55 protein-coding genes and 2 pseudogenes (2 of these 57 cut by a window edge) are annotated in these 56,475 nt (G+C 57.0%); 37 read left to right on the forward strand and 20 right to left on the reverse strand.

Translation table 11 applies throughout. From position 1 onward, the window contains the following. The 3 genes in view from ulaD to DG357_RS02230 are tightly spaced (at most 9 nt apart) and all read left to right on the forward strand, a layout consistent with a single transcriptional unit that may run on beyond the window. Positions 1–163 carry the 3' end of a 3-keto-L-gulonate-6-phosphate decarboxylase UlaD gene (gene ulaD, locus DG357_RS02220; RefSeq protein ID WP_023334265.1) on the forward strand. Its footprint begins 488 nt before the window's first position, so only the last 163 of its 651 coding nucleotides appear in the window; its start codon lies off the left edge, out of view; it ends in the stop codon at positions 161–163. Positions 164–172: 9 nt separating this feature from the next. Further along, on the forward strand, positions 173–1,033 hold the full coding sequence (locus DG357_RS02225) for an L-ribulose-5-phosphate 3-epimerase (protein ID WP_063154916.1): 861 nt from the start codon (positions 173–175) through the stop codon (positions 1,031–1,033). Then, entirely contained in the window at positions 1,026–1,712 is a 687-nt protein-coding gene (locus tag DG357_RS02230; RefSeq protein ID WP_088204690.1) for an L-ribulose-5-phosphate 4-epimerase, read from the forward strand. Before DG357_RS02225 ends, DG357_RS02230 begins: the two co-directional genes overlap by 8 nt. Positions 1,713–1,860: 148 nt before the next feature. Here the strand turns inward: DG357_RS02230 and yjfY are convergent, their stop codons facing one another. Then, complete coding sequence (gene yjfY / locus DG357_RS02235; RefSeq protein WP_041911476.1) at positions 1,861–2,136, reverse strand: DUF1471 family protein YjfY; 276 nt, start codon at positions 2,134–2,136, stop codon at positions 1,861–1,863. Between the two features lie 340 nt (positions 2,137–2,476). On the opposite strand from yjfY, the gene rpsF reads away from it, so the two are divergent. From rpsF to DG357_RS02260, 5 genes are all read left to right on the forward strand, one after another. Continuing rightward, positions 2,477–2,872: a 30S ribosomal protein S6 gene (gene rpsF, locus DG357_RS02240; protein ID WP_014068637.1), complete on the forward strand. Its 396-nt coding sequence runs from the start codon at positions 2,477–2,479 to the stop codon at positions 2,870–2,872. A gap of 6 nt (positions 2,873–2,878) precedes the next feature. Beyond that, positions 2,879–3,193 (forward strand): primosomal replication protein N, encoded by a 315-nt coding sequence (gene priB, locus DG357_RS02245; protein ID WP_028015270.1) that lies wholly within the window; start codon positions 2,879–2,881, stop codon positions 3,191–3,193. A 4-nt stretch (positions 3,194–3,197) separates the two neighbouring features. Next, positions 3,198–3,425, forward strand: coding sequence for a 30S ribosomal protein S18 (rpsR, locus tag DG357_RS02250; RefSeq protein WP_000135199.1), 228 nt, complete (start codon positions 3,198–3,200; stop codon positions 3,423–3,425). Positions 3,426–3,466: 41 nt separating this feature from the next. Beyond that, complete coding sequence (gene rplI / locus DG357_RS02255; protein ID WP_006810372.1) at positions 3,467–3,916, forward strand: 50S ribosomal protein L9; 450 nt, start codon at positions 3,467–3,469, stop codon at positions 3,914–3,916. A gap of 153 nt (positions 3,917–4,069) precedes the next feature. Continuing rightward, a complete protein-coding gene (locus DG357_RS02260) occupies positions 4,070–4,999 on the forward strand; it encodes a DMT family transporter (protein ID WP_063437233.1) in 930 nt (309 codons plus the stop codon). Between the two features lie 46 nt (positions 5,000–5,045). Here the strand turns inward: DG357_RS02260 and DG357_RS02265 are convergent, their stop codons facing one another. After that, positions 5,046–5,684: an OapA family protein gene (locus DG357_RS02265; protein WP_088204689.1), complete on the reverse strand. Its 639-nt coding sequence runs from the start codon at positions 5,682–5,684 to the stop codon at positions 5,046–5,048. 233 nt (positions 5,685–5,917) lie between these two features. Here DG357_RS02265 and fklB point away from each other — a divergent pair, with 233 nt between their 5' ends. Beyond that, positions 5,918–6,538, forward strand: a complete 621-nt coding sequence (gene fklB, locus DG357_RS02270) for an FKBP-type peptidyl-prolyl cis-trans isomerase (RefSeq protein ID WP_008502892.1) — start codon at positions 5,918–5,920, stop codon at positions 6,536–6,538. A gap of 312 nt (positions 6,539–6,850) precedes the next feature. Beyond that, entirely contained in the window at positions 6,851–8,260 is a 1,410-nt protein-coding gene (cycA, locus tag DG357_RS02275) for a D-serine/D-alanine/glycine transporter (RefSeq protein ID WP_041911474.1), read from the forward strand. 86 nt (positions 8,261–8,346) lie between these two features. Here the strand turns inward: cycA and ytfE are convergent, their stop codons facing one another. Then, on the reverse strand, positions 8,347–9,009 hold the full coding sequence (gene ytfE, locus DG357_RS02280) for an iron-sulfur cluster repair protein YtfE (protein ID WP_047366985.1): 663 nt from the start codon (positions 9,007–9,009) through the stop codon (positions 8,347–8,349). 244 nt (positions 9,010–9,253) lie between these two features. On the opposite strand from ytfE, the gene DG357_RS02285 reads away from it, so the two are divergent. After that, positions 9,254–10,903, forward strand: coding sequence for a methyl-accepting chemotaxis protein (locus DG357_RS02285; protein ID WP_045259627.1), 1,650 nt, complete (start codon positions 9,254–9,256; stop codon positions 10,901–10,903). Between the two features lie 38 nt (positions 10,904–10,941). Here the strand turns inward: DG357_RS02285 and DG357_RS02290 are convergent. The 3 genes and pseudogenes from DG357_RS02290 to DG357_RS02300 all read right to left on the reverse strand — a co-directional run bounded on the left by DG357_RS02290 (position 10,942) and on the right by DG357_RS02300 (position 13,737). Continuing rightward, positions 10,942–11,908, reverse strand: a pseudogene (locus DG357_RS02290) (DMT family transporter). 75 nt (positions 11,909–11,983) lie between these two features. After that, the gene (locus tag DG357_RS02295) at positions 11,984–12,808 is read right to left on the reverse strand and encodes an AraC family transcriptional regulator (protein WP_047366988.1); all 825 of its coding nucleotides are present in this window, start codon (positions 12,806–12,808) and stop codon (positions 11,984–11,986) included. Positions 12,809–12,888: 80 nt separating this feature from the next. Then, on the reverse strand, positions 12,889–13,737 hold the full coding sequence (locus tag DG357_RS02300; protein WP_028015278.1) for an SDR family oxidoreductase: 849 nt from the start codon (positions 13,735–13,737) through the stop codon (positions 12,889–12,891). 84 nt (positions 13,738–13,821) lie between these two features. Here DG357_RS02300 and DG357_RS02305 point away from each other — a divergent pair, with 84 nt between their 5' ends. Next, positions 13,822–14,208, forward strand: coding sequence for a winged helix-turn-helix transcriptional regulator (locus DG357_RS02305; RefSeq protein ID WP_028015279.1), 387 nt, complete (start codon positions 13,822–13,824; stop codon positions 14,206–14,208). 40 nt (positions 14,209–14,248) lie between these two features. Here the strand turns inward: DG357_RS02305 and DG357_RS02310 are convergent, their stop codons facing one another. Beyond that, entirely contained in the window at positions 14,249–16,192 is a 1,944-nt protein-coding gene (locus DG357_RS02310; protein WP_047366991.1) for a bifunctional 2',3'-cyclic-nucleotide 2'-phosphodiesterase/3'-nucleotidase, read from the reverse strand. Between the two features lie 190 nt (positions 16,193–16,382). Here DG357_RS02310 and cysQ point away from each other — a divergent pair, with 190 nt between their 5' ends. Next, positions 16,383–17,123: a 3'(2'),5'-bisphosphate nucleotidase CysQ gene (gene cysQ, locus DG357_RS02315; protein ID WP_028015281.1), complete on the forward strand. Its 741-nt coding sequence runs from the start codon at positions 16,383–16,385 to the stop codon at positions 17,121–17,123. Here cysQ and DG357_RS02320 read toward each other — a convergent pair. Continuing rightward, positions 17,117–17,674, reverse strand: a complete 558-nt coding sequence (locus DG357_RS02320; RefSeq protein ID WP_028015282.1) for a YtfJ family protein — start codon at positions 17,672–17,674, stop codon at positions 17,117–17,119. The genes cysQ and DG357_RS02320 overlap by 7 nt on opposite strands. 324 nt (positions 17,675–17,998) lie before the next feature. Between DG357_RS02320 and DG357_RS02325 the strand changes: the two genes are divergently transcribed. Next, positions 17,999–18,205 carry a DUF1107 domain-containing protein gene (locus tag DG357_RS02325; RefSeq protein WP_008501430.1) on the forward strand — a complete coding sequence of 69 codons (207 nt, stop codon included), beginning with the start codon at positions 17,999–18,001 and terminating at the stop codon, positions 18,203–18,205. Positions 18,206–18,280: 75 nt separating this feature from the next. On the opposite strand, the gene DG357_RS02330 is transcribed toward DG357_RS02325, so the two are convergent. Together DG357_RS02330 and msrA are read right to left on the reverse strand one after the other, a co-directional pair. After that, positions 18,281–19,618, reverse strand: coding sequence for a hemolysin family protein (locus DG357_RS02330; protein ID WP_028015283.1), 1,338 nt, complete (start codon positions 19,616–19,618; stop codon positions 18,281–18,283). Positions 19,619–19,829: 211 nt separating this feature from the next. Continuing rightward, the gene (gene msrA / locus DG357_RS02335; protein WP_088204688.1) at positions 19,830–20,471 is read right to left on the reverse strand and encodes a peptide-methionine (S)-S-oxide reductase MsrA; all 642 of its coding nucleotides are present in this window, start codon (positions 20,469–20,471) and stop codon (positions 19,830–19,832) included. A 223-nt stretch (positions 20,472–20,694) separates the two neighbouring features. Here msrA and tamA point away from each other — a divergent pair, with 223 nt between their 5' ends. From tamA to DG357_RS02350, 3 genes are read left to right on the forward strand one after another with little or no spacing between them, the layout of a single operon-like run. Beyond that, positions 20,695–22,428 (forward strand): autotransporter assembly complex protein TamA, encoded by a 1,734-nt coding sequence (gene tamA, locus DG357_RS02340; protein ID WP_045259622.1) that lies wholly within the window; start codon positions 20,695–20,697, stop codon positions 22,426–22,428. Further along, positions 22,425–26,201, forward strand: a complete 3,777-nt coding sequence (tamB, locus tag DG357_RS02345) for an autotransporter assembly complex protein TamB (protein WP_088204687.1) — start codon at positions 22,425–22,427, stop codon at positions 26,199–26,201. The genes tamA and tamB overlap by 4 nt, the downstream gene beginning before the upstream one ends. A gap of 2 nt (positions 26,202–26,203) precedes the next feature. Continuing rightward, positions 26,204–26,548: a gamma-glutamylcyclotransferase family protein gene (locus tag DG357_RS02350; protein ID WP_008501424.1), complete on the forward strand. Its 345-nt coding sequence runs from the start codon at positions 26,204–26,206 to the stop codon at positions 26,546–26,548. Between the two features lie 54 nt (positions 26,549–26,602). On the opposite strand, the gene ppa is transcribed toward DG357_RS02350, so the two are convergent. Beyond that, positions 26,603–27,133: an inorganic diphosphatase gene (ppa, locus tag DG357_RS02355; RefSeq protein ID WP_041911466.1), complete on the reverse strand. Its 531-nt coding sequence runs from the start codon at positions 27,131–27,133 to the stop codon at positions 26,603–26,605. Positions 27,134–27,442: 309 nt separating this feature from the next. On the opposite strand from ppa, the gene ytfQ reads away from it, so the two are divergent. The 5 genes and pseudogenes from ytfQ to DG357_RS02380 all read left to right on the forward strand — a co-directional run bounded on the left by ytfQ (position 27,443) and on the right by DG357_RS02380 (position 33,655). Then, positions 27,443–28,399, forward strand: coding sequence for a galactofuranose ABC transporter substrate-binding protein YtfQ (ytfQ, locus tag DG357_RS02360; protein WP_021240696.1), 957 nt, complete (start codon positions 27,443–27,445; stop codon positions 28,397–28,399). A gap of 65 nt (positions 28,400–28,464) precedes the next feature. Next, a complete protein-coding gene (ytfR, locus tag DG357_RS02365) occupies positions 28,465–29,967 on the forward strand; it encodes a galactofuranose ABC transporter, ATP-binding protein YtfR (RefSeq protein WP_041911465.1) in 1,503 nt (500 codons plus the stop codon). Positions 29,968–29,977: 10 nt separating this feature from the next. Then, positions 29,978–31,003: a galactofuranose ABC transporter, ATP-binding protein YtfT gene (ytfT, locus tag DG357_RS02370; RefSeq protein WP_162268710.1), complete on the forward strand. Its 1,026-nt coding sequence runs from the start codon at positions 29,978–29,980 to the stop codon at positions 31,001–31,003. After that, entirely contained in the window at positions 30,990–31,991 is a 1,002-nt protein-coding gene (gene yjfF / locus DG357_RS02375) for a galactofuranose ABC transporter, permease protein YjfF (RefSeq protein WP_021240694.1), read from the forward strand. The genes ytfT and yjfF overlap by 14 nt, the downstream gene beginning before the upstream one ends. A 93-nt stretch (positions 31,992–32,084) precedes the next feature. Then, a pseudogene (locus DG357_RS02380) lies at positions 32,085–33,655 on the forward strand (methyl-accepting chemotaxis protein). Here DG357_RS02380 and DG357_RS02385 read toward each other — a convergent pair. Together DG357_RS02385 and fbp are read right to left on the reverse strand one after the other, a co-directional pair. After that, on the reverse strand, positions 33,627–33,983 hold the full coding sequence (locus DG357_RS02385) for a helix-turn-helix domain-containing protein (protein WP_028015292.1): 357 nt from the start codon (positions 33,981–33,983) through the stop codon (positions 33,627–33,629). The pseudogene DG357_RS02380 and the gene DG357_RS02385 overlap by 29 nt on opposite strands. 148 nt (positions 33,984–34,131) lie before the next feature. Continuing rightward, positions 34,132–35,130, reverse strand: coding sequence for a class 1 fructose-bisphosphatase (gene fbp, locus DG357_RS02390; RefSeq protein ID WP_028015293.1), 999 nt, complete (start codon positions 35,128–35,130; stop codon positions 34,132–34,134). Positions 35,131–35,327: 197 nt separating this feature from the next. On the opposite strand from fbp, the gene mpl reads away from it, so the two are divergent. Further along, on the forward strand, positions 35,328–36,701 hold the full coding sequence (mpl, locus tag DG357_RS02395) for a UDP-N-acetylmuramate:L-alanyl-gamma-D-glutamyl-meso-diaminopimelate ligase (protein ID WP_028015294.1): 1,374 nt from the start codon (positions 35,328–35,330) through the stop codon (positions 36,699–36,701). Positions 36,702–36,775: 74 nt separating this feature from the next. Here the strand turns inward: mpl and yjgA are convergent, their stop codons facing one another. Next, a complete protein-coding gene (yjgA, locus tag DG357_RS02400; protein WP_028015295.1) occupies positions 36,776–37,327 on the reverse strand; it encodes a ribosome biogenesis factor YjgA in 552 nt (183 codons plus the stop codon). A 95-nt stretch (positions 37,328–37,422) separates the two neighbouring features. Here yjgA and pmbA point away from each other — a divergent pair, with 95 nt between their 5' ends. Both pmbA and cybC read left to right on the forward strand, forming a co-directional pair. Continuing rightward, positions 37,423–38,775, forward strand: coding sequence for a metalloprotease PmbA (gene pmbA / locus DG357_RS02405; protein WP_032644960.1), 1,353 nt, complete (start codon positions 37,423–37,425; stop codon positions 38,773–38,775). Positions 38,776–38,815: 40 nt separating this feature from the next. Next, positions 38,816–39,202: a cytochrome b562 gene (cybC, locus tag DG357_RS02410; protein ID WP_028015297.1), complete on the forward strand. Its 387-nt coding sequence runs from the start codon at positions 38,816–38,818 to the stop codon at positions 39,200–39,202. 70 nt (positions 39,203–39,272) lie between these two features. Here cybC and DG357_RS02415 read toward each other — a convergent pair whose 3' ends face one another. Beyond that, the gene (locus tag DG357_RS02415) at positions 39,273–39,428 is read right to left on the reverse strand and encodes a Hok/Gef family protein (RefSeq protein ID WP_041911460.1); all 156 of its coding nucleotides are present in this window, start codon (positions 39,426–39,428) and stop codon (positions 39,273–39,275) included. Between the two features lie 416 nt (positions 39,429–39,844). Between DG357_RS02415 and DG357_RS02420 the strand changes: the two genes are divergently transcribed. From DG357_RS02420 to DG357_RS02475, 12 genes are all read left to right on the forward strand, one after another. After that, a complete protein-coding gene (locus DG357_RS02420; protein ID WP_026080657.1) occupies positions 39,845–40,183 on the forward strand; it encodes a PRD domain-containing protein in 339 nt (112 codons plus the stop codon). A gap of 10 nt (positions 40,184–40,193) precedes the next feature. Next, positions 40,194–40,556 carry an SFCGS family glycine-rich protein gene (locus tag DG357_RS02425; protein WP_023293430.1) on the forward strand — a complete coding sequence of 121 codons (363 nt, stop codon included), beginning with the start codon at positions 40,194–40,196 and terminating at the stop codon, positions 40,554–40,556. Positions 40,557–40,558: 2 nt separating this feature from the next. Continuing rightward, positions 40,559–40,858, forward strand: coding sequence for a DUF4312 family protein (locus DG357_RS02430; RefSeq protein WP_006810338.1), 300 nt, complete (start codon positions 40,559–40,561; stop codon positions 40,856–40,858). 22 nt (positions 40,859–40,880) lie between these two features. Next, on the forward strand, positions 40,881–41,657 hold the full coding sequence (locus tag DG357_RS02435) for a DUF4311 domain-containing protein (protein ID WP_023310182.1): 777 nt from the start codon (positions 40,881–40,883) through the stop codon (positions 41,655–41,657). A 13-nt stretch (positions 41,658–41,670) separates the two neighbouring features. After that, entirely contained in the window at positions 41,671–42,312 is a 642-nt protein-coding gene (locus DG357_RS02440) for a DUF4310 family protein (protein ID WP_003856081.1), read from the forward strand. A gap of 42 nt (positions 42,313–42,354) precedes the next feature. Next, positions 42,355–43,488 carry an amidohydrolase/deacetylase family metallohydrolase gene (locus DG357_RS02445; RefSeq protein WP_088204686.1) on the forward strand — a complete coding sequence of 378 codons (1,134 nt, stop codon included), beginning with the start codon at positions 42,355–42,357 and terminating at the stop codon, positions 43,486–43,488. Continuing rightward, entirely contained in the window at positions 43,472–44,590 is a 1,119-nt protein-coding gene (locus DG357_RS02450) for a DgaE family pyridoxal phosphate-dependent ammonia lyase (RefSeq protein WP_028015299.1), read from the forward strand. Before DG357_RS02445 ends, DG357_RS02450 begins: the two co-directional genes overlap by 17 nt. Next, entirely contained in the window at positions 44,587–45,327 is a 741-nt protein-coding gene (dagF, locus tag DG357_RS02455) for a 2-dehydro-3-deoxy-phosphogluconate aldolase (protein WP_041911457.1), read from the forward strand. Before DG357_RS02450 ends, dagF begins: the two co-directional genes overlap by 4 nt. A 25-nt stretch (positions 45,328–45,352) precedes the next feature. Beyond that, positions 45,353–46,489, forward strand: coding sequence for a lactonase family protein (locus DG357_RS02460; protein WP_088204685.1), 1,137 nt, complete (start codon positions 45,353–45,355; stop codon positions 46,487–46,489). Between the two features lie 19 nt (positions 46,490–46,508). Then, complete coding sequence (locus tag DG357_RS02465; protein WP_048999489.1) at positions 46,509–48,419, forward strand: BglG family transcription antiterminator; 1,911 nt, start codon at positions 46,509–46,511, stop codon at positions 48,417–48,419. A gap of 77 nt (positions 48,420–48,496) precedes the next feature. Then, a complete protein-coding gene (locus DG357_RS02470) occupies positions 48,497–48,739 on the forward strand; it encodes a type II toxin-antitoxin system RelB/DinJ family antitoxin (protein WP_023331889.1) in 243 nt (80 codons plus the stop codon). Continuing rightward, on the forward strand, positions 48,729–49,013 hold the full coding sequence (locus tag DG357_RS02475; protein WP_088204684.1) for a type II toxin-antitoxin system RelE family toxin: 285 nt from the start codon (positions 48,729–48,731) through the stop codon (positions 49,011–49,013). Before DG357_RS02470 ends, DG357_RS02475 begins: the two co-directional genes overlap by 11 nt. A gap of 3 nt (positions 49,014–49,016) precedes the next feature. Here the strand turns inward: DG357_RS02475 and nrdG are convergent, their stop codons facing one another. The 5 genes from nrdG to DG357_RS02500 all read right to left on the reverse strand — a co-directional run. Beyond that, positions 49,017–49,481: an anaerobic ribonucleoside-triphosphate reductase-activating protein gene (gene nrdG / locus DG357_RS02480; protein ID WP_088204683.1), complete on the reverse strand. Its 465-nt coding sequence runs from the start codon at positions 49,479–49,481 to the stop codon at positions 49,017–49,019. A gap of 85 nt (positions 49,482–49,566) precedes the next feature. Further along, a complete protein-coding gene (gene nrdD, locus DG357_RS02485; protein WP_048960133.1) occupies positions 49,567–51,705 on the reverse strand; it encodes an anaerobic ribonucleoside-triphosphate reductase in 2,139 nt (712 codons plus the stop codon). A gap of 369 nt (positions 51,706–52,074) precedes the next feature. Further along, positions 52,075–52,647: a fructose PTS transporter subunit IIA gene (locus tag DG357_RS02490; protein WP_088204682.1), complete on the reverse strand. Its 573-nt coding sequence runs from the start codon at positions 52,645–52,647 to the stop codon at positions 52,075–52,077. A 1-nt stretch (position 52,648) separates the two neighbouring features. Further along, positions 52,649–55,246 carry a glycoside hydrolase family 38 N-terminal domain-containing protein gene (locus DG357_RS02495; RefSeq protein ID WP_088204681.1) on the reverse strand — a complete coding sequence of 866 codons (2,598 nt, stop codon included), beginning with the start codon at positions 55,244–55,246 and terminating at the stop codon, positions 52,649–52,651. A gap of 10 nt (positions 55,247–55,256) precedes the next feature. Beyond that, on the reverse strand, positions 55,257–56,475 hold the 3' portion of the coding sequence (locus DG357_RS02500; protein WP_088204680.1) for a PTS fructose transporter subunit IIC. Its footprint extends 179 nt past the window's final position; 1,219 of the gene's 1,398 nt are visible here — the last part of the coding sequence; the start codon falls outside the window, past its right edge; the stop codon is at positions 55,257–55,259.

Consider the following 56,475-nt stretch of genomic DNA (forward strand, 5'->3'; position numbering starts at 1 on the left):
CTTCAAAGTCACCGTCACCGGTGGCCTGGCGCTGGAAGATCTGCCGCTGTTCCAGGGCATCCCTATTCACGTCTTTATCGCTGGCCGCAGCATTCGCGACGCGGCATCTCCGGTGGAAGCGGCGCGTCAGTTCAAACGCTCAATCGCTCAGCTTTGGGGTTAAGGAGCGGGTATGTTGTCAAAACAGGTCCCGCTTGGCATCTATGAAAAGGCACTCCCTGCAGGGGAGTGCTGGCTGGAGCGGTTACGGCTGGCAAAACAGCTGGGTTTCGATTTTGTCGAAATGTCCGTGGATGAGACGGATGTGCGCCTTTCTCGCCTCGACTGGAGTCGCGAGCAGCGCCTGGCGCTGGTGGGCGCCATTGCCGAAACCGGCGTGCGCGTGCCGTCCATGTGTCTGAGCGCCCACCGCCGTTTCCCGCTCGGCAGTGAAGACGATGCCGTACGCGCTGAAGGGCTGGAGATCATGCGCAAAGCCATTCGTTTTGCGCAGGATGTCGGCATCCGCGTGATCCAGCTGGCGGGTTACGACGTTTACTATCAGGAAGCCAACGACGAAACGCGCCGTCGTTTCCGTGACGGCCTGAAAGAGAGCGTTGAGATGGCAAGCCGCGCGCAGGTCACGCTGGCGATGGAGATCATGGACTACCCGTTGATGAACTCCATCAGCAAGGCGCTGGGCTATGCGCACTATCTGAATAACCCCTGGTTCCAGCTTTATCCGGATATCGGCAATCTGTCGGCCTGGGATAACGACGTGCAGATGGAGCTGCAGGCGGGCATCGGGCATATCGTGGCGGTGCACGTCAAAGATACCCGCCCTGGCGTGTTTAAAAACGTACCGTTCGGCACCGGGGTGGTGGATTTCGAACGGTGCTTCGAGACGCTCAAACAGACAGGGTATTGCGGGCCTTATCTGATTGAGATGTGGAGCGAAACGTCAGACGATCCGGCTGCGGAAGTGGCAAAAGCGCGGGACTGGGTGCGCGAGCGTATGGCGCGCGCGGGGTTACTGGAGGCTGAACATGCTTAAGCTGAAACAGCAGGTCTTTGAGGCCAATATGGATCTGCCGCGCTATGGCCTGGTAACGTTCACCTGGGGCAACGTGAGCGCCATCGACCGTGAACAAGGTCTGGTGGTGATCAAGCCGAGCGGCGTGGCGTATGAAACCATGAAAGCGGACGATATGGTGGTGGTCGACCTCGAAGGAAACGTCGTTGAGGGCAAATGGCGTCCTTCTTCTGATACGGCGACCCATCTGGCGCTGTACCAGCGTTATCCATCGCTGGGTGGCGTTGTGCATACCCACTCCACGCACGCCACCGCCTGGGCACAGGCGGGGTTGCCCATCCCGGCGCTGGGCACGACGCATGCAGACTACTTCTTCGGCGACATCCCCTGCACGCGGGCATTATCGCAGGCTGAAGTGGAAGGCGAATACGAGCTCAACACCGGAAAGGTCATCATCGAAACGTTGGGTGAAAGCGAACCGCTGCATACGCCGGGTATTGTGGTCTATCAGCACGGCCCGTTCGTCTGGGGAAAAGATGTCCACGACGCCGTTCATAATGCGGTTGTCATGGAGGAAGTGGCGCGCATGGCGTGGATTGCACGCGACATTAATCCACAGCTTCAGGGCATTGACGATTACCTGATGAACAAGCATTTCATGCGCAAGCACGGCCCGAATGCCTACTACGGGCAGAAGTGAAAGAAGTGAATAAGTGCTCTGGAATACCGAAAAACAGTTGTAACCGGTGGTATTCCGGAGCCATTCACAAAAAAAGCCCCCGGACAGGGGGCAACGTCAATTATGGCTATGTTCTCGTTGTTGGCTTTCCTGGTGCTAGCGTTAAAGGTTACCGGTAGATATCTGCACTGGCGTGCATATTGCCGTTGCTGCCGGGCTCACGGGTTAACATCACGTGGTAATAGGTTGCGCCCTGGGCATCGGTCTCTTCATTTAGTGCCCGATCTGCTTCGCTTTCAGTGGCGAAATTATGATTGATATAGATTACGCCTAAGCTATGCACATCATCCATGTTTCTGGCCTGCCGGCCGTCTATTTTGATGGCTGCCATCGCGTTTGCACTGAGCAAAAGCGCCGCCATTATGGCTACTGCGATTTTTTTCATGATATGCGCTCCACGACTGCGTGCTGTGTGAGGGGAATACTCCTTCTTTAATTCAGCTGATCTCTGATTAAAGTGTAATCATTCCTCCGGCGGGGATGCGTGACCATTTCTGATGCAGTTGTTCAAAAAAACAACGCTTCCTGATGCGATTAATTTTAAATCACCCACTTAGACCAGCTTTACGCTTTGTGCGAATTATTTGTGCAATCAGCTTGAGTTTCCTGGGGGGGGCAAGTATTATGACGCGTCAATTTTTCAGCCGACCTTTAACACGTTCCTTGCCTCCCCGGGCCTCGGCTGACCCAGACAGGAGGCTGAATAATCCGTAAGGAGCAATTCGATGCGTCATTACGAAATCGTTTTTATGGTCCATCCTGACCAGAGCGAACAGGTTCCGGGTATGATCGAGCGTTACTCTGCTGCCATCACTGGTGCAGAAGGTACGATCCACCGTCTGGAAGACTGGGGCCGCCGTCAGCTGGCTTACCCGATCAACAAACTGCACAAAGCACACTACGTTCTGATGAACGTTGAAGCGCCGCAGGAAGTTATCGATGAGCTGGAAACTACCTTCCGCTTCAACGATGCCGTTATCCGCAGCATGGTTATGCGTACCAAAAACGCAGTTACCGAAGCATCTCCGATGGTTAAAGCGAAAGACGAGCGCCGTGAGCGTCGCGATGATTTCGCAAACGAAACCGCAGATGATTCTGATGCTGGGGATTCTGAAGAGTAATTTCTGATGACCAACCGTCTGGCGTTGTCCGGCATCGTATGCAGGGCTCCCCTTCGAAAGGTCAGTCCATCAGGAATTCCGCATTGCCAGTTCGTGCTTGAGCATCGTTCTGTGCAAGAGGAAGCCGGGTTTCACCGGCAGGCGTGGTGCCAAATGCCCGTTATTATTAGCGGACACGAAAACCAGGCCATTACTCACAGTTTAACGGTCGGTAGCGCAGTAATCGTTCAGGGGTTCATCTCTTGCCACAAGGCAAAGAACGGCCTGAGCAAAATGGTTCTGCATGCCGAGCAGATTGATTTGATAGATACTGGAGACTAGCCATATGGCACGTTATTTCCGTCGTCGCAAGTTCTGCCGTTTCACCGCGGAAGGCGTTCAAGAGATCGACTATAAAGATATCGCAACGCTGAAAAACTACATCACCGAAAGCGGTAAGATTGTCCCAAGCCGTATCACCGGTACTCGTGCAAAATATCAGCGTCAGCTGGCTCGCGCTATCAAACGCGCTCGCTACCTGTCCCTGCTGCCGTACACTGATCGTCATCAGTAATCGGGCACGGTCCATTAATACGACTTTAAGAGGATAAGGTAATGCAAGTTATTCTGCTTGATAAAGTAGCAAACCTGGGCAGCCTGGGTGATCAGGTTAACGTTAAAGCGGGCTACGCTCGTAACTTCCTGGTTCCACAGGGTAAAGCTGTTCCAGCTACTAAGAAAAACGTAGAGTTTTTCGAAGCACGTCGCGCTGAACTGGAAGCCAAACTGGCTGACGTTCTGGCGGCTGCTAACGCTCGCGCTGAAGCAATCAACGCACTGGGCACTGTTACCATCGCTTCCAAAGCTGGCGACGAAGGTAAACTGTTCGGTTCCATCGGTACCCGCGATATCGCTGATGCAGTTACTGCAGCAGGCGTTAAAGTGGCTAAGAGCGAAGTTCGCATGCCGAACGGCGTTCTGCGTACCACTGGTGAGCACGAAGTTGACTTCCAGGTTCACAGCGAAGTGTTCGCTAAACTGGTTGTTAACGTTGTAGCTGAGTAATTTTTTACTCTGCTCGCGTCGAAGCGCCGGCCTTGTGCCGGCGTTTTGCTTTTTTAAGGCTACCGGAAATTCTCTTTTTATCTCGTATGGTAGCTATTCCTGACGCATTCTCTGATAATAAATTGAAACGCAATTTTATTTATGAGATTTGTCATGGATACCGCTCTGCCCACGCCCGTCTTTGCCCGTCGACATGTGGCCTACGCCTGCGCCACGCTCTGCTGCCTGCTTTGGGGGAGCTCGTACCCGGCCATTAAAAATGGCTACGAACTCTTTCAGATCGCGACCGATGATATTCCGTCCAAAGTCGTTTTTGCCGGATACCGTTTTCTGTTTGCCGGTGCCTTGCTGCTGCTCTTTGCGCTGGCCCAGCGCAAACCGATTGGCAGGCTCACGCCCGCGCAGTTTGGCCAGCTCACGATCCTCGGGCTGACCCAGACCACCATTCAGTACACTTTCTTCTATATAGGACTGGCCTACACGACGGGGGTAAACGGCTCAATCATGAACGCCACCGGGACTTTCTTCAGCGTACTGTTGGCGCACTTTATCTACCACAATGACAAACTCAGCTATAACAAAACGCTGGGCTGTATTCTTGGGTTTGCCGGGGTGATGCTGGTGAACTTTCACAGTGGGTTAAGCGATTTCCAGTTTATCTGGAAAGGCGACGGTTTTGTGGTGCTGGCGGCTTTTATTCTCTCTGCCGCCACGCTTTACGGGAAACGTATTTCCCAGACCGTCGACCCAACGGTGATGACCGGCTGGCAGCTGGCGATAGGCGGGGCTGCGCTGGTTGCGGGAGGTTATGCCACGGGCGGAACGCTGGAAGTGCACAGCATGAAGGCCGTTGCGGTGCTGGGGTATCTGACGCTGCTCTCATCGGTGGCGTTCGCCCTGTGGAGCGCGCTGCTGAAAGTGAACCGGGTAAGCATGATTGCTCCGTTCAACTTTGTCATTCCTGTTGCAGGGACGGTGCTTTCCGCCATTTTCCTCGGCGAAAATATTCTGGATATCAAATATGCGATTGCGCTGGTGCTGGTCTGCTCGGGGATCTGGTGGGTGAATAAACGGAGTGCCTGAGAACAAAAGTGCCGGGTGGCGGCTTCGCCTTACCCGGCATACGCCATTAACGTGCTCTGATGAAACTGCCGTCCGGCTGGCGGGTAAATAGCACCTGCTGCCCATTTCCGGTATCAATGGTCAGCCCGGTGACCACCCCGCTGGCGTTCTGGCGAATCTGCACCATCTGGCCGTTCTGTAAGTTGCTCAGCGGTTTACCTGCGCCTTCCACTTTTGCCATGGCATACACGTCGGTCGGCGGCAGGTTGTGGTCGCGGAAAAGCTGTGCCAGGGTTTTGCCCGGCTCCACGCGATAGGAACGCCACTGTTGCTCGATGCCGGTCGGCTGCTGGGTTTGCGGCTCAGACGGCGCTGCGGTCTGCTCCTGTTCATCCTGAACGGGTTCGGGTTCAACAGGCGCGACCTGACCCGGATCGTTAGACGGGGTTACCAGCTGCGTCTGCATCGGCTGCGCGTCAGGCTGCGGCCGCGTTTGCGACTGAAGATCCAGCTGCGCATTGCGGGTGACCGGCGCGGTATCAACATCATCACCGCCGGAAGGAAGCAGGAAGCCCACGATCACCATCAGCGCACCAATGATAATCCCCCTGCGGTGCAGAGGAGGCAGCGGGTCCATAATGCGAAAATTGTCCGGCGCCTGCCAGATTTTCGCCAGGGTAGGTTTCAGTTCAAATCGCCCGGGCATGGCTCTCCTCCTGCTCCGCGTCTTTTATATCCTGTGCTTCGAAGTATAGTTCGCTAACTGCCTGAACGACGTAGCAAACCGGACATCCGTGACATCAGTTCTGGATTAATCCTGGTTGTCTCTATTGTTTCTGTTTCGTCGCGGTTTGTCACCTTAACTTCAGACAAAGTTTTACCCATAAGGGCATGGCTGATATGCTGCCCGCTACTTTAAATGTGATGGAAGGAAAACCCATGACCACCCCGACTTTTGACACTATCGAAGCGCAAGCAAGTTACGGTATCGGCTTGCAGGTAGGACAGCAGCTGAGCGAATCCGGCCTGGAAGGTCTGTTACCTGAAGCGCTGGTGGCGGGTATCGCTGATGCGCTGGAAGGCAAACAGCCTGCCGTTCCGGTTGACGTTGTGCATCGTGCGCTGCGTGAAATCCACGAACGTGCTGACGCTGTGCGTCGCGCGCGCTTCGAAGAGATGGCAGCCGAAGGCGTGAAATATCTGGAAGAGAACCGCGAGCGCGAAGGCGTGAACAGCACCGAATCCGGCCTGCAGTTCCGCGTGATCAACCAGGGCGACGGCGCTATCCCGGCGCGTACCGACCACGTTCGCGTGCACTATACCGGTAAGCTGATCGACGGTACCGTATTCGACAGCTCCGTGGCGCGCGGCGAACCGGCTGAGTTCCCGGTCAACGGCGTAATTGCGGGCTGGATCGAAGCCCTGACCCTGATGCCAGTGGGTTCCAAATGGGAACTGACCATCCCGCACAACCTGGCTTACGGCGAGCGTGGCGCTGGCGCGTCCATCCCGCCATTCAGCACCCTGGTATTTGAAGTCGAGCTGCTGGAAATCCTGTAATCGACTTTTCTTATTTCCTCTCTCCGCCCGGGGAGAGGAAAATAGTGATAAAACCCATAGTTACGACGGAATCAACATTTTATCTTGCAAACGAAACTGTTGCGTGTATTTTTGTGAGCTGTTTCGCGCTGTATGAGTGATATGACACTCACTTTCAACATATTATTAACATAATATCTAAATCATAGTATTCATCCCGCCGATTCTTACCTAATATCGATAAACCCTTACGAAGGGACCGTCATTTATTTGACGTTTTTAAAGGCCAGAAGAGCCTTAACAACACAGACAGGCATAAACAGGAAAAATTACATGGTAGATCAGGTCAAAGTCGCCGCTGCAGAAGAGGCGACGTCTGAACAGTCGCTACGGCGCAATCTCACAAACCGTCATATACAGCTTATCGCCATCGGCGGTGCCATCGGCACCGGGCTGTTTATGGGGTCCGGCAAAACCATCAGTCTTGCCGGGCCGTCGATCATCTTCGTTTATATGATCATCGGTTTTATGCTCTTCTTCGTGATGCGCGCAATGGGTGAATTGCTGCTCTCGAACCTCGAATACAAATCCTTCAGCGACTTCGCGTCGGACCTGCTCGGCCCGTGGGCGGGCTACTTTACCGGCTGGACCTACTGGTTCTGCTGGGTGGTCACCGGCATGGCGGACGTCGTGGCGATTACCGCTTACGCGCAGTTCTGGTTCCCGGGGCTGTCGGACTGGGTCGCCTCGCTGGCGGTAATTATTCTGCTGCTGAGCCTGAACCTTGCCACCGTGAAAATGTTCGGTGAGATGGAGTTCTGGTTCGCGATGATCAAGATTGTCGCTATCGTAGGGCTGATTGTGGTGGGCCTGGTGATGGTCCTGACGCACTTCCAGTCGCCAACGGGCGTTCAGGCGTCCTTCACCCATCTGTGGAATGACGGCGGCTGGTTCCCGAAAGGCATCAGCGGCTTCTTTGCGGGCTTCCAGATTGCGGTGTTTGCGTTTGTGGGGATTGAGCTTGTCGGAACGACCGCTGCGGAAACCAAAGATCCGGAGAAGTCCCTGCCGCGCGCCATCAACTCCATACCGGTGCGTATCATCATGTTCTACGTCTTCGCGCTGATCATCATTATGTCCGTGACGCCGTGGAGCTCCGTGGTGCCCAGCAAGAGCCCGTTCGTTGAGCTGTTCGTGCTGGTAGGGCTGCCTGCTGCGGCGAGCCTGATTAACTTCGTGGTGCTGACCTCTGCGGCATCGTCTGCGAACAGCGGCGTGTTCTCAACCAGCCGTATGCTGTTTGGTCTGGCGCAGGAGGGCGTAGCGCCGAGCGCCTTTGCGAAACTCTCTAAACGTGCGGTACCGGCGAAAGGGCTGACCTTCTCCTGCATGTGCCTGCTGGGTGGCGTGGTGATGCTCTACGTAAACCCAAGCGTAATTGGCGCGTTTACTATGATCACCACGGTGTCGGCGATCCTGTTCATGTTCGTCTGGACCATTATCCTGTGCTCGTACCTCGTGTACCGCAAACAGCGTCCGCACCTGCATGAGAAGTCGATCTACAAGATGCCGCTGGGCAAGCTGATGTGCTGGGTGTGCATGGCGTTCTTCGTGTTCGTGCTGGTGCTGCTGACGCTCGAAGATGACACCCGTCAGGCGCTGATCGTCACGCCGCTGTGGTTTATCGCGCTGGGGCTGGGCTGGCTGTTTATCGGTAAGAAACGGATGGCAGGCATGCGTTAAGCATATTGCCGGGTGGCGCTGACGCTTACCCGGCCTATGTTCGAGGACGTTGTAGGCCCGGTAAGCGCTAGCGCCACCGGGCTTTTTTATTCCCCCGCCAATGCCCGCGGGAACAGCACGTTATTCTCAAGACTGATGTGCTCCATCAGATCGTCAATCATCTCGTTAATGCCGTTGTACATCGCTTTCCAGGTGGTGCACGCTTCCGGCGGCGGCGTGACGTTGTTAGTGGTGTGTTTGATCACATCCAGCAGTTCGCCCGCGTCATCGTGCTCGCTTTCCATTACGCTGATAGGCCCCATCGCCTGGCTTCCCATTCCCTGTTTAATCATCGGGAAGAGGATCTGCTCTTCTTTCATCATGTGGCTGGAAAGCTCTTCATGCAGCATGGTCAGGTATTTTGCCAGACCGCGCGGCACGGAAGGCTTGTCGGCATGTACGCGCTCAACTTTCGTTGCCTGCAGGATCAGCTCAGGCAGCTGTTCACGGTGGCGGTCGTGGTAACGCACGATGATATGGTCGATGATTTCCGTGAGCGGGGCGGTGCGCCAGTCTTTTTCAACAGGCTGTTCGGCCAGCAGCGCCAGCTCCGCTTCGATAGCCTCCACGTCCAGTTCCTTGCGCGAGGCCGCTCGCGCCAGCGTTTGCTTACCGCCGCAGCAGTAATCCATATCGTATTTACGGAACAGCGCGGAAGCGCGAGGGATGGAGAGCGCCAGCTCGCCGAGGGGGTGGTCGCGAAAGGCCATAGCAGTTACCTCGTCATCAAGAATATAAGATGCATATTAAATGCATCTTTAAGGCGGCGCTATAACCCTTTAGAGGGAAGGGAGAAAGTGCGACACGGATCACAAAAAAATGTCCCGTTTAACTCCCTGAATGGATTTAGGAAAGTGGTTTAGAAAGTTTTTAAAGGTGGAGAAACAGTAAACAACCCGCCGCGCGTGCCGATAGATACACGTCAGACAAACCTGCATATAACAAAGGCAACGCATGTTTAAACGTATAAAAGTCATTACTCTTCTTATTTCGGTGCTGCTTGTGCTCGGCATCATGCAAGTGATTTCCGCGGGTATCTTTATCAACGCGCTGAATAACGATAAAGACAACTTCACCGTGTCGCAGCTTTCCAGCCAGAACGTGGCGGAATTTACCGACGCCTGGATCAGCCTGAACCAGGCGCGCGTCACGCTAAACCGCGGGATGCTGCGTCTGCAAAGCAGCATGGCCTCTCAGATTAACGGCGGACAGCTGAACGAGCTGGTTAACACCGCGAAAAATCTGCTGGCCAATGCACAGGTCCATTACGACAAATACTACGCCCTGCCGAATACCCCGGGTCTGGATGAGAACCTGGCCGATCGGCTGGAAGAGCAGTACCGCATCTACTCCGCCACGTTGACGCAAATGAACGTTCTGCTGGGCCAGGGCAACCTGGAAGATATGTTCAAGCAGAATGCAGAACAGAAGCAGACGGCAATGCAAAAGGTCTATCGCGAGTGGCGCGAGGCGCAGGCTGCGCTCACCAGTAAAGGCATTCAGGATAACGAAAGCGACTACAAGCGCATCCTGTGGATCCTTTCTGCCGTCATGATCCTCGTCATTGCGGTGATTATCTCCAGCTGGATCGCCATGCGCCGGGTGCTGCTGCTGCCGCTGGAAGAGGTGATCAACCATATCCGCGCCATCGCGGCAGGGGATTTAACCCAGCCGATTCAGGCTGAAGGCAAAAACGAAATGGCTATCCTGGCGCGCAACGTGCAGGAGATGCAAACCTCGCTGGCGAACACCGTGGGCGTGGTGCGTGAAGGCGCAGACACCATCTATACCGGTGCGGGTGAAATCTCGGCGGGCAGCAACGACCTCTCTTCTCGTACCGAGCAGCAGGCCGCGTCTCTGGAAGAGACGGCAGCCAGCATGGAACAGCTGACCGCCACCGTGAAGCAGAACGCCGATAACGCGCGTCAGGCGTCTCGTCTGGCGCTGGATGCCTCTTCAACCGCGAAGAAGGGCGGTAACGTGGTGGAAGGCGTGGTGCGCACCATGGACGAGATCGCCACCAGCTCCAGCAAAATCGCGCAAATTACTAACGTTATCGACGGCATTGCCTTCCAGACCAACATTCTGGCGCTGAACGCGGCGGTGGAAGCGGCGCGTGCGGGTGAGCAGGGCCGTGGCTTTGCGGTGGTTGCAGGAGAAGTACGCACGCTTGCCCAGCGCAGCGCCCAGGCGGCGAAAGAGATTAAGGCGCTGATCGATGATTCCGGCGAGCGCGTGAACGCGGGTTCTCAGCTGGTGAACGAAGCGGGCGCGACGATGGCGGAAATCGTTAACGCGGTTACCCGCGTGACCGACATCATGGGCGAAATTGCCTCTGCCTCTGACGAGCAGAGCCGCGGTATCGACCAGGTTGGTCAGGCGGTAGCCGAGATGGACCGCGTGACCCAGCAGAACGCCTCGCTGGTGGAGGAGTCTGCGGCGGCAGCGGCGGCGCTGGAAGATCAGGCCGCACGCCTGAACGAAGCGGTAGCAGTGTTCAAAATAACGCGTAATCAGGCGGTCAAAGCGGCACCGGTGAAAACCTATGTGCCAAAAGCGCAGCCAGCAGCGACGGCGTCTGAAGCGAACTGGGAAACGTTTTAACATCATGCCGGGTAAGGCGTAGCCGCCACCCGGCAAAATCATACCTCCGAAGCCGGAACAACCCTCGGTTTTTCCGGCTTCGCTCTTACCGCCATCACCACCCCCACCACCAGCAGCGCGATCCCGCAGGCCGTTAACAGCGGCGGCACGCTCTGGCGCATCAGGAAGGTGTACAGCAGCCCGGCCAGGGTTTCGAACACAATCAGCGGCCCTAAGATCACCGTCGGCAGCTTCTGGCTGGCAATGTTCCAGCACAGCGCGCCCACCCAGGAGCACAGCACCGCAATCGCAACCATTAAGCCCAATAAAGACCCAGGGTCTTGGCCCGAAGGGCTGGGCAAATTCCGGCTGCTGATGACCCAGCCAGAGGCATGCGCCGGCATACCCCACTAACGAGACGGGGAGCGTGACCAGCGCCTGCGCCGTTGCCCACATCATCGGGTGTTTGTCCGGGTTCTCCCGCAGCCAGCGCGCATTGCGCAGGGCGTACCAGGCCCAGCACGCGACCGAGATGAACGCTAAAACGATCCCTGAACCGTAACGCCATAAGCTGAAGTCTGCCAGGCCGTGGCGCAGCTCGGCGATATTGACGCACACCAGCCCCACGGCGGTGCAGGCCAGGGCGGGTATCATTTTCGACCACGCCAGCTTGCCGTCCCGATGACTATAGAGCAGATTCGCGAAGATGGGGATGACCACCGGCAGCGTGCCGATAATCATGGTCGACACCGGGGCACCGGTTCGCTGAATGGCGCTTGCCAGGCAGACGTAATAGATGAGATTGCCCATCATGGTCAGCGCCAGCGCGGTGCCCCAGTCCTGACGGCTGAGCTGTCGCAAGCGTGTACGCCCCAGCCATGCCAGAGGAAGAGCAATCAGCCCGAGCGCCAGATAACGTCCGGTAGACTGCAATATCGCCGGGTATTCCGGCACGATCAGAGGGCCGACAAAGATCAGCCCCCACATCAGACCTGCAAGCAGGGCATACAACACGCCGCTAATCATTTTTCCATCCACATTGATTTACTCTGCACTCAGTCTAGAAGGGGGAAACGCGCGCGTATTGTATGAGATTGCGCATTAGCGCCGGGTGACCTGTTTCTGGTAGCGCACGGGTGTAATGCCGTAGCGGCGGGTGAAGGCGCGGGTTAAATGCGACTGGTCGGTCAGCCCCGTTGCGGCGGCGACTTCGGCGGCGGGCATACCGTGGGTGAGAAACGCCTTGGCGCGCCACAGGCGGATGGCCATCAACATCTGGTGCGGCGTAACGTGAAAATGGGCTTTGAACTGTCGCTGGAAATGGTACGGGCTGAGCGAGACAACGTTCGCCAGTTCGTCCAGCGTCAGGGCGTGCATATAGTTGTCGTGCAAATACTCGCGCACGCGCTCGAAACGGTGTGCGCCTTCCTGAACCACCGGCGCGTGATGGGCTAGCGGCTGAAAAGTCTCGATCAGATCCAGCAATAAGCCTTTTTGCGCCAGCGGATCGTCCGTATGCCACAGGCCGTAAATTAGCCTGCCGATCTGCTGAGAGCGCTGCGGGTCGTAACGGGTTACGTCGCTGAACCACCAGTGGCGCAGGCCGGTTACCTCTTCCAGAAGATCGGGTTCGATGTAGACCATCCGGTAGCGCCAGCCGTCTTCGGTGGCGGACTCCCCGGTATGGATCTCGTCCGGGTTCATGGTAACAACGGATTTTTCAGGTGCGAGATGCTGGGTGCCGCGATAGCGAAAGCGTTCGGCGCCGGTTTCGATGGTGCCGATGCCGAAGGCTTCATGGGTGTGAGGCTCAAAGGCGTAGTCAGAGATATGCGCGTGATAGAGTTCAAGGCCCGGCAGCTGCGCCAGGTGGCGAAAGCGCGCGCTGTCTCTCTCATCAATAAACTGTTCCGGTACGCCTTGCACGGTGAGCCTCCTCTGGGTCATCGCTTCATTATCAGAGATGACCCGAGGGGATGCCACAAAAAATAACCAATCCGTAACAATTACAGAATGGCTTTGACGCTCTCCGCCAGCGGTGTAGTCGGGCGGCCAATCAGCTTGCTCAGGGTACGGCTGTCGTCAAACAGGCCGCCTTTGGACGCGCCCACGTCGGAGTCCGCCAGCATATCCGCCAGCCCGGCGGGTAAACCCACGCTCTTCAATGCGGCTGCAAAGTCCGCTTCGCTCAGGTTTTGATACGCTACTGGTTTACCGCTCTGCTTGCTCAGTTCCGCCGCCAGCTCGCTCAATGTCCAGCCGTGGTCGCCTGCCAGTTCGTATACCTTGCCCGCATGACCCTCTTCAGCGATCACTTTGGCGGCCGCCGCGGCATAGTCTGCGCGGGTGGCAGAGGCAATTTTGCCTTCGCCTGCGGCACCAATGAATACGCCGTGTTCCAGCGCAGGCGGCGCGCTCGCCAGGTAGTTTTCGGTGTACCAGCCGTTGCGCAGCAGGGCGTATGGCACGCCAGATTCTGCCAGCGCTTTCTCGGTTTCGACATGTTCAACGTGCAGACCCAGCGGTGATTTATCCGCGTGCAGCAGGCTGGTGTAGGCGATAAATTTCACGCCTGCCGCTTTGGCGGCGTTGATTACGTTCTGGTGCTGGGTCGCGCGCTGGCCCACTTCGCTGGAGGAGATGAGCAGCAGCTTTTCCACGCCGCTCAGCGCGGCAGTAAAGGCGGCTTCATCGGTGTAATCCGCCTGACGAACCACAATACCCTGGTTGCTTAACGCTTCAGCTTTCGCCGGGTTACGAACAATGGCAACAATCTGGTTTGCTGGAACGGTTTTCAGCAGTTCTTCAATAACGTGCTGGCCAAGCTGGCCGGTAGCGCCGGTAATCGCGATCATGATAAATCTCCTTCGTGTTTGTCTGGTGTTGTGGCACACTATCACCATAGCTAACTTTTAGTAAGTACGTACAAAAAGGTAAGTATGAAAAAAACGATCCCAACGCTCAGCGAGCAAATGCGCGATGGCAATCTCTTCGCGGAACAGTGCCCTTCACGGGAGGTGCTTAAACACGTTACCAGCCGCTGGGGCGTGCTGATCCTGCTGGCTCTGCGCGGAGGAACGCACCGTTTTAGCGAGCTGCGCCATAAAATGGGCGGGGTGAGCGAAAAGATGCTGTCCCAGTCGCTTCAGGCACTGGAGCAGGACGGGTTTGTCGATCGCGTGTCGTATCCGGTCGTGCCGCCGCACGTCGAGTATAGCCTGACACCGATGGGCATTGAGGTGAGCGAGAAAGTCGCCGCGCTGGCGGACTGGATTGAAGTCAATACGCCGAAGGTGATGGCGAATCGGGATGAGCGTGCGGCGTAAAAGCCGGGTGGCGGTTTCGCCTTACCCGGCACAATCACCGCTACCTGCTCAAATCCACCTGATAAATCGCGAACCCGATATCATCCGTCGCAACCTTCTTCATCGGATACTGCGCCTTATCCTTAATAAACGCGGCTGCTTTATCGGACGGTGACGTTTCAAAGCGGATATCCAGTTTCGCATCGCTGTGGATTGGCGCAAGACGCCAGTTGTTATCCACCGCCGGGTGAATTTCGCCCGCCTTCTTCGACTCCGCGCCGATCCACGCCGCCAGCACCGAGCGGTTTTCGTCCGGTGAGGCAAAAGCGATGTGGCTATCGCCCGTACCGGCAAACTTACCGCCGTAGGCGCGGTAGTTATTGGTCACCACCAGGAAGGTGGCATTCGGGTCGATCGCCTTGCCGTTGAACGTCAGGTTTTTGATGCGTTCGGCCTGCGGATTAATCGCCTGGCACTCGCCGTCATATTTCGCCGGCTGGGTGACGTCAATCTGGTAATTTACGCCGTCGATCACGTCGAAGTTGTAGGTGCGGAAGCCATCCCAGTTAATCAGCGGCTGTGGTTTACTGCTCTTCGGGTCGATCTGGTTAAACTGCCCGGCGGAGCATTCCAGCCACTCCTTCACCTCTTTCCCCGTGGCTTTAACCACCACCAGGGTATTCGGGTAGAGATAGAGATCGGCGGCGTTACGGAAGGTGAGCTGGCCTTTTTCGACCTCAACATAGCTTGCCGGGTCGTTCTTGCGTCCGCCCACTTTGAATGGCGCAGCGGCAGACAGCACCGGCAGTTTTGCCAGATCCGGATCGCCCTGAACAAAGTGTTCGGCATAGGCTTTCTGGGCCATGTTGACTACCTGAACGGTCGGATCGTCCTGCACCAGTGCCAGGAAGCTGTACATATTGTCGGCGGATTTGCCGATCGGCTTGCTGACGAATTCGCGGGTGGCGTCGTGGTCGTGCTTCAGCACGTCGACCAGCTTTTTATCTTCCGCGGCCAGGGATTTTTTAGCCGCCGCGTCGTAAATTGGGCGCGCTTCGGCTTTTGACTGCGTCACCTTCCAGCTGCCGCTGTCGTTATTTAGCACCAGATCCACCACGCCAAGGTGGTCGCCCCACATGCCCGGCATCACCGACGGTACGCCGTTGAGCGTCCCTTTCTCGATATCCGCCCCTTTAATGCTGGCAAAGTCTTTGCCCGGGAAAACGGCGTGAGCGTGGCCGAACAGGATCGCGTCAACGCCCGGGACTTCGCTCAGATAGTAAACGGAGTTCTCCGCCATGGCCTGATACGGATCGGCGGAGAGACCCGAGTGGGCGACAATCACCACCAGATCCGCGCCTTTCGCGCGCATTTCCGGCACGTACTTGCGCGCGGTTTCGGTAATGTCATTAACGGTCACTTTGCCGTCGAGGTTGGCTTTATCCCAGGTCATGATCTGCGGCGGTACGAAGCCGATATAGCCGATTTTCAGCGTCTGCTTTTTACCGTCCCGATCGACAACTTCACTCTCTTTAATCAGGTAAGGGGTAAAGAGCGGCTTTTGCGTCTTAACGTCGATGATATTAGCGTTAACGTACGGGAACTTCGCGCCGGCCAGCGCATCGTGCAGGTATTTCAGGCCGTAGTTAAATTCGTGGTTGCCCAGGTTGCCGACGGCATAGTCCAGCGTGTTCATCGCTTTATAAACGGGATGGATCTCGCCTTTCTTCAGACCTTTTGCCGCCATGTAGTCGCCGAGCGGGCTGCCCTGAATGAGATCGCCGTTGTCCACCAGCACGCTATTTTTGACTTCACCCCGCGCGGCGTTGATCAAACTTGCTGTACGTACCAGTCCGAATTTTTCCGTAGGGGTATCTTTGTAGTAATCGAAGTCCATCATATTGCTGTGCAGATCGGTCGTTTCCAGAATACGCAGATCTACCGTCGCCGCCTGCACGCTCGCTGCAATCAGCGTCGCCAGAAGCGTTGCACTAAACTTAATCATCAGAGGAGTCCTTTTTTCGATCCGTTCCACAAAAGAGTATGTATCTATCGTTTGTTGCTTACAGAAATGTGAATCCTGACAGAAAAAAGCGACCTGAAACCGGAATTGCTTCACAGATAGCGGAATTGTTCACATTACGATATAACTAAAACAAAGAGTTAACCTCACTGCGTTAACAAAGAGGTGGAAAATGCTAGATAAGATTTGTCAGCTCGCACGGGATGCGGGAGATGCCATCATGCAGGTGTATGACGGTGTTAAACCGATGGAGGTCGTCAGCAAGGCGGACGACTCCCCGGTCACGGCGGCCGATATCGCGGCGCATAAGGTGATCCTGCAAGGTCTGCAGGCCTTAACGCCGGATATCCCCGTTCTGTCTGAAGAAGCGCCGCAAAGCTGGGACGAGCGCCAGCACTGGCAGCGCTACTGGCTGGTCGATCCGCTGGACGGGACAAAAGAGTTCATCAAGCGCAACGGTGAGTTCACCGTCAATATTGCCCTGATTGAGAAGGGTAAAGCGGTGCTCGGCGTGGTCTACGCGCCGGTAATGAAGGTGATGTACAGCGCCGCTGAAGGGAAAGCCTGGAAGGAGGAGTGCGGCGTACGCAAGCAAATCCAGGTGCGCGATGCCCGTCCACCGCTGGTGGTGATTAGCCGCTCGCACAGCGACAGCGAGCTGGAGGAATACCTGCAACAGCTGGGTGAACACCAGACCACCTCGATTGGCTCGTCGCTGAAATTCTGCCTGGTGGCGGAAGGTCAGGCGCAGCTGTATCCGCGCTTTGGGCCAACTAACGTCTGGGATACCGCGGCAGGCCATGCCGTTGCCGCGGCCGCCGGGGCGCATGTCCATGACTGGCAGGGCAAGCCGCTGGACTACACCCCGCGCGAATCATTCCTCAACCCCGGCTTCCGCGTCTCTCTTTACTGAGCCAGCAGTTTGTGCAGCAGGGCGACAACCTGCTGCACCTCTTCCTGAGTTAACGCGCCGTCTTTCACCCACTGCACGCGGCCGTCCTTATCCAGCACTACAATCGCGGAGCTCTCTTCCTCAAGCTGCCAGGCCTTACGCGTCACGCCGTTGCTGTCGACGATAAACTGGGACCACGGGTAGAGCTTTTTATTGCTCTCAAGGCTTGAGCGCACAAACATCCCGGAGCCCGGAATGGCATCATCGGTGTTCACAATCGTGGTGGTCTGGTAGCGGTCATGGGGGAATTTTGCGGCCTTGATCGCCTCCACCAGGCTGGCATTCTTCTCTTTTGCGGATGTACGACCGGCAATATGTTGTACAACTCTCACTTTGCCCGCGAGCTGCGCGCTATTCCAGGCTTTATAGCTAAACTTATCATTGTCGAGAATCAATTCTCCCCGGTCAGCAATGCCGACTGGCGGTACACGTTGTCCTTTTTCAATGCTGTGAGCGGAAGCCCACAGGGGCAGCAGCAGGCAGGCTGCCGCAAGGATGTTACGTAGGGTCATGGCGTTTCCTTATTGTTTGCAGGTGATCCGACCACTTGGTCATACGCTTTTAATCATAAGTGCGATCAATGTGGTTTTCCCGCAATCCGAGTGCCAGTTTGCGGGTGAACGCACATATCCATGAAAAAACGACGGCTTATACTGCTCTCTATCACGCTTTGCAAAGATTATTCTGAATAATTGTAATCAAACGGTAAATAAACTTATGCACACTGGGTAACACCGTAGTTCTGGTCTATAGTCATTGGGCATCAAAATTTGCGCTCAGGACAGTCGGGCCGATTGTGGCACCGCAAGAGCGTATGATTCGCAGGAGATACAAGAATGAAAATTTTCCAACGCTACAACCCGCTTCAGGTGGCGAAGTACGTGAAGATCCTGTTCCGTGGACGGTTGTATATCAAGGATGTTGGCGCTTTTGAGTTTGATAAGGGCAAGATCCTTGTCCCAAAAGTGAAGGACAAACAGCACCTGTCTGTGATGTCCGAAGTCAACCGTCAGGTTATGCGTCTGCAAACTGAGATGGCTTAACCAACGTGCTATGCAGTAGGTAGTTAAAAAGACGGCTCCCGATGGGAGCCGTTGATGTTTGTGGGGGTAGGTACGTTACGCCGACACCTTCTCTTCCGCGTCCGGCAGCTTCGGCACCAGTACGGTCGGCTTGTTGTCGATACGCGTCACCAGCAGCTGGTCGATGCGATAGTTATCAATATCCACCACCTCAAACTTGTAGCCGGAGAACTTCACCGAGTCGGTGCGTTTCGGGATTTTACGCAGCATAAACATCATAAAGCCGCCGATGGTTTCGTAGTTACCGGACTGCGGGAACTCGTCGATATCCAGCACGCGCATGACGTCTTCAATCGGCGTACCGCCGTCGATCAGCCATGAATTATCGTCACGCTGAACAATCTGCTCTTCCAGTCCCTGGCCAACCAGGTCTCCCATCAGCGTGGTCATCACGTCGTTCAGCGTGATGATACCCACCACCAGCGCGTATTCATTCATGATCACCGCGAAGTCTTCCCCGGCGGTTTTGAAACTTTCCAGCGCTTCGGAGAGCGTCAGGGTGTCCGGCACAATCAGGGTATTGCGGATCTGCACGCCGCTGTTCAGCGCCAGGCTCTGGTTTGCCAGCACGCGGTTCAGCAGGTCTTTGGAGTCGACGTAACCGATGATGTGGTCGATATCTTCATTACAGACCAGGAACTTGGAGTGAGGATGCTGCGCTACTTTGTTCTTCAGGCTCTGCTCATCTTCATGTAAATCGAACCAGATAATGTTTTCGCGGCCCGTCATGGAAGAGGGCACGGTACGGGATTCCAGTTCAAATACGTTCTCAATCAGCTCGTGTTCCTGCTTACGCAGCACTCCGGCCAGCGCGCCGGCTTCCACCACCGCATAAATGTCGTCAGAGGTGATGTCGTCTTTACGCACCATTGGCAGCTTAAAGATGCGGAAAATCACGTTCGCCAGGCCGTTGAAGAACCACACCAGCGGACGAAACACGTACAGACAGAAGCGCATCGGGTTGATGATACGCAAAGCTACAGCTTCTGGCGCAATCATACCGATGCGTTTCGGGGTCAGGTCTGCAAAGAGGATGAACAGGCCGGTTACCAGCGAGAAGGAGAGAATAAAGCTCAGCTGTTCGGCAAGCTCAGCGGACATGTATTTGACAAAGAGGCTATAAAACGCTGGAGAAAAGGCCGCATCGCCCACGATACCGCCGAGAATGGCGACCGCGTTAAGGCCAATCTGCACCACGGTGAAGAACATGCCGGGGTTTTCCTGCATTTTCAGGATGCGGGTGGCATTGATGTTGCCCTCGTCGGCAAGCAGCTTCAGTTTGATTTTACGGGACGCGGCCAGCGAGATCTCAGATATCGAGAAAAATGCACTGACGGCAATAAGACAAAGTATTACTAAAATACTGTTTAACATAGTTTATCCGGCTTCTCGCCAGATCCTCAGAAGGGGAGTTGATACCATTTGTGTGAAAACACGTAGAACGTCAGCTCGTAGCGTTGAGCCGATTATTTCAGCGGTAGTATAGCGTAAAGAGATGTAAATCTGCCAGAGGTCACATTTTTGGCATAAAACAGACCGGACAGCGTGCGCTGTCCGGTACGGGTGACGATTTAACGGTTAATAATCAGGCCAGCTGTGGCGGCAGGCAGACGCCGATGCCCCCGATGCCGCAGTAGCCGTACGGGTTTTTGTGCAGATACTGCTGATGATCGTCCTCGGCATAGTAGAACGGCTTCGCGGTGGCGATTTCCGTGGTCACCTCGCGCGTATCGCCTGCTTCACGCATGGCCTGCTGGAAACGCTCAAGGCTGGCGCGCGCGGCGGCGTCCTGCTCAGGCGTGAGCGGATAAATGGCCGAGCGATACTGTGTGCCGTGGTCGTTGCCCTGACGCATGCCCTGCGCCGGGTCATGATTCTCCCAAAAGACCTGCAGGAGCTGTTCGTAGCTGATGACCGTCGGGTCATATACCACGCGGACCGCTTCCGCATGGCCGGTTTCGCCGGAGCAGACTTCGCGGTAGGTTGGGTTTGGCGTGTAGCCGCCCGTGTAGCCGGCCGCGGTGCTGTAAACGCCGGGCAGCTGCCAAAAGAGGCGCTCAACGCCCCAGAAGCAGCCCATGGCGAACAGGGCGATTTCCATTCCATCAGGAACGTTGGTCATTGAATGGTTATTGACGGCGTGTAAGGTCGCCATAGGCATAGGGGTGTTGCGTCCCGGTAATGCATCAGCTTGTGAAACCAGATGCTTCTTGTCGAATAAACTCACGATGGGGCCTCCCGGGGTGCGATGTTTCGGTTAAGGTTGTCACGAAGCGTTTAATTGAACACAATAAATGCGCTGAATGAGACTAGATTTAATCATAAGAAATATTTGGGTGTTACACCCGTTTTCAACCCACGATTTGGGTTTTTGGCTTCCGGGCCGTATTTTGCCGCACGGCGGCGCTTCATTTGCTTCCAGGGTGGAAAAGGGATATTCAGGAGAAAACGTGACAAAAATCCGCCAGTTATGTTTAGTCAGTGTATTGCTGACAAGCGGGGTTGCCAGCGCGGCGAATGTCCGTTTGCAGGTTGAGGGGTTATCCGGGACGCTGGAAAAAAACGTGCGTGCGCAGCTGTCGACCATCCAGAGCGATGAGGTGACGCCGGACCGGCGTTTTCGCGCGCGCGTGGATGACGCGATCCGTGAAGGGCTAAAAGCGCTGGGGTATTACGAACCCACCATTGATTTCGATCTCCGCCCGCCGCCAAAGAAGGGGCGTCAGGTGCTTATTGCCCGCGTCTCGCCGGGCGAGCCGGTGCTGATTGGCGGCACGAACGTCATCCTGCGCGGCGGTGCGCGCACCGACCGCGACTACCTGGACCTGCTCAGCACGCGGCCGAAAATCGGCACCGTGCTCAACCACGGTGACTACGACCACTTCAAAAAAGAGCTGACGAGCGTCTCTCTGCGCAAAGGCTACTTCGACAGCCAGTTCAATAAAAGCCAGCTGGGCATCGCGCTGGAGCGACGTCAGGCCTTCTGGGATATTGACTACGACAGCGGTGAGCGCTACCGCTTTGGCGATGTAACGTTTGAAGGTTCGCAAATTCGTGAAGAATATCTGCAAAACCTCGTGCCGTTTAAAAAAGGCGATTACTACCAGTCGAGCGATCTTGCGGAGCTGAACCGTCGCCTCTCCGCTACCGGCTGGTTTAACTCCGTAGTTGTCGCACCGGAATTTGATAAGTCTCGCAAAACCAAGGTGTTGCCGCTGCACGGCGTTGTCTCGCCGCGCACCGAGAACACCATTGAGACCGGTGTTGGCTACTCGACAGACGTCGGTCCGCGCGTGAAGACCTCCTGGAAAAAACCGTGGATGAACTCCTACGGCCACAGCCTGACCACCAGCGCCAGCATTTCCGCACCGGAACAGCAGCTTGATTTCAGCTATAAAATTCCGCTGCTGAAAAACCCGCTTGAGCAATATTACCTGGTGCAGGGCGGCTTTAAGCGTACCGATTTGAACGATACCGAGCAGGACTCGACAACGCTTGCGGTTTCACGCTTCTGGGATCTCTCCAGCGGCTGGCAGCGCGCCATTAACCTGCGCTGGAGCCTTGATCACTTTACCCAGGCAAACGTCACCAACACCACTATGCTGCTTTATCCGGGCGTGATGATCAGCCGTACCCGCTCGCGCGGCGGCCTGATGCCAACCTGGGGTGATTCACAGCGGTACTCTATCGACTACTCCAATACGATGTGGGGCTCTGACGTCGACTTCACGGTGGTGCAGGCGCAAAACGTCTGGATCCGCACGCTGTATGACAAACACCGCTTTGTAATGCGCGGCAATCTCGGCTGGATTGAGACGGGGGATTTCGAGCGCGTTCCGCCGGACCTGCGCTTCTTCGCCGGGGGCGACCGCAGCATTCGCGGGTATAAGTACAAATCGATCTCACCTGAAAACGAAAAAGGCCAGCTGACCGGGGCATCCAAACTGGCGACCGGATCGCTGGAGTATCAGTACAACGTCAGCGGCAAGTGGTGGGGAGCCATGTTTGTTGACGGTGGTGAAGCGGTGAACGATATCCGCCGCAGCGATTTCAAAACCGGTGCAGGCGTGGGCGTACGCTGGCAATCACCCGTCGGGCCCATCAAGCTCGACTTCGCCGTGCCGGTGGGCGACAAAGATGAACACGGATTACAGTTTTACATCGGTCTGGGGCCTGAATTATGAGTTTATGGAAGAAAATAAGCCTCGGGGTGCTGATTTTTATCGTGCTGCTGCTCGGTACGGTGGCGTTTCTGGTGGGAACGACGACCGGGCTGCATCTGCTGTTTAACGCCGCGAACCGGTGGGTGCCGGGGCTGGAAATTGGTCAGGTAACGGGCGGCTGGCGCGACCTGCATCTGAAGAACATCCGCTACGAGCAGCCGGGCGTGGCGGTCAACGCCGGGGAATTCCATCTCGCGGTGAAGCTGGGCTGCCTGCGGGACAGCAAGCTCTGCGTGAACGATCTGTCGCTAAAAGACGTCAACGTGGCGATAGACTCAAAGAAAATGCCGAAGTCTGCGCCGGTTGAGGAAGAGGACAGCGGCCCGCTGAATCTCTCCACGCCGTACCCGATTGCGCTCTATCGGGTGGCGCTCGATAACGTCAATATCAAAATCGACGACACCACCGTTTCGGTGATGGATTTCACCTCCGGCCTGCGCTGGCAGGAGAAAAACCTCACCCTGACGCCAACCTCGCTGCAGGGGTTGCTGATCGCGCTGCCGAAAGTGGCGGACGTGGCGCAGGAAGAGATCGTCGAACCGAAGATCCAGAACCCGCAGCCGGAAGAGAAGCCGCTGGGCGAAACGCTGAAAGAACTCTTCTCGAAGCCTGTCCTGCCTGAAATGACCGACGTGCATCTGCCGCTGAACCTCAACATTGAGGAGTTCAAAGGCGAACAGCTGCGCCTGACCGGCGACACCGATCTGACGGTCTTTAACATGCTGCTGAAAGTCAGCAGTATTGACGGCAACATGAAGCTCGACGCGCTGGATATCGATACCAACCAAGGCTCGGTGAACGCGTCAGGCAACGCCCTGCTGCGCGACAGCTGGCCGGTGGATATCACCCTCAATAGCGCCCTGAATATCGACCCGCTGAAGGGCGAAAAAGTGAAGGTTAAAGTGGGCGGGGCGCTGCGCGAGAAGCTGGATATCGGGGTGAATCTCTCCGGCCCGGTAGACATGGCCCTGCGCGCGCAAACCCAGCTGGCGGAAGCCGGGCTGCCGCTCAATCTGGAGGTTGTCAGCAAGCAGCTTTACTGGCCGTTTACCGGCGAAAAACAGTATCAGGCCGACGATCTGAAGCTGAAGCTGAGCGGCAAGATGACCGACTACACGCTCTCGTTCCGCACTGCGGTGAAGGGGCAGGGCGTGCCGCCCGCGACCATCACGCTGGATGCAAAAGGCAACGAACAGCAGGTTAACCTCGACAAGCTGACCGTCGCGGCGCTGGAAGGCAAAACGGAACTGACTGCGCTGCTCGACTGGCAGCAGGCGATCAGCTGGCGCGGCGAGCTGAAGCTGACGGGAATTAACACCGCCAAAGAGGTGCCGGACTGGCCGTCGAAGCTGGACGGGCTGATCAAAACCCGCGGCAGCCTCTACGGCGGCACGTGGCAGATGGACGTGCCGGAAATCAAGCTCACCGGGAACGTGAAGCAGAACAAGGTGAACGTTGAAGGCTCGGTGAAGGGCAACAGCTACCTGCAGTGGATTATCCCGGGACTGCACGTGGCGCTGGGCCGCAACATGGCGGATATCAAAGGCGAGCTGGGGGTAAAAGATCTCAATCTTGACGCCACCATCGACGCGCCGAATCTGGATAACGCCCTGCCGGGTCTGGGCGGTACGGCGAAAGGACTCCTGAAAGTGCGCGGCACCGTGGACGCGCCGCAGCTGCTGGCAGATATCACCGCCAACAATCTGCGCTGGCAGGAGCTGAGCGTTGCCCGCGTCCGCGTGGAAGGGGATGTGAAATCCACCGATCAGATCGGCGGCAACCTGAACCTGCGCGTGGAGCGCATTTCCCAGCCGGACGTGAACATTAGCCTGGTGACTCTGGACGCCAAAGGGAACGAGAAGCAGCACGACCTCCAGCTGCGCGTGCAGGGCGAGCCCGTCTCCGGCCAGCTTCACCTGACCGGCAGCTTCGACCGGAAGGAAACGCGCTGGAAAGGAACGCTGGACAACACCCGCTTCAACACCCCGGTGGGGCCGCTGACGCTCTCGCGCTCCATTGCGCTGGACTACCGCAACGCCGAGCAGAAGATCAGCATCGGGCCTCACTGCTGGACCAACCCGAACGCGGAGCTGTGCGTGCCGCAGACCATTGATGCGGGGGCGGAAGGGCGCGCGCAAATCAACCTGAACCGCTTCGATCTGGCGATGCTGAAACCGTTTATGCCGGACACCACGCAGGCCAGCGGCGTCTTCAGCGGGAAAGCCGATGTCGCCTGGGATACCACCAAAGAGGGGCTGCCGCAGGGCAGCGTCACGCTTTCCGGGCGCAACGTGAAGGTAACGCAGGAGGTGAACGACGCGCCGCTGCCGGTGGCCTTCGACACCCTGAATGTGAGTGCAGACCTGCATAACAACCGTGCGGAGCTGGGGTGGCTTATCCGTCTGACCAACAACGGCCAGATGGACGGGCAGATACAGATTACCGATCCGCAGGGGCGGCGCAATCTGGGCGGCAACGTCAATATTCGTAACTTCAACCTGGCGATGGTCAACCCGATCTTCGCCCGCGGGGAAAAAGCCGAGGGCATGGTGAATGCCAACCTGCGTCTGGCGGGCAACGCGCAAAGCCCTCAGCTGTTCGGTCAGCTGCGGCTCAGCGGTGTGGATATCGACGGTAACTTTATGCCATTCGATATGCAGCCCAGCCAGATTGCGATGAACTTCAACGGCATGAGCTCGACGCTGAACGGCTCGGTATTAACTCAGCAGGGGCAAATCAACCTGAGCGGCGACGCGGACTGGAGCCAGCTCGACAACTGGCGCGCCCGTATTGCCGCGAAAGGCAGTAAGGTGCGCATCACCGTACCGCCAATGGTGCGCCTGGACGTCTCGCCGGACGTGGTCTTTGAGGCGACGCCAAGCCTCTTCACCCTGGATGGCCGCGTGGACGTGCCGTGGGCGCGCATAGTGGTTCACGAGGTGCCGGAAAGCGCGGTCGGCGTCTCCAGTGATGAAGTTATGCTCAATGAAAATCTGAAACCTGCCGAAGAGAAGAGCGCTGGCATACCGATTAATAGTAACCTTATTGTACATGTGGGAAATAACGTGCGGTTGGATGCGTTTGGGCTGAAGGCGAGGCTCACGGGCGACCTGAAAGTGGCGCAGGATAAACAAGGGCTTGGCCTCAACGGGCAGATCAATATTCCTGAAGGGCGTTTTCATGCCTATGGTCAGGATCTGATTGTCCGTAAAGGCGAGCTGCTGTTCTCCGGCCCACCGGATCAACCGCTGTTGAACATCGAAGCGATTCGTAACCCGGAAGCGACGGAAAACGACGTCATTGCTGGCGTACGCGTCACCGGCTCTGCCGACGAACCGAAGGCGGAGATCTTCTCCGACCCGGCGATGTCGCAGCAGGAAGCCCTCTCTTATCTGCTGCGCGGACAAGGTCTGGACAGCGGACAAAGCGACAGTGCGGCGATGACCTCAATGTTGGTCGGTCTGGGGGTTGCACAAAGTGGGCAGGTTGTGGGTAAAATCGGCGAGACGTTCGGCGTAAGCAATCTGGCGCTGGACACCCAGGGCGTGGGTGACTCCTCGCAGGTGGTGGTCAGCGGCTATGTACTGCCGGGTCTGCAGGTAAAATATGGTGTGGGGATCTTTGACTCACTGGCAACACTCACGTTACGCTATCGCCTGATGCCTAAGCTATATCTGGAAGCAGTGTCCGGCGTAGACCAGGCACTTGATCTGCTCTATCAGTTTGAGTTTTAGCAATGCGAATATTTGTCTACGGCAGTTTACGAACCAGGCAAGGCAACAGTCACTGGATGACCAATGCCCAGCTACTGGGGAATTACAATATCGAGAACTACCAGTTGTACAGCCTGGGCCACTATCCAGGCGCGGTTCCCGGCGAAGGAACAGTACAGGGTGAAGTTTATCGTATTGATAATGCTACACTTGCCGAACTTGATGCCTTGCGCACCAGGGGCGGTGAATACGCTCGCCAGTTGATCCAGACACCGTACGGAAGCGCGTGGATGTATGTCTACCAGCGTCCGGTCGACGGGTTAACGCGGATTGTAAGCGGTAACTGGTTAGACAGAGACCAGTACTGAAAAACGACAACGCCACCGTGAGGTGGCGTTGTTTTTTGTGTCTGGCAGTAAGAATTACTTCTTAGCAGCGCGTTCGAAGGAGGCGATGATTTCTGCTTTCGCCGCTTCTGCGTTGTCCCAGCCGTCAACCTTAACCCATTTACCTTTTTCGAGGTCTTTGTAGTGCTCGAAGAAGTGGGCGATCTGCGCTTTCAGCAGCTCTGGCAGGTCATTCACATCTTTAATGTGATCGTACTCTTTGCTCAGCTTGGTGTGCGGTACCGCAACTAGCTTCGCATCTTCACCCGCTTCGTCAGTCATCTTCAGCACGCCAACAGGACGGCAGCGAATGACGGAGCCTGGCTGCAGTGGGTATGGCGTTGGAACCAGCACGTCAACCGGGTCACCGTCCAGAGACAGGGTGTGGTTGATGTAGCCGTAGTTGCACGGATAGAACATGGCGGTAGACATGAAACGGTCAACGAACAGCGCACCGGTGTCTTTGTCGATTTCGTATTTGATTGGATCTGCGTTGGCCGGGATTTCAATAACAACGTAGATGTCTTCTGGCAGTTCTTTACCCGCTGGGACGTTGAGTAAGCTCATGTCGGTGTCCTTTAAAATGGATGGTAAACAAGTGGCAGGTATTATAGCCAACTCACGCTGAATGTCTCCGCCTCTTTTCGCTTTCTCTCCCCGCAAGCCCCACTTTTCAGACCGTTTCCATGACAGGAAAATCCATAAACTCAGCCGCATTTTTAATGGTGAAATGAAAGCGATTACAAACTTGTGATTAACATTTTATTCACTTTCCTGAAGTGTGATGTAACGCAATTCGTTACATATTTCATTGGCTATAGTCATTTCGCAGAACATCTTTTAACCAACAATAAACACCCCTACGAGGACGTTCATATGTGGAAGCGCTTACTTCTTGTCACAGCAGTTTCGGCAGCCATGTCGTCTATGGCGATGGCCGCTCCCTTAACCGTAGGTTTTTCGCAAGTTGGCTCTGAATCCGGCTGGCGTGCGGCGGAAACCAACGTTGCGAAAAGCGAGGCCCAGAAACGCGGCATCACCCTGAAAATCGCCGATGGTCAGCAAAAGCAGGAAAACCAGATCAAAGCCGTGCGCTCGTTTATCGCCCAGGGCGTGGATGCCATCTTTATTGCACCAGTGGTGGCGACCGGCTGGGAACCGGTTCTGAAGGAAGCGAAAGACGCTGAAATTCCGGTCTTCCTGCTCGACCGTTCCATCGATGTTAAAGACAAATCTCTCTATATGACCACCGTCACCGCTAATAACGTGCTTGAAGGGCAGTTAATTGGCGACTGGCTGATTAAACAGGTCGACGGCAAGCCGTGTAACGTCGTTGAACTGCAGGGCACCGTCGGTGCGAGCGTAGCCATTGACCGTAAGAAAGGCTTTGCTGAGGCCATTGCCAAAGCGCCAAACATCAAGATTATCCGCTCCCAGTCCGGCGACTTTACCCGCAGTAAGGGTAAAGAGGTCATGGAGAGCTTTATCAAGGCTGAAAACAACGGCAAGAATATCTGCATGGTTTACGCCCACAACGATGACATGGCGATCGGGGCGATTCAGGCGATTAAAGAAGCGGGCCTGAAGCCGGGCAAAGATATCCTCACCGGCTCTATCGACGGCGTGCCGGACATCTACAAAGCGATGATCGACGGTGAAGCCAATGCCAGCGTCGAGCTGACGCCGAACATGGCGGGACCGGCATTCGACGCGCTGGAGAAATTCAAGAAAGACGGCACGATGCCTGAGAAGGTGACCGTCACCAAGTCCACGCTCTACCTGCCTGATACAGCGAAAGAAGAGTTAGAGAAGAAGAAAAATATGGGCTACTGATCCAGTGAAATTGCCGGGTGGCGCTGCGCTTACCCGGCCTACGGGAACGTGCCGGGGACATGAATATGAAAACTGAACAACACCAGGAAATCCTCCGCACAGAGGGCTTGAGTAAATTCTTCCCCGGCGTAAAGGCGCTGGATAGCGTTGATTTCAGCCTGCGGCGCGGTGAGATCATGGCGCTGCTGGGTGAGAACGGCGCGGGAAAATCGACGCTGATTAAATCGCTGACCGGCGTTTATCACGCCGATCGCGGCACCATCTGGCTGGAAGGCAACGCCATTTCGCCAAAAAATACCGCCCACGCCCAGCAGCTGGGGATCGGGACGGTTTACCAGGAAGTGAACCTGCTGCCGAATATGTCGGTGGCGGACAACCTGTTTATTGGCCGCGAGCCACGCCGCTTTGGCCTGCTGCGCCGCAAAGAGATGGAGGCGCGTGCCACGAAGCTGATGGAGTCCTACGGCTTCTCCCTCGACGTCCGCGAGCCGCTGAACCGCTTTTCCGTGGCGATGCAGCAGATCGTCGCCATCTGTCGCGCGATCGATCTCTCTGCGAAGGTGCTGATCCTCGATGAACCCACCGCCAGCCTCGATACCCAGGAAGTGGAGATGCTCTTCACCCTGATGCGCCAGCTGCGCGATCAGGGCGTGAGCCTGATCTTCGTCACGCACTTTCTCGATCAGGTGTATGAGGTGAGCGACCGCATTACGGTGCTGCGCAACGGCAGCTTTGTCGGCTGCCGCGAAACCCGCGAGCTGCCGCAGATCGAGCTGGTGAAAATGATGCTGGGCCGCGAGCTGGAAACCAACGCGCTCCAGCGTGCGGGCCGTACGCTGCTGAGCGAAAAACCGGTTGCCGCGTTCAGCGATTACGGCAAGAAAGGCGTGATATCGCCGTTTAACCTTGAGGTGCGTCCCGGCGAAATTGTCGGGCTGGCGGGCCTGCTGGGCTCGGGCCGAACCGAAACCGCCGAGGTGATCTTCGGGATCAAGCCTGCCGACAGCGGCACCGCGCTGATCAAGGGCAAACCGCAAACCCTGCGATCGCCGCATCAGGCCTCCTGTCTGGGCGTTGGCTTCTGCCCGGAAGACCGGAAAACGGACGGCATCATTGCCGCCGCCTCGGTGCGGGAAAATATCATCCTGGCCCTGCAGGCCCAGCGCGGCTGGCTGCGCCCGATCCCTCGTAAAGAGCAAAACGCCATCGCCGAGCGCTTTATCCGCCAGCTCGGCATCCGCACCCCGAGCGCGGAACAGCCGATTGAATTTCTCTCCGGCGGTAACCAGCAGAAGGTGCTGCTCTCCCGCTGGCTGCTGACCAAACCGCAGTTCCTGATCCTTGACGAGCCGACGCGCGGTATCGACGTGGGCGCGCACGCCGAAATTATCCGGCTTATCGAAACGCTCTGTGCGGACGGGCTGGCCCTGCTGGTTATCTCATCCGAGCTGGAGGAGCTGGTGGGCTATGCCGATCGCGTCATCATCATGCGCGATCGCAAACAGGTGGCAGAGATCCCGCTGGATAAACTGTCCGTTCCGGCAATCATGAATGCCATCGCGGCGTAAGGAGTGAATCGTGATGTCCCGTTCGCTTTCGCAAACCGGTGAGTCAAAGCGCCGCTTTAGCTGGCCAACCGGCACGCCGCAAATTGCAGCGCTGCTGGTGGTGCTGCTGGTAGATAGCCTTGTCGCACCGCATTTCTTCCAGATTATTGTTCAGGATGGCCGCCTGTTTGGCAGCCCGATCGATATTTTAAACCGCGCCGCGCCCGTGGCGCTGCTGGCGATTGGGATGACGCTGGTGATCGCCACCGGCGGAATAGATCTCTCCGTCGGCGCGGTGATGGCTATCGCCGGGGCCACGGCAGCCTCAATGACCGTGGCCGGTCACAGCCTGCCGGTGGTACTGCTAGCGGCCTTAGGCACCGGCGTGCTGGCCGGACTATGGAACGGCATTCTGGTGGCGGTGCTGAAAATTCAGCCCTTTGTCGCTACGCTGATCCTGATGGTGGCCGGGCGCGGGGTCGCACAGCTGATCACCTCGGGGCAGATTGTTACCTTCAACTCTCCGAGCCTGGCATGGCTTGGCAGCGGTAACCTTCTGTTCTTCCCGACGCCAGTGATTATTGCCCTGGTCACGCTTATTGTCTTTTGGCTCTTCACCCGCAAAACGGCGCTCGGGATGTTTATTGAGGCGGTGGGGATCAACATTCGCGCCGCGCGCAACGCCGGGGTCAACACCCGCCTGATGGTGATGCTGACCTACGTGCTGAGCGGCGTCTGCGCCGCCATTGCCGGTGTCATCGTCGCCGCCGATATTCGCGGGGCCGATGCCAATAACGCCGGGCTCTGGCTGGAGCTGGATGCGATCCTCGCGGTGGTGATCGGCGGCGGGTCGCTGATGGGCGGGCGCTTTAACCTGCTGCTCTCGGTGATCGGCGCGCTGATCATTCAGGGCATGAACACCGGGATCCTGCTCTCGGGATTCCAGCCGGAACTCAACCAGGTGGTAAAAGCGGTAGTTGTACTCTGCGTGCTGATCGTCCAGTCGCCGCGCTTTGTCAGCATCATTAAGGGGATCCGTGGCCATGATAAAACGTAATTTACCGTTAATGATCACGCTGGGTGTGTTTGTGCTGGGGTATCTCTACTGCCTCACGCAGTTCCCCGGTTTTGCCTCAACGCGCGTGATCTGCAACATTCTGACGGACAACGCCTTTTTAGGCATTATCGCCGTCGGCATGACCTTTGTGATCCTCTCCGGCGGGATCGATCTCTCCGTCGGCTCGGTGATCGCGTTCACGGGGGTATTCCTCGCGAAGGCGATCGGTTTCTGGGGCATCTCGCCGCTGGTGGCGTTTCCGCTGGTGCTGGTGATGGGCTGCGCGTTTGGCGCCTTTATGGGGCTGCTGATCGACGCGCTGAAAATTCCGGCCTTTATCATCACGCTGGCCGGGATGTTTTTCCTGCGCGGCGTAAGTTATCTGGTTTCTGAGGAGTCGATTCCGATTAACCATCCGGTGTATGACACGCTCTCCAGCCTGGCGTGGAAAATTCCCGGCGGCGGTCGCCTGAGCGCGATGGGGCTGCTGATGCTGGGCGTGGTGGTGATTGGCATTTTCCTCGCCCACCGCACCCGGTTCGGCAATCAGGTATACGCCATTGGCGGCAACGCCACGTCGGCCAACCTGATGGGGATCTCAACTCGCAGCACCACCATCCGCATCTATATGCTTTCGACCGGCCTGGCAACGCTGGCGGGTATTGTCTTCTCGGTGTATACCCAGGCGGGCTATGCCCTTGCAGGCGTCGGCGTGGAACTGGATGCAATTGCTTCTGTGGTTATCGGCGGCACGCTGCTCAGCGGCGGTGTAGGGACGGTGCTGGGGACGCTGTTCGGCGTCGCGATTCAGGGGCTGATACAAACCTATATCAACTTTGACGGCACGCTCAGCTCGTGGTGGACGAAGATCGCCATTGGCATTCTGCTGTTTATTTTTATTGCCCTGCAGCGGGGGCTGACGGTGCTCTGGGAGAACCGTCAAAGCTCGCCTGTTACCCGCGTAAACACATCGGTAACAGAGCGATAACACACTGAATTTGCTTAAAGTCTAAACATTTTCCGGTAGCGGCCGATACTCTTCTTTTATGCCCAGAAATATCTCGCTACCGGAAATAATATCATGCTTAAAACGCTATCGATTCGTACCGGCTTGCTCTCTTTACTGGCCGTTATGACCCTTCTGCTGCTGATTGTCAGCGGCATCGGCATTTATGCCCTCACACAGAGTTCTTCCTCACTGCAGCGCATTAATCACCTTCAGGGTGAGCAGATGGTGCAGCTGAATACCGGCTATACGCTGATCCTGCGCGCGCGCAATGAGGCAGGTCAGGCCGTCCGCATGATGGAAATAGGCATGCTGGACGATGCGGCCAAAGCGGTAAAAAACATCAATCAGGAAGTCGCCCTGGCCCGGAAAACGTTAAAAGGCGTGATTGACGGCGGCGTGGCTGACGAACAGGGGCAGCAGCTCCTCGACAAAGTCGCGGCCAGCCTGGCGACGTATAACCAGCAGGGGATCGGCCCGATGCTGAAAACCCTGAATGACCAGAGCGCAGATAGCTATTACGATCTGCTGGAGAACACGCTGATTCCGGTGGCGAAGCAGTTCGATAACGACATGCAGGCGTTTCAGAAATGGAGCGAAGCGCGGGGTCAGGCGGAAGTGCGTGCCGTGCAGGCGAGTAAAACCCGCGTGCTGATCCTGATTATTGTCGCCGCGCTGCTGACGGCGGGCATTATCGCGCTCGCCTGGCTGGCGCTGCGCCATATGCTGCTCAAGCCGCTGTCGGCCTCCATTGCGCAGCTGGAGAACGTGGCGGCGGGCGATTTAACCCACACGCTGAATGCCCCGGCGAGCCAGGAGTTTAACCGCCTCAATGCGGCGATAGAGGAGATGCGTCAGTCGCTGATGAGCTCGGTTCTGCGGGTTCGCGATGCCAGCTCGCAAATTGATACCGGCAGCCGCGAGCTGACGGCGGGGAACCGGGATCTTGCCGAGCGCACCGAATCCACCGCCACGTCGCTGGAACAGACCGCCGCCAGCATGGAGCAGATCACCGCCACGGTGAAGCTTAACGCCGACAACGCCGAGCAGGCGCACCAGCTGGCGAAGTCTGTTTCCGACACCGCCGATCACGGCAGCGAAATGGTCTGCTACGTGATTGAAAAAATGCGCGATATCTCCGGCAGTTCGGCGCGCATCGCCGACATCCTGAGCGTGATTGACGGTATTGCCTTCCAGACCAACATTCTGGCGCTTAACGCTCCGTGGAAGCGGCGCGCGCGGGAGAGCAGGGGCGCGGGTTTGCCGTGGTCGCGGGTGAAGTCCGCAACCTTGCCAGCCGCAGCGCCGACGCGGCGAAAGAGATCCGCTCTCTGATCGGCGATTCGCAGGCCCACGTTAACGAGGGCAGCGAGCTGGCCCAGCAGGCGGGTGAAACGATGGATGAGATTGCCACCGAAGTGCTGCGCATGACCAAACTGATGCGCGAAATTGCCACCGCGTCTCAGGAGCAGAGCCGCGGCATCGAGCAGGTGAATATTGCGGTGAACCAGATGGATGAAACCGCGCAGCAGAATGCGGCGCTGGTGCAGCAATCCTCCGCCGCGACCCGCTCCCTTGAGGAGCAGTCGCGTCAGCTGATGGAAGCCATGTCATCATTTAAAGTGACGGCTCAGACTGCGGCATAATATTTCCCAGCCCCGGTGCGTTCTGTGCCGGGGCTTTATTTTTCGCGGAATTTACCGCCGCAATATTATCGTGAATATCACCCATTAATAATTCCAGCGAGCTGGTTAACGCTAACGCTTTTTCAGTCGGCTCGAGATATAAACCTTTGCGGAAAAATAACGGCTCATCAAACAGTTGATTAAAACGCTTCAACGCCAGGCTCACCGCAGGACGTGACATCTCCAGGCGCAAAGAGGCTTTTGCCATACTGCCGCAGCGGACGACTTCAATAAATACAGGGATAAGATTTAAATCAATGCCGGTATTAGCCCGGGAATAATTTTTCATTGCAATTCTGCTCCAGGAAATAAATGTCAAACTGTTATGGAAATAATGCAGGAGCAGGGGTGAAGATTAAAGCGTGATTTTTATAAACACTTATACGGTAAAATATATAAATGTGTTGGGGAGCCAGACTGGCTCCCCGGGAGAGATATTACGCGTCCGGGTACTCACGGATAAAACGTTCAACGTCTTCAACCATATGGTTGTTGCCAACGAAGAACGAACGGCGCTGGTGAAGGCTTTCCGGCACGATGTCCAGAATACGCTGTTTACCGTCGCTCGCCTTGCCGCCCGCCTGTTCGGCCAGGAACGCCATCGGGTTGCATTCGTACAGCAGGCGCAGCTTCCCGTCCGGGTGGCTGGCGGTGCTTGGGTAGAGGTAGATACCGCCCTTCAGCAGGTTACGGTGGAAATCCGCGACCAGAGAGCCAATGTAGCGGGACGTGTAAGGGCGCTGGGTCGCTTTATCTTCTTCCTGGCAGAATTTGATGTACTTCTTCACGCCGTTCGGGAACTTGATGTAGTTGCCTTCGTTGATGGAGTAAGTGCTGCCTTTCTCCGGGAAGCGCATACGTTCCTGACACAGGCAGAAGACGCCCAGCGACGGATCGTAGGTAAAGGCGTGAACCCCGCATCCGGTGGTGTAGACCAGCATGGTGGACGAGCCATAAACGACGTAACCGGCCGCAACCTGGTTACTGCCCGGCTGCAGGAAATCTTCCTCGGTTACCGGCGTACCAACAGGCGTGACGCGGCGGTAGATGGAGAAAATGGTACCGACAGAAACGTTAACGTCGATGTTGGATGAGCCGTCGAGCGGATCCATCAGTACGACGTATTTCGCGTGTTCACACCCTTCGAAAACAACAATTTCATCTTCTTCTTCGGAGGCGATACCCGCAACGATGTCGCGCGCGCGCAGTGCAGCTTTCAGTTTTTCATTTGCGAACAGATCGAGTTTCTGCTGAACCTCGCCCTGAACGTTCTCGGCACCGCTGGCACCCAGGATATCGACCAGACCGGCCTTGTTGATATCACGGTGGATGATCTTAGCGCCCAGCTTTATTGCCGACAGCAAAGCAGTGAGTTCACCCGTAGCATGAGAGAACTCGTGCTGCTTTTCGACAATAAATTCACCTAACGTTTTCATAACACTTTCCCTGCATCTTTGTGAGTAGAGCGATTGTATGTTCACTAAAACGACTAAAGCCCAACAATCTTAACAAATATTCAAATAGTAGCGCAGAGGTGAATCGCGCCAGCAACATACGGATTTACCTGAAATGCGTTTCACAGCCGCTAACATGTGAGTAAAATGTGCGCCACATTAAAGAAGGATAGTGACGTATGCGCATTCATATATTGGGGATTTGTGGCACTTTCATGGGCGGACTGGCAATGCTGGCGCGCTCGCTGGGCCATGAAGTGACAGGTTCGGACGCCAATGTGTATCCGCCGATGAGCACGCTTCTGGAGAAACAGGGCATCTCTTTAATTCAGGGCTACGATGCCAGCCAGCTGGATCCCGAGCCGGATCTGGTCATCATTGGCAACGCCATGACCCGCGGTAACCCGTGCGTTGAAGCGGTGCTGGAACGCAATATTCCGTTCATGTCCGGCCCGCAGTGGCTGCATGATTTCGTGCTGCGCGACCGCTGGGTGGTTGCCGTAGCCGGTACCCACGGCAAAACCACCACCGCCGGCATGGCGACCTGGATCCTTGAAGCCTGCGGCTACAAGCCGGGCTTCGTGATCGGCGGCGTGCCGGGTAACTTCGACGTCTCTGCGCGTCTCGGCGACAGCCCGTTCTTTGTGATTGAAGCGGATGAATACGACTGCGCATTCTTCGACAAGCGTTCCAAATTCGTGCACTACTGCCCGCGCACGCTGATCCTCAACAACCTTGAGTTTGACCACGCGGATATCTTTGACGACCTGAAAGCCATTCAGAAACAGTTCCACCACCTGGTGCGCATTGTTCCGGGCCAGGGCCGCATTATCCTGCCGGAGAACGACATCAACCTGAAGCAGACCATGGCGATGGGCTGTTGGAGCGAGCAGGAACTGGTGGGCGAGCAGGGCCACTGGCAGGCGAAAAAACTCAACGCGGATGCCTCCGAGTGGGAAGTACTGCTCGACGGTGAGAAAGTGGGCGAGGTGAAGTGGGGCCTGGTGGGCGAGCACAACATGCACAACGGCCTGATGGCGATCGCCGCGGCGCGCCACGTGGGCGTGCTGCCTGCGGATGCGGCCAATGCGCTGGGGACGTTTATCAACGCCCGCCGCCGCCTGGAGCTGCGCGGCGAAGCGAACGGCGTGACGGTGTATGACGATTTCGCGCACCACCCAACGGCCATTCTGGCGACGCTTGCTGCGTTACGCGGCAAGGTTGGCGGCACCGCGCGCATTCTGGCGGTGCTGGAACCGCGCTCGAACACCATGAAAATGGGCATCTGCAAAGACGACCTCGCACCGTCCCTGGGACGTGCCGACGAAGTCTTCCTGCTGCAGCCGCAGCATATTCCGTGGCAGGTGGCTGAAGTGGCCGATGCCTGCATTCAGCCTGCGCACTGGAGCGCGGACGTGGATGTCTTAGCGGATATGGTGGTGAAAGCCGCACAGCCTGGCGACCACATTCTGGTGATGAGCAACGGCGGGTTCGGTGGGATCCATCAGAAGCTGCTGGACGGTCTGGCGAAGAAAGCCGCGGCCGCAGAGTAAAAAAAAGCCCGGTGGCGCTAGCGCTTACCGGGCCTACATTATCTCTTCTCCCTCTCCCCTTTGGGGTGAGGGGCTTACTCTGCGTTTTCAGACAGCTCGCGCAGATACTGGAAAATCAGACGCGCGGATTTCGGCGGCTTATTCCCCTCTTTCTCTTTCTTCGCGTTGCGGATCAAAGAACGCAGCTGCTGGCGGTCGGCATCCGGCCACAGGTTCAGCACTTCCGGTACCGCATCATCACCCTGTTCAATCAGACGATCGCGGATCTGCTCCAGCTTATGGAACAGCGCAACCTGCTGGTTGTGGCGGTTTTTCAGCTTGTCCAGCGCCTGACGGATCGGATCCACGTCGCGCTGACGCAGCATTTTACCGATAAGCTGAAGCTGGCGACGACGGCCTTCTTTCTTGATTTTCTGTGCCAGTTCAATGGCATCACGCAGATCCTGGTCGAGCGGGATCTTATCCAGCGCGTTTTTACCCAGTTCTACCATTTCTGCGCCAAGCTGTTTTAACTCTTCGGCGTCACGTTTAATTTCACTTTTACTGACCCAGATGATCTCATCATCTTCGTCTTCGATGTCATCACCGGGAACGTCGTCGAGCCAGTCTTCGGGCTGCTTAGTCATGTCAGGCTCCTTAAAAAAAGAGGCTAATGTTACCAGTTAAGACGCGCACTGAAAAACGGTTCTCTGTTAGACTTCACTTAACTCTCTCTTACAGTATGGCATTTGCGATGAAAGTAACCTCACAAGTTGAAGCGCAGCGTAAGATTCTGGAAGAAGCCGTCTCCACCGCGCTGACGCTCGCTTCAGGTAAATCAGATGGCGCCGAAGTGGCGGTCAGCAAAACCACCGGCATTAGCGTGAGCACCCGCTATGGCGAAGTGGAGAATGTAGAATTTAACAGCGATGGCGCGCTTGGGATCACGGTGTATCACCAGAACCGCAAAGGCAGTGCGTCGTCCACCGATCTCAGCCCGGATGCCATCGCCCGCACGGTGCAGGCGGCGCTGGATATCGCCCGTTACACCTCTCCGGATCCTTACGCAGGCGTGGCGGATAAAGATCTGCTGGCGTTTGACGCGCCGGATCTCGATCTGTTCCATCCGGCGGAAGTGACCCCGGACGAAGCCATTGAGCTGGCCGCGCGCGCCGAGCAGGCGTCTTTGCAGGCTGACAAGCGCATCACAAATACCGAAGGCGGCAGCTTCAACAGCCACTACGGCATCAAAGTTTTCGGCAACAGCCACGGCATGCTGCAGGGCTACTGCTCCACCCGTCACTCGCTTTCAAGCTGCGTAATTGCCGAAGAGAACGGTGACATGGAGCGTGACTACGCCTACACCATTGGCCGCGCGCTGGGGGATTTGCAGTCTCCTGAATGGGTGGGCAAAGAGTGTGCCGAACGCACGCTGTCTCGCCTGTCGCCGCGTAAGCTCTCCACCATGAAGGCCCCGGTCATTTTTGCCAATGAAGTGGCGACCGGCCTGTTTGGTCATCTGGTGGGCGCTATCGCGGGCGGCTCGGTGTACCGTAAATCCACCTTCCTGCTCGACTCGCTGGGCAAGCAGATCCTGCCGGAGTGGCTGACTATCGAGGAACATCCGCACCTGCTGAAAGGGCTGGCCTCCACGCCATTCGACAGCGAAGGCGTGCGCACGGAACGCCGCGATATTGTTAAAGACGGCATTCTGACCCAGTGGCTGCTGACCAACTACTCCGCACGCAAGCTGGGGCTGAAAAGCACCGGACATGCGGGCGGGATCCACAACTGGCGCATTGCCGGTCAGGGCCTGAACTTCGAGCAGATGCTGAAAGAGATGGGCACCGGTCTGGTGGTCACCGAGCTGATGGGCCAGGGCGTAAGCGGCATCACCGGCGACTATTCTCGCGGTGCGGCAGGCTTCTGGGTCGAAAACGGCGAAATTCAGTATCCGGTGAGCGAAATTACCATCGCCGGTAACCTGAAGGACATGTGGCGCAATATCGTTACGGTCGGTAACGATATTGAAACACGTAGCAATATACAGTGTGGTTCTGTATTACTGCCGGAAATGAAAATCGCCGGCCAGTAATACCCGAAAAGCGTTTTAATAATAAAAAAGGAAGTGAGCAATGCGTAAACACCTGTTAGCGATCGTCGCGGCTTCAACGCTGGTTCTTGGCTCTTCTGCGTTTGCTGCCGATCTCGAAGACAACATGGACATCCTCAGTCAAAACCTGAAGGTAGTGCAGAAAACGGACAATGCGGCGGAAATGAAAGGCGCACTGACCAAAATGCGTGAAGCGGCGCTGGACGCGCAAAAAGCGACGCCGCCAAAGCTGGAAAGCAAAGCGGCAGACAGCGCAGAGATGAAAGACTATCGCCACGGCTTTGACGTGCTGGTCGGTCAGATCGACGGCGCGCTGAAGCTGGCTAACGAAGGCAAAGTGAAGGAAGCCCAGGCGGCGGCCGACCAGTTTGTGGCGACGCGCAACACGTACCACAAGAAATACCGTTAATTGGGTGCCTGAGCTGTACGTCCTTCCTCCGTATGCGGAGGCGCACTAAGCGCCCCCGCATCCTTGCTCCCTACTGGCCGGAGCGACAATCCATCCGCGCTGTCACTTCAAGCGAGCCGTTTCGAAAACGGATCTCGCACAGTGTTTTCCTCGTCACCAGCGTTAAGATGATTATTGTCAAAGCAACAATCATCGAAACCCGGATAATTGGGGATTGGCGTTTCATGGATGCCTCCTTGCTTTAAAGCGGGCGAGGTAGCGAACTCCACGGTCCGACGTGTCGTTTCGAGCCCCCGCCCTGATTTTCTATCAGGCGGGGCTTTCCACTTTCCGTCCCATGCCTGAGACGGTCAGTCTCAAGCACCCGCAGCCACTCTAGCGAATCCCCATAAGAAAACCTTATCCACGTCACATTTCTACGAGCCTGCTCGTAAACTTTTCCACTCCGCTTACCTGTTTAGTGCCGCTTAATAGCGTGATATTCATCACGTAAATGCGGTCGTTAATCCAGATTCACCATATTTATGTGGCACAGATCACTGCTGCGGCTCGCCTTTCCACTTCGAAGTGGAAAACAACTCGCTACAAACCCTTCACGCCCAACGTTAGTTTTATTCCAGAGCCATTAACGGGGTAAGACGAGTGATTAACGGAGCGGTAATGAACGACGTTGGGGAACAGGCGGTACAAACAGAACAGCTCGCGAACACCATGCTGCAGCAGGTTTATGCCCTGCTGGCCCGGCACAACATCATCCCCAATGCGGTACAGGAGCAGATGCTCACCTCCCACGTTCGCGCAATGGCGCACCGGTCCGTGACCGGCGAGCCGCTGCCGGAGGTTGAAGCAGAGCTGTTCGACGAAATTTCACCAGATTCAATGCAGCTTGCCCGTGAAGTGGTGGCGCAGTTTGGCAACCTTCCTGATGAAGAGGCCTGGCTGCTCTCCGTTCACTTTGAAGTCGCGAAAGACAACCTTTAAGGAGCAACACATGGAACAGATTACAGTCGTGATTGGCGATCGCCTGGGTAAAGGTCAGAAAGTGGCTGCGGGTGTGGAAAAAGCAGGTGGACGCGCAGTGGTTGTGCCGGGCATGGCGGCGGACATGAAGCTCGGGGACGTAATGAAAGCGGAAAACGCCACCTTCGGCATCTCCTTCTGCGGCAGCGGCGGCGCGGGTGCCATCACCGCCCAAACCAAATATGGCTACAAGGCCAAATACGGCATGCGTTCCGTGGAAGAGGGCGTGACCGCCATCAACGAAGGCTGCAACGTGCTGGGCTTTGGGTTTATGGATAAAGAAGAGCTGGGCGAGCGTCTGGTGCAGGCGTGGCAGAAGAAATACGGCGCATAAGCATGAAAGAACAGTTCACAACCACGGTGAGAGTGAAGGGGAAGGGCGACGCCAAAGCGCGCGCCTTTGCCGACGCCCTCAACCACGTTCAGGCCGCGGTGATGAAAGCCTCACCGCATATCTTACTGCGTATTGAGCCACAGGATGTGCAGGTTGTTCAGGCGCAAGAAGCGGTGCGTAAAGAAGCGTTTCTGTTCTTCTTTTTGCGCCGGGAAAGACGCACCTACAGCGTGGAGCTGGATGTGACCGTCAACGTGACCGCCATCAATCTCGACCAGGTGGATTTCGTCACGCAACGCTGATTATTCATAAAAGGGCAGACTGATGTTCTTAATTATATTAATAAAATCGCTCATCATTGGCGGCCTGGTTGGCGTCGGTGTCGGAGCCGGGGCTGCACGCATGTTTCATGCGCCTACCACTCAGGGTATGGGCGCGTTTCGTACGTTGGGGGAACTGAACTCCTGTGAAGGGGATCCGGCGTCCCACTTCTCCTTTGGGTTAGGTTTCTTCTTTAACGCCTGGGCCTCTTCCGTGGCTGCAGGTGCCTTCACACAGGACGTTGACCACCGCATCATCCCGAACTGGGGGGCTGCTGCACTGATGATCAAAAACCGTAACGTCGGCGAAACGCTGCACGATCCCCGCAAAATGGCAATTGCCTGCGGCGTGATTGGCATGCTCGTCGTCACCTTCCTGAACCTGACCGCCTCCTCCGTGCCGGCAGCGCTGCAGGTCACCGCCGTGAAGGTGCTGGTGCCTGCCGCGAACCTGCTGGTTAACACCGTGATGCCGGTGATCTTCTGGCTGGCGGCCATCGACGCGGGTAAAAAATCGGGCTTCTGGGCCACCATCTTTGGCGGCGCGGCGCAGCTGATCATGGGGAACGCCGTACCGGGTCTGGTTCTCGGCATCCTGATCGGTAAAGGCGTTGAGGAGAGCGGCTGGAACCACGTCACCAAAGTGATGATGGCGGCGATCGTCCTGCTGTTCGTGTTGAGCGGCTTCTTCCGCGGCTTCGACATGAAGATGATCGAATCCTTCCATCTGACCGTGCCGAACTGGCTCGACATGATCCACAACTCGCTCAGCGGTAAATAACAGGAGCCTCTAAATGGAACAGAATAAAGGTTTTTGGTATGCCGACTGGTCGTTCCCGATCTTCGTTGGCCTGCTCTCCTCCGGCGTCTTCGCCGGGACGCACATGTACTACCTCTACGGCATCGGCGCGTTTAACGAAGTGGCCTTCGTGGCGATGCTGAAAGCGGGAATCGATACCGGCGTCTACGGCGCGGTGGCGGCGTTCGGCGCGAGCTTCCTGTTCGCCCGCATTATTGAAGGGTCGCTGGTGGGTATTCTCGACATCGGTGGGGCGATCCAGACCGGCGTGGGCCTCGGCGTACCGGCGCTGCTGCTGGGCGCGGGGATCATGTTCCCGGTGACCAACTTCATTGCCTCGCTGATTACCGGCCTGGTGATTGGTCTGGCGATTGGCTACGTCATCATCCTGGCGCGTAAGTTCACCATCAACCAGAGCAACTCCACCTACGGCGCAGACGTGATGATGGGCGCGGGTAACGCCTCCGGCCGCTTCCTCGGGCCGCTGATTATCCTCAGCGCGATGACCGCCTCCATTCCAATCGGCGTCGGTTCGCTGGTAGGCGCGCTGCTGTTCTACATCTGGCAGAAGCCGATTACCGGTGGCGCCATCCTCGGCGCAATGATTTTGGGCTGGCTGTTCCCGGTCGCCCTTTAATACCCGCGGGCGCTCCGGCGCCCGCCCTATCAGGAGATCCTCATGTTTGATTTACTCCTGCGCCGTGCGCGCCTCGCCGACGATACCCTGACCGATATCGCCATTCAGGACGGGAAGATCGCCGCGACGGGCGAAATTGACGCTCCCGCCCGTAAAACGGTTGAGCTTAACGGTGACGTGTACGTTAGCGCGGGCTGGATTGACTCCCACGTTCACTGCTACCCGAACTCACCGATTTACCACGACGAGCCGGACAGCGTGGGTATTGCCACCGGCGTCACTACCGTGGTGGACGCGGGCAGTACCGGGGCCGACGACGTGGACGATTTTTACGACATCACCCGCAAAGCCTCCACCGACGTCTTTGCCCTCCTGAATATCTCCCGCGTGGGGCTGATTGCCCAGAACGAGCTGGCCAACATGGCAAACATTGACGCCGATGCGGTGAAGCAGGCGGTGAAGCGCCACCCGGATTTTATTGTCGGCCTGAAGGCGCGCATGAGCAGCAGCGTGGTCGGTGAAAACGGCATCACGCCGCTGGAGCGCGCCAAAGCCATCCAGAAAGAGAATGGCGACTTGCCGCTGATGGTGCACATCGGCAATAACCCGCCGAACCTCGATGAAATCGCCGAGCTGTTAAGCTCCGGCGACATCATTACCCACTGCTATAACGGCAAGCCTAACCGCATTCTGACGCCGTCCGGCGAGCTGCGCGCCTCCATCACCTCCGCCCTTAAGCGTGGCGTGCGTCTGGACGTCGGCCACGGCACGGCGAGCTTTAGCTTTGAGGTGGCGAAACGCGCCATCGCGATGGGCATTCTGCCGCACACCATCAGCTCGGATATCTACTGCCGCAACCGCATCAACGGCCCGGTTGGCTCGCTGGCAAGCGTGATGTCGAAGTTTCTCGCCATCGGCATGTCATTGCCGCAGGTGATTGACTGCGTGACCTCGAACGCCGCCGACGGCCTGCGCCTGACGCGCAAGGGTCGCATCCAGCCGGGTCTCGACGCCGACCTGACGCTGTTCACGATTAAACGCCAGCCAACGGTGCTGACGGACGCTGAAAACGACAGCCTGCAGGCTGAACACATTCTGATGCCGCTTGCCGCGATCCGCGCGGGCAAGGGCTACATGACCGAACAAGGGAGCACGGAACATGCCTTCGATTTATGAGAAGTATAATTTAAAGCAGGTTATCAACACCTCTGGCCGCATGACGGCGCTGGGCGTCTCCACGCCGCGCCCGGAAGTAGTGCAGGCGGCGATGGACGGCATGAATCATTACTTCGAGATGAAGGATCTGGTCAATAAAACCGGGGAATACATCGCGAAGCTGCTGGATGTGGAAGGCGCGACGGTGGTCTCCTGCGCGTCGGCGGGCATCGCCCAGTCCGTGGCGGCGGTGCTGGTAAAAGACAGCGACTGGCTGCTGGAAAACCTGCACGTCACGCCAATCGAGAACAATGAAATCGTCCTGCCGAAAGGCCACAACGTTAACTTTGGCGCGCCGGTCGGCACCATGGTGGCGCTGGGCGGCGGCAAGCTGGTGGAAGCGGGTTACGCCAACGAATGCTCCGCCGACCAGCTGGCGGCGGCCATCACCCCGCGCACGGCAGCGATCCTCTACATCAAATCGCACCACTGCGTGCAGAAAAGCATGCTCAGCGTCGAGCAGGCGGCAGTCGTCGCACGTAAACACTCCCTGCCGCTGATCGTCGATGCCGCAGCGGAAGAAGATCTGCACGTGTACTACCGCTCCGGCGCGGATCTGGTGATTTACAGCGGCGCGAAGGCGATCGAGGGGCCAACCAGCGGCCTGGTGATCGGCAAAACCCAGTACGTCGAGTGGGTGAAACGCCAGACGGCGGGCATTGGCCGCGCTATGAAGGTGGGTAAAGAGGGGATCCTCGGCTTGACCTGCGCCATTGAACACTACCTGACGGCCACCAAGGAAAGCGGTGCCGAGATGGTGGCGAAAATGACGCCGTTTATCGACGCGCTCAACACCCTGAACGGCGTCACCGCCCGCGTGGTCTGGGACAGCGCGGGTCGCGATATCGCCCGCACCGAAATTAAGTTCGACGAAGCCACCACAGGCGTCGGCACGGGTGACCTGGTGAACGCGCTCAAGCAGGGCGAATACGCCATCTATTTCCGTGGCTACAAGGCCAACGAAGGGATTATCGAAGCGGACGTGCGTAGCGTAAGTGCTGACCAGCTGAACATCGTCTACCGCCGCATTAGCGAAGTATTAGGACAGGAGAAAAACGCATGAAACTGACCCCCAATTTTTACCGTGACCGCGTCTGCCTGAACGTGCTGGCCGGCTCAAAGGCCAACGCCAGCGCCATTTACGAGGCGGCGGAAGGTCACGTGCTGGTGGGCGTGCTCTCCAAAAATTACCCGGACGTGGCGAGCGCGGTCGCGGATATGCGCGAGTACGCGGCGCTGATTGATAACGCGCTCTCCGTAGGGCTGGGCGCGGGCGATCCGAACCAGTCGGCGATGGTGAGCGAGATCTCCCGCCAGGTGCAGCCGCAGCACGTTAATCAGGTCTTCACCGGCGTGGCCGCGAGCCGCGCGCTGCTGGGGCAGAATGAATCGGTGGTCAATGGCCTGGTCTCTCCGACCGGTACCGTCGGCATGGTGAAAATCTCCACCGGCCCGCTGAGCAGCAAAGCGCCGGACGGCATCGTGCCGGTTGAAACGGCGATTGCCCTGCTGAAAGACTTCGGCGGCAGCTCGATTAAGTACTTCCCGATGGGCGGCCTCAAGTGCCGTGACGAATACCAGGCGGTGGCGGAAGCCTGCGCCCGTCACGACTTCTGGCTGGAGCCGACGGGGGGGATCGATCTGGAAAACTATGAGGCGATCCTGCAGATCGCCCTCGACGCGGGCGTAAGCAAAATCATCCCGCACATCTACAGCTCGATTATCGACAAAGCCAGCGGCGATACGCGTCCGGAAGATGTGCGTACGCTGCTGGCGATGACGAAGAAGCTGGTGAAATAGAACTCACACATATAAAGGAGCCACCATGCACACCCGTAACCTGCTTGTCGCTTCACTCTCAATGCTTGCCACCGCCGCCATCGCCCAGACGCAATACGCCTGGGTGGGCACCTATAATCCGAACGGTGAAGGGCTGTACCGTTTTACCATCGACCCGCAAACCGGCGCGCTGGACGATAAAACGCTGGTGAGCAAACTGCCGAACGCGGCGCAGTTGACCCTTTCGCAAGACGGTAAAACGCTGTATCTGGCAAGCGAAGTGGAGCAGGGCGTGGTGCAGGCGCTGCGCGTCGGCGATAACGGTGAGCTGAGCGAGCTGAATCAGGTGGCCTCCGGTGGCGCCGGGCCGGTGTATCTTTCGCTAACGCCAAACGGCAAGCATCTGCTGGTGGCGAACTACGTCAGCGGATCGATTGCCGTTTTGCCCGTCAACGCGGACGGCAGCCTGGGTGACGCGACGGACAGACATCAGGACCAGGGCGAACCGGGCGCGGCGAAGCCGGAAGCGGCTGTCGAAGGTAGCTTTGCCATCAGCGATCACAACGGCCCGCATGCGCACATGATCGCCGCCGATCCGAGCGGGAAATACGTTTTTTCCACCGATCTTGGGCTGGATCGTATCTATCAGTACCGCTTTGACGATCGAACAGGAAAGCTAACGCCGAACGATCCGCCGTTTATCAGCGCCTCCTCAAAAGGCGCCGGCCCGCGTCATTTTGTTTTTACGCCGAAAGGCGATGCCCTGTGGCTGATTAACGAAGAGGCGTCGACGCTCACCCATTATGCGCTGGACAGCAGCGGCAGGCTGAAAGAGGGCAAAACGGTCTCTGCCCTGCCGGACGGTTACAAAGGCACCAGTTTTGCTGCCGGGCTGGCGCTAAGCGCCGATGGTAAACAGCTGTATGTGGCGAACCGTTTGCATAACAGCATCGGGCACTTTACCGTAACAGCGGAGGGCACGCTGAGGCATCAGGAGGATGTCTGGACGCGCGGCGACTACCCGCGCACCCTGACGCTCGATAAGCAGGGACGCTGGCTGTACGTCATGAACCAGCGCAGCGACAACATTACCCGTTTCCGCGTGGCGCAGGACGGCAAGCTGAGCTTCGAGCCAGACTATACCCCGGTCGGCAGCCCATCCCAGATGGTCATTTCACCCTGAGCAGTAAGAGGACAACGACGTGCGATTTCCGAACCAACGTTTAGCGCAACTTTTCGATCTGTTGCAAAACGAGACGCTGCCGCAGGACGAGCTGGCGCAGCGGCTGTCGGTCTCCACGCGAACCGTCCGCGCAGATATCACCGCCCTGAACGCGCTGCTGGCGAGCCACGGCGCGCAGTTTATTCTGAGCCGGGGTAACGGCTACCAGCTTAAAATTGACGATGCCGAGCGCTATCAGCAGCTTCAGGCATCACACCCGCGCGCGCTGCGTATTCCCCGAACGGGACCGGAGCGCGTGCACTATCTGGTGGTGCGTTTCCTGACGTCGGCGTTTTCACTTAAGCTTGAAGATCTGGCCGACGAGTGGTTTGTCAGCCGCGCCACCTTGCAGAGCGACATGGTGGAAGTGCGCGAGTGGTTCCAGCGCTATAACCTGACGCTGGAAACCCGCCCGCGCCACGGCATGAAGCTGTTTGGCAGCGAGATGTCGGTCCGCGCCTGCCTGACCGATCTTCTGTGGGAGCTGGCGCAGCAGGACAGCCTTAACCCGCTGGTGACGGAGGTCGCGCTCAACGCCGGGGTACCGGAGCAGATGGTGGTCGTGCTTCACGACGCGCTCACCCGCCATCACATTCGTCTGACCGACGAAGGCGAACTGTTCCTGCGCCTGTACTGCGCGGTGTCGGTGCGGCGCATCAGCGAGGGGTATCCGCTGCCGGAATTCCACGCGGAAGACGTGGAAGAGAACGTGCGCGAGGCGGCGAAGGATATCGCGGTGGCCATTCAGGAGCTGGCGGGCAAGGCGCTTGCGCCATCGGAAGAGAGCTGGCTGTGCGTCCACATCGCGGCGCGGCAGATTCAGGAGATTGCCCCCAGCGCGATTAACGCCGACGACGACGAAGCGCTGGTCAACTATATCCTGCGCTACATCAACACCCACTATAACTACAACCTGCTCAGCGACGCGCAGCTGCACGCCGATCTGCTCACGCACATTAAAACCATGATCACCCGCGTGCGCTATCAAATCATGATCCCCAATCCGCTGCTGGACAACATCAAGCAGCACTATCCGATGGCGTGGGATATGACTCTCGCGGCGGTATCGAGCTGGGGGAAATACACGCCGTATGCGATCAGCGAGAATGAGATTGGTTTTCTGGTGCTGCACATCGGCGTGGGGCTGGAGCGCCACTACAACATCGGCTACCAGCGCCAGCCGCGCGTGCTGCTGGTGTGCGACGCCGGTAATGCGATGGTGCGCATGATCGAGGCGGTGCTCCAGCGCAAATATCCGCAGATCGAGGTGACGCGCACGCTCACTCTGCGCGAATACGAGCTGGCGGATGCCATCGGCGAAGACTTTGTCATCTCCACCGCCCGCGTGAGTGAAAAATCTAAACCGGTGGTGACGATCGCCCCGTTCCCGACCGATTATCAATTAGAGCAGATCGGCAAGCTGGTGCTGGTGGACCGCACCCGCCCGTGGATGCTGGAGAAATACTTCGACGCGGCCCATTTCCGCATTCTCGACAAGCCTGTTGACCAGCAAACGCTGTTCCGCGAGCTGTGTGAACAGCTTGAGGCCGAAGGCTTTGTCGGCGCGGAGTTTCTGGATTCGGTCGTTGAGCGTGAAGCTATCGTCAGCACCATGCTCGGCGACGGCATCGCGCTGCCGCACTCCCTCGGCCTGCTGGCACAGAAAACGGTGGTCTATACGGTGCTGGCTCCGCAGGGTATTCAGTGGGGGGATGAAACGGCGCACGTCATCTTCCTGCTCGCCATCAGCAAAAGCGAGTACGAAGAGGCGATGGCGATTTACGACATCTTCGTCACTTTCCTGCGAGAACGCGCAATGACGCGCCTGTGCCAGTGCGAGGATTTTGCGGCGTTTAAGGCTGAGGCGATGGAGAGTTTGAGCCGGTTTTGAGAGGCGTTATCCAGAATTCGATGTAATGCGAATGTAATGCTAAACTGCATTACAGATTCGATTTTACTGGAGGCATAATGGCCACGCTTAACGTCCGTCTGGATGACAAACTCAAAAATGAGGCGTATGCCGTGCTGGAAAAACTCAATATTACCCCAACGGAAGCCGTGCGGTTACTGTTTCAGTACGTTGCGGAAACAGGGCGTATGCCGGTGAAAACTGTCACCATCAGTGACAGTGAAGATGAACTGATACAGACAGTCCGGGAGCGACTGGCGAATCCACAAAAGGGAATTAAGGTTAGTCTGGATGATTTATGAACTGGAGTTCGACCCGAGGGCTTTAAAGGAGTGGCATAAGCTGGGCGATACGGTGAAATGCCAGTTTAAAAAGAAACTTGCTGACGTCTTAGTGAACCCCAGAATTGAATCGGCCCGCCTGCACGGCCTGTCGGATTGCTACAAAATAAAACTCAGATCTCTGGGTTATCGTTTGGTTTATCAGGTTCAGGATAACGTAGTTACGGTATTTGTTATCGCTATCGGAAAGAGAGAGAAATCAGCCGTTTATCATGAAGCAAATAAACGGCTTTAGCATTTAACGCAGGTGATGCACAACCTGGTTGCTGCTGCCGCGCCAGATCAGGGCCGGGTCTTTCAAATCCTTCACGAACTTGCCGTCCACCAGCACGTTAATCAAATCCACGACTTCCCTCTGAGCAGCATTCAGCTCTTCCAGCTTATATCCCGTCCAGACCCAGATATCTTTTCCCGCGCACTCGCGGCGAATGCGTTTCACCAGCTTCAGGATCTCCGGCACGTTTTGCGGATGAAGCGGATCGCCGCCGGAGAGCGAAATCCCCTGGCGTTTGATGCGCGTGTCGTTCAGGTCGTTGATGATGCGGTCTTCCATTTCAGCGGTAAACGGCATGCCGGAATTTACGCGCCAGGTGCTTTTGTTGTAGCAGCCTGGGCACTCATGAACGCAGCCTGAAACGAACAGGGTGCAGCGGGTACCGGGGCCGTTGACGATGTCGACGGGGTAGTACTGATGGTAGTTCATAGCGGTTAACTAAGCCGGGTACAGTGTGAGTGCGGATTGTAGGCCCGGTAAGCGTAGCGCCACCGGGCATAAATGTGGCAGTGGCTCAACCGATCTGCCCATTCCCCAGATGTTTCACCCGGCGCTTCACCTCTTCCTGCTTGCCGGCGTTAAACGGACGGGCATCCGGGCTGCCGAGATAGCCGCACACGCGACGGGTCACGGAGACACGGGCTGCATCGTGGTTGCCGCATTTCGGGCAGGTAAAGCCTTTGCTCGTACACTCGAACTCACCGGTAAAGCCACACTCGTAGCATTCGTCGATTGGCGTATTGGTCCCGTAATACGGCACGTGCTGATAGCTATAATCCCACACGTCTTCCAGCGCCTTCAGGTTGTGCTGGATGTTCGGGTACTCGCCGTAGCAGATGAACCCGCCGCTGGCGATGGGCGGATAGGCCGCTTCGAAGTCGATCTTGTCGTACGGGTTTACCTTTTTCTCCACGTCGAGGTGGAAGCTGTTGGTGTAGTACCCTTTGTCGGTCACGCCTTCCACAATCCCGAACTCGGCGGTGTCCAGACGGCAGAAGCGGTCGCACAGGTTCTCGCTCGGCGTACTGTAGAGGCTAAACCCGTAGCCAGTTTCCTCTTTCCACTGGTCAACCGCGTCGCGCAGGCGCTGGACAATCGCAATGCCTTTTTCGCGCAGGGCCGCGCTGTCGTACATATGCGCGTCGCCAGACAGGGCGTTGATGGTTTCGTGGATGCCGATATAGCCCAGCGAAATCGACGCGCGGCCGTTTTTGAAGATCTCGGACACGTCATCGTCCGCCTTCAGGCGCACGCCGCAGGCCCCTTCCATATAGAGGATGGGCGCCACGCGGGCTTTCACCCCTTCAAGGCGTGCGATACGGGTCATCAGCGCCTTACGCGCCAGCTGCAGGCGTTCATCCAGCAGTTTCCAGAATTCAGCTTCATTGCCTTTGGCCTCCAGCGCGATGCGCGGCAGGTTCAGGCTGATGACGCCCAGGTTGTTACGCCCGTCGTGGATCTGCTCGCCGTTTTCATCCTCGTACACTCCGAGGAAGCTGCGGCAGCCCATAGGCGTTTTAAACGAGCCGGTGACTTTTACCACCTGGTCGTAGTTCAGAATGTCCGGGTACATGCGCTTGCTCGCGCACTCCAGCGCCAGCTGTTTGATGTCGTAGTTCGGATCGCCAAACTTGTGGTTCAGGCCGTCGCGGATGGCGAACACCAGTTTCGGGAACACCGCAGTTTTGCGGTTCTTGCCGAGGCCGGAAATACGGTTGCGCAGAATGGACTGCTGGATCAGGCGTGATTCCCAGCTGGTGCCCAGGCCAAAACCGAAGGTTACAAACGGCGTCTGCCCGTTGGCGGTGTGCAGCGTGTTCACTTCATATTCCAGCGACTGGAACGCGTCGTAGCACTCTTTTTCGGTACGGGAGCGCGCATAGCCGTCCGCGTCCGGGATCTGCCACTCTTCGGCAGTTTTCCGATGCTTGTTGAAGCTCGCCGTCACGAACGGGGCCAGCACTTCGTCAATGCGGTTAATGGTGGTCCCGCCATAAATGTGGCTCGCCACCTGAGCGATGATCTGTGCCGTTACCGCTGTCGCCGTGGAGATCGACTTAGGCGGTTCAATCTCGGCGTTACCCATTTTAAAGCCCTGGGTCAGCATGCCTTTCAGGTCGATCAGCATGCAGTTGAACATCGGGAAGAACGGCGAGTAATCGAGGTCGTGATAGTGGATCTCGCCGCGCTCGTGTGCCGAGACCACGTCGCGCGGCAGCAGATGCTGGCGGGCATAGTGTTTGGCGACGATACCGGCCAGCAGATCGCGCTGGGTCGGGATCACTTTGCTGTCTTTGTTGGCGTTTTCATTGAGCAGGGCAGAGTTGGTCTGCTCCACCAGGCCACGGATCTCCTGATTCAGGCGACCGCGCTTCTCACGCTGCACGTCGCGATCGTGGCGATACTCAATGTAGGCGCGGGCTAACTGTTTGTAGGGGCCAGCCATCAGCTGGTTTTCAACCGCGGTCTGGATCTCGTTGATATCGACCTGGCTGCGTTCAGTCATCTGGCTGCTAACGACTTCTGCGACGGTGGCGCAGTAATCTGCGTCATCGACTCCCGCTGCTTTAGCTGCACGCAGAATGGCTTCCTGGATGCGCTCTGATTTAAACGGCACTTTACAGCCATCACGTTTCATCACATGCGGTGTCATGATCACTCCATTTTTAAAAACAGGTTATCCACAGAGGTGGAGAAGTATTCACCGGACGTATTCCCCGCCAGGCCAAAGACTTCCCCCGTTCCCAGCTCGTGTTATCCACAATTCCGGCCAGCGTAAGCGCCGTCTTGTTGTTGGAATAGTAGACGATTAATACAAGATGTTGGGTCGGCGTGCATTTTAAGTTCTACATATAGTGATTTGCATCAAACAAGTTTGCGATTTATTTGACGCAGAACAAAGTAAAAAGACGAGAGTACAAACGGCGGGCGCTTCAGCCTTTGTAAAGACGCGAAGGAAAAATCTGATTAATTATTCAACAAAAACAAGCGCTCAACGTGGTACATGCTGAGCGCCGTTCGGTTAACTCACCGCGCAGGCCCAGCTCAATCCTGCCTGTAAAAAGGCTGCGGTAGCGATACTGCCCAGTATCACCGGAATGAGAAGGGAGCGGTCAGGGGCCGCATCCTGTTTTTGAGGTTCTTCAGCACTCAGGGCGGACATCGCCTCTTCCCGGGTGCGCGCCGCCAGAAGCTGCGCGCGCACTCGATCTTCTGTCAATAAACTGGTCAGCGTCGTCAGCAGCTGCATATGGGTACTGCCTGCTTCCGCGGGCGGAATGGCGAGCAGGAAAACCATTCTGACCTCTTCATCACCGTCCAGCCCCGGCCAGCGTATCGGGTCGTCAAAGAGTGCCACACAAAACGCCGCCTGCTGCACCGCCTCGGTTTTACCGTGCGGAACGGCGAGTGCTTCACCCAGCGCGGTAGGGCCTTCGCTTTCGCGCTGTAACACGCTCTGGATGAATGTTTCTTCATCGCAGATGATTTTTCGCCTGGCGAGCGGTTCGGCGAGCCAGCGGATCAGCGCTTCAGGCGTACGGTGCGGCGGGTTGATAAAAACCAGATCGGGGTGCGTCAATGCAAGCAAGTTCATATTAAGCCTCCATCAAAAAATCGCAGGTTGCGAAAGGGGGGATTGCCGTTACCGGCGGCACAGGCTCTTCCAGATAGTTGATCTGACGTAGCCCCGCCAGACTTTCCGGGACGGGAACCGGCTGCGTCCCGGCGTTAAACACCCGGACGACGGTGCCATTCGACCGTTGCGCATGGGGCAGGGCAGAAAGGACTAGCGGCTCCGGCAGGGTCAATAATGAGAATTCTGCCGGAAGCCTGTGGTCGGGCAGACGCAACGCAAAGCGCTCAAGGCGGTGATCGAGCGTGTGTAACGATTGCCGTTGGTAGGTGAAGGGCTGTCCGGCCGCCTGATTTTCCAGCTGGCGAAGCGTGAGATGATCGGCGCTGTCGGCCAGCGCGACGGTAAATGAAAAGTGCAGCGGTTTCAGCAACTGCGCATCGGGGGTCTCAACCACCGTATTATTAATGCCGGACGCACGGCCCGGTCGCCAGTCGAGATCGTTGCGCCCGAGCACGCCCGTCGCTTTAAACAACGTCAGGGCAATCGTCGCGGGTTCGCTGCCGATAATCTGAAATTCCTTCATACCGCGACTATTCACCACCAGCGCTTTGCCCGCTTCCGCGACAGCGATAATGCCTTCGGTGGTTTCGATATCCACGGGCATCTCGCGATAGCGCTCCTGCCAGTTTCCACTCTCACACCCCGTATCGCGCTGGATTATCGCGAAGGGCTGGGAGGCGATAGCGTGACGGGTGCGAATATCGCTGCCGATCAGTAAACGTAGCCGGTGATCGCAGTGGCTGTTTTCCAGCGAAGCCTCGACGTACAGGTTCGGATCGTCTTCGCGTAATGTGCACTCCAGACGAATGGATAACGGCGTTCGGGCAGTATCCTGGCGTCCGGCGAGATCTGGCGGAAGAAACAGGGTGGCTTCAACGATCAGCTTTTCGACAAGCGGCGTTTTCAGGCAGCCGATGAGCGTGAAATGGTCGCATCGCGTCGGCGTTTCGCCCGCAAGCGGTGAGAAATCGTAGCTGTCGCCCGCATCCGCACAGTCTTCAAGGGTAAAGAACGAGGGGATGCATCTGCCGCTGCGTTTGTCGTGCAGAGTTAGCGTGCCGTCGTCCAGCGTTAATCGATACTGTGCATTCTCTATCTCGCTGCCCGTTGTCTGTTCAGGCTGCCGGAAAGGCGCCGGGTCATCTTCAACGTTAACGCTGAGATAGCCGACCGGCGGCAGAACCGGTGTTTTCACAGCAACGTGCCAGCGGTAATAAGGGGGAAGGGGCGTTTCACACTCGCCTTCGGCGTTAAGGGAGATCGCCGTTCCGCCGGGCAACACGTCTCTTTTCAGGACGTCGAAGGGGATGGCCTGCCCCTGATACGACAGGGCGATATTTTCAGCGCGGCTATAGAGAGTGGTTTTCACCACGCGCTGCGTTTGCGTGGCCAGCGGGTTAAAAATCAGCAGATCGCCTTCCCGAGCGCAGGCGGCGGCCAGGGTTTTCACCACCAGGTTCCACAGGCTATGGCACAGCTGTTCGGTTTGCTCCAGTCGATGCAAAATATCGCGGTTGGTGGCATCGCTGTTACAGCCGCCGATGGAGTCATGGGCATGGCTTCGCAACAGCTTCTTCCAGAGCGTATCGACCACCGAGAGGTTGACCGGGAGCCCCTGATGACGCGCCATGGCGATTGTCGGCTCCAGCTGCCGCAGGATGAACTGCTCAACTGCATCATTTTTCTTTTTAATGTCGTAGCGCACGGAGCCGATCGTTTTATGGATGCGGGTGTAGCGCGGCGATTTCAGCTCTCCTTCCCAAAATTCAAACTGCTCACGCTGCGCGCGCAGAATGTCGACGTAGTGCTCCAGCGAACTGATGACGTAACGGTCCTCATCCGGGGAGCGTGCGCTGGCGACCTGCAGGATTTTCGGCAGCGCTGGGTCGATGCTGACCTGATCGCCGCCGCAGGGCAGCAGCAGGTCATTTATTCCGGCCCGCGAGCGCAGAAGATTGACCATCGGGAAGATTTTTCCCTGCAAATGGCTCGCGTCTGAAGAGATGTTTTTAGCCGCGCCATAACCGAGCGCCATCGCGCAGGCGATAACTGTCTCCCCTGACGGCGCGCGCCAGAGGAACTGGCTGCTTTTCGCCTGTCTGTCGTGATCGACGCCGCGCCAGAAGACGATGTTGTCGATATTGCAGCCCTGCAAAATCGTGGGCATCTGCGCATTGTGGCCGAAGGTATCCGGAAGATACCCAACCTGCATGGCGTGCCCCAGCTTACGGGCAGAGAAGATGCCGTATTTGAGGTTGCGGATAATGGATTCGCCATGCACGTTGTAGGTATCCGTCTGGGTATACCACGGCCCCACAAAAATCCTTTTCGCTCTGACCAGCGTCTCCAGCCTGGTGCGATACTCGGGATTGATAGCGAGAAAGTCTTCTACCACCGCCATCTGTCCATCAAGGTGATAGCAGCTGTAAGCCGGGTCCTGCTCCAGCGTGTCGATGACGTCCGCAAAGTTATATGACGCCAGCACCATGCTGTCCTGACGGGTGAAATACCACTCCTGATCCCAGTGCGTATGGGCAATGACGTGGATCTGATTCATGACCTTCCCCTTAGCTGGCGTTCTTTGGGCTGACGTAAAGCACGCCCAGGGCGCAAATCAGTGCGCCAATAAAGACGCTCGCCAGGTAGCCCACCACGTTGGTTGCCAGCGGCCAGCCCCAGATGGCAGGCAGCGGCAGCGTCTGCTTCACGCCGAGTGCAATGGCGACCAGCGCGCCGGTGACGGCACCGGTCATGAACACCGGGATCAGACGTGGGTTTTTCAGGATGAACGGGATCGCGCCTTCGGAGATCCCAATCACGCCCAGCAGCAACGAGGTACTGCCAACGGTTTTCTCTTCCCGGCTGAAGACATCCGGTAGTCCAAAGCGGCCATTGAGGAACGCGGCAAAGCCGACGCCAATGGAGGGGATCACGATGGAGAGTTCGCGGGCGGTGAGATCAAACGTTTCGCTCATGCCATTCAGGCCGAGCGCGACTGAGCCTGCCGCCTTGTTGACCGGGCCGCCCAGGTCGAACGCGGTGCCTGCGGCGATCATCGCGGAATAGAATCCGCGCCCGGTGTCACCTGCCGAGGTAAAAAAGACCACCATCAGCTGGTTAAGCGAGCCAAAAATCGGGTTAATCAAATATTCCATGACCATCACCAGCGTAATGCCGGTGATGAGCGGGACGACCAGCATGGTCTTGATGGTGGTGAGCTGTTGGCGGACGTGAATGGAATCATTCAGCCAGCGCACCAGATAGCCCGCAAAAAAGCCAATGCCGATCGCGCCGAAAAAGCCGGACGGCATAAAGCCTTCGATATCAAAGAAGCGCTTATAGACCTCGTCTGACATGATGCCGCCGATAAGTCCGGGGATCAGCGCCGGTTTGCCGGCAATGGAAAACGCCAGATACATGGCGAAAACCGGATACATGAACTTAATGGTCATAAAGCCCACTTTATCCAGCACGCTGAACGGCGAATGGTCGATGTTAATAAACTGGCCGGTAATTTTGGCCGTTGCCATCATCAGCCCGCCCATGACCACCACCGGCAGCATATAGCTGATGGCCGCCATGATATGGCCAATAAAAATCTGGTAAGCCGAAGGCTGGAGTTCGTCTTCATGTACGACAGTCGTGACGTTTTTTTCCATGGCAAGCGCCTGACGCAGATAGCGATCGGTATGCTTGATCAGCTCTTGCGTGCGGGTCTGAAGGTGGGGAATGTTTTCAAAGCGCTCGGCATCCTGAATGGGGACGTCGGTTGCCAGAATAATGGCC

Source organism: Enterobacter bugandensis (assembly GCF_900324475.1).
GTDB classification, from domain to species: Bacteria; Pseudomonadota; Gammaproteobacteria; order Enterobacterales; family Enterobacteriaceae; genus Enterobacter; species Enterobacter bugandensis.

Coding starts and splice junctions, on each gene's coding strand:
- DG357_RS02225 (WP_063154916.1), top strand. CDS start 173: ATGTTGTCAAAACAGGTCCCGCTTGGCATCTATGAAAAGGCACTCCCT.
- DG357_RS02230 (WP_088204690.1), top strand. CDS start 1,026: ATGCTTAAGCTGAAACAGCAGGTCTTTGAGGCCAATATGGATCTGCCG.
- yjfY (WP_041911476.1), bottom strand. CDS start 2,136: ATGAAAAAAATCGCAGTAGCCATAATGGCGGCGCTTTTGCTCAGTGCA.
- rpsF (WP_014068637.1), top strand. CDS start 2,477: ATGCGTCATTACGAAATCGTTTTTATGGTCCATCCTGACCAGAGCGAA.
- priB (WP_028015270.1), top strand. CDS start 2,879: ATGACCAACCGTCTGGCGTTGTCCGGCATCGTATGCAGGGCTCCCCTT.
- rpsR (WP_000135199.1), top strand. CDS start 3,198: ATGGCACGTTATTTCCGTCGTCGCAAGTTCTGCCGTTTCACCGCGGAA.
- rplI (WP_006810372.1), top strand. CDS start 3,467: ATGCAAGTTATTCTGCTTGATAAAGTAGCAAACCTGGGCAGCCTGGGT.
- DG357_RS02260 (WP_063437233.1), top strand. CDS start 4,070: ATGGATACCGCTCTGCCCACGCCCGTCTTTGCCCGTCGACATGTGGCC.
- DG357_RS02265 (WP_088204689.1), bottom strand. CDS start 5,684: ATGCCCGGGCGATTTGAACTGAAACCTACCCTGGCGAAAATCTGGCAG.
- fklB (WP_008502892.1), top strand. CDS start 5,918: ATGACCACCCCGACTTTTGACACTATCGAAGCGCAAGCAAGTTACGGT.
- cycA (WP_041911474.1), top strand. CDS start 6,851: ATGGTAGATCAGGTCAAAGTCGCCGCTGCAGAAGAGGCGACGTCTGAA.
- ytfE (WP_047366985.1), bottom strand. CDS start 9,009: ATGGCCTTTCGCGACCACCCCCTCGGCGAGCTGGCGCTCTCCATCCCT.
- DG357_RS02285 (WP_045259627.1), top strand. CDS start 9,254: ATGTTTAAACGTATAAAAGTCATTACTCTTCTTATTTCGGTGCTGCTT.
- DG357_RS02300 (WP_028015278.1), bottom strand. CDS start 13,737: ATGATCGCGATTACCGGCGCTACCGGCCAGCTTGGCCAGCACGTTATT.
- DG357_RS02305 (WP_028015279.1), top strand. CDS start 13,822: ATGAAAAAAACGATCCCAACGCTCAGCGAGCAAATGCGCGATGGCAAT.
- DG357_RS02310 (WP_047366991.1), bottom strand. CDS start 16,192: ATGATTAAGTTTAGTGCAACGCTTCTGGCGACGCTGATTGCAGCGAGC.
- cysQ (WP_028015281.1), top strand. CDS start 16,383: ATGCTAGATAAGATTTGTCAGCTCGCACGGGATGCGGGAGATGCCATC.
- DG357_RS02320 (WP_028015282.1), bottom strand. CDS start 17,674: ATGACCCTACGTAACATCCTTGCGGCAGCCTGCCTGCTGCTGCCCCTG.
- DG357_RS02325 (WP_008501430.1), top strand. CDS start 17,999: ATGAAAATTTTCCAACGCTACAACCCGCTTCAGGTGGCGAAGTACGTG.
- DG357_RS02330 (WP_028015283.1), bottom strand. CDS start 19,618: ATGTTAAACAGTATTTTAGTAATACTTTGTCTTATTGCCGTCAGTGCA.
- tamB (WP_088204687.1), top strand. CDS start 22,425: ATGAGTTTATGGAAGAAAATAAGCCTCGGGGTGCTGATTTTTATCGTG.
- DG357_RS02350 (WP_008501424.1), top strand. CDS start 26,204: ATGCGAATATTTGTCTACGGCAGTTTACGAACCAGGCAAGGCAACAGT.
- ppa (WP_041911466.1), bottom strand. CDS start 27,133: ATGAGCTTACTCAACGTCCCAGCGGGTAAAGAACTGCCAGAAGACATC.
- ytfQ (WP_021240696.1), top strand. CDS start 27,443: ATGTGGAAGCGCTTACTTCTTGTCACAGCAGTTTCGGCAGCCATGTCG.
- ytfR (WP_041911465.1), top strand. CDS start 28,465: ATGAAAACTGAACAACACCAGGAAATCCTCCGCACAGAGGGCTTGAGT.
- yjfF (WP_021240694.1), top strand. CDS start 30,990: ATGATAAAACGTAATTTACCGTTAATGATCACGCTGGGTGTGTTTGTG.
- DG357_RS02385 (WP_028015292.1), bottom strand. CDS start 33,983: ATGAAAAATTATTCCCGGGCTAATACCGGCATTGATTTAAATCTTATC.
- fbp (WP_028015293.1), bottom strand. CDS start 35,130: ATGAAAACGTTAGGTGAATTTATTGTCGAAAAGCAGCACGAGTTCTCT.
- mpl (WP_028015294.1), top strand. CDS start 35,328: ATGCGCATTCATATATTGGGGATTTGTGGCACTTTCATGGGCGGACTG.
- yjgA (WP_028015295.1), bottom strand. CDS start 37,327: ATGACTAAGCAGCCCGAAGACTGGCTCGACGACGTTCCCGGTGATGAC.
- pmbA (WP_032644960.1), top strand. CDS start 37,423: ATGGCATTTGCGATGAAAGTAACCTCACAAGTTGAAGCGCAGCGTAAG.
- cybC (WP_028015297.1), top strand. CDS start 38,816: ATGCGTAAACACCTGTTAGCGATCGTCGCGGCTTCAACGCTGGTTCTT.
- DG357_RS02415 (WP_041911460.1), bottom strand. CDS start 39,428: ATGAAACGCCAATCCCCAATTATCCGGGTTTCGATGATTGTTGCTTTG.
- DG357_RS02425 (WP_023293430.1), top strand. CDS start 40,194: ATGGAACAGATTACAGTCGTGATTGGCGATCGCCTGGGTAAAGGTCAG.
- DG357_RS02430 (WP_006810338.1), top strand. CDS start 40,559: ATGAAAGAACAGTTCACAACCACGGTGAGAGTGAAGGGGAAGGGCGAC.
- DG357_RS02435 (WP_023310182.1), top strand. CDS start 40,881: ATGTTCTTAATTATATTAATAAAATCGCTCATCATTGGCGGCCTGGTT.
- DG357_RS02440 (WP_003856081.1), top strand. CDS start 41,671: ATGGAACAGAATAAAGGTTTTTGGTATGCCGACTGGTCGTTCCCGATC.
- DG357_RS02445 (WP_088204686.1), top strand. CDS start 42,355: ATGTTTGATTTACTCCTGCGCCGTGCGCGCCTCGCCGACGATACCCTG.
- DG357_RS02450 (WP_028015299.1), top strand. CDS start 43,472: ATGCCTTCGATTTATGAGAAGTATAATTTAAAGCAGGTTATCAACACC.
- dagF (WP_041911457.1), top strand. CDS start 44,587: ATGAAACTGACCCCCAATTTTTACCGTGACCGCGTCTGCCTGAACGTG.
- DG357_RS02460 (WP_088204685.1), top strand. CDS start 45,353: ATGCACACCCGTAACCTGCTTGTCGCTTCACTCTCAATGCTTGCCACC.
- DG357_RS02470 (WP_023331889.1), top strand. CDS start 48,497: ATGGCCACGCTTAACGTCCGTCTGGATGACAAACTCAAAAATGAGGCG.
- DG357_RS02475 (WP_088204684.1), top strand. CDS start 48,729: ATGATTTATGAACTGGAGTTCGACCCGAGGGCTTTAAAGGAGTGGCAT.
- nrdG (WP_088204683.1), bottom strand. CDS start 49,481: ATGAACTACCATCAGTACTACCCCGTCGACATCGTCAACGGCCCCGGT.
- nrdD (WP_048960133.1), bottom strand. CDS start 51,705: ATGACACCGCATGTGATGAAACGTGATGGCTGTAAAGTGCCGTTTAAA.
- DG357_RS02490 (WP_088204682.1), bottom strand. CDS start 52,647: ATGAACTTGCTTGCATTGACGCACCCCGATCTGGTTTTTATCAACCCG.
- DG357_RS02495 (WP_088204681.1), bottom strand. CDS start 55,246: ATGAATCAGATCCACGTCATTGCCCATACGCACTGGGATCAGGAGTGG.